Raw genomic sequence first — 57,223 nt, 5'->3', positions numbered from 1 at the left:
GCAGCGGCTTTGGAGCCAGCGGATTTGGAGGCCTGCGCGGCGGCGTCTTGCAGCATCGGGTCGGTCTCGCTTATGTCCGGCCGAAGGCAGGCACCGCGATGCGGTACGCTCGGCTGGCGGCATGATCGTGTGCGGCGCTCTTAGCGAGCGGCCCGCGATCGGGTCAATGTGGCCGTGCGGCCGACGAGGCTCAACACCCGCAAAGTGCAGGCCAGCCCCCCGTTTCTCCCATCAAAAGGTTCATCGAGATGCTGCGCGCCCGCCTCACCACCGAGATGAAGGAGGCCATGAAGGCCGGCGACAAGGACAAGCTCGCCACCGTGCGGATGATCCAGGCCGCCCTCAAGGACAAGGACATCGAGGCTCGCGGCCTCGGCAAGGAGCCGGCCTCCGACGAGGAGATCCTGTCGCTGCTCCAGAAGATGATCAAGCAGCGCACCGAATCGGCTACGGTCTACGAGCAGGGCGGACGCCCGGAACTCGCCGCCAACGAGCGCTCCGAGATCGCGATCATCGAGGCGTTCCTGCCCAAGCAGATGGACGAGGCCGAGATGAAGGCGGCGGTCGACGCCGCGATCCTCGAGACCGGCGCCGCCGGCCAGAAGGACATGGGCCGCGTCATCGCCGCCCTGAAGGGCACCTTCGCGGGCCGGATGGATTTCGGCAAGGCGAGCGGGCTGGTGAAGGCCGCGCTGGCGGCGAAGGGCTGAGACCGAGGCGCCGGCTCTCCCCACAATCCCCCGCCTGATCGAACGATCGACCGCCCGGGCGGGACTCGGACCGCCCGGGCGCGCTATATCCAACGGTCAGGCAGTCGATCCGCAGGCCCCGTGCGCTATCCGCCCCACATCCTGGAAGAGATCCGCGCCCGGCTGCCGGCCTCGGCCGTGGTCGGCCGACGGGTGCAGCTGAAGAAGGCCGGCCGCGAATGGCGCGGCCTGTCGCCGTTCAACGCCGAGAAGACGCCGTCCTTCTACGTGAACGACCAGAAGCAGTTCTATCACTGCTTCTCATCGTCCAAGCACGGCGACATCTTCACGTTCCTGATGGAGACGGAGGGCCTGAGCTTTCCCGAGGCCGTGGAGCGGCTGGCGAGCGAGGCCGGCGTCAGCCTGCCGGCGCCCACGGAAGATACCCGCGTCGCCGAGAAGCAGCGCGCCGGGGCTTTCGAGGTCATGGAGATGGCCGCGCGGTGGTTCGAGGACCGCCTGCGGGCCGGGCCGGGCAGCGAGGCGCGGGCCTATCTCGAACGCCGGGGGCTCAAGGACGACACGCAGCGGGCCTTCCGGCTCGGCTACGCGCCGAACGAGCGCTACGCCCTGCGTGACCACCTGGCCGGGCAGGGGGTCGACAAGGCGCTGATGGTCGAGCTGGGCCTGCTCGCCGGCGGCGAGGATGTCTCGGTCCCGTACGATTATTTCCGCGACCGGGTGATGTTCCCGATCACTGACACCCGCGGCCGGGTCGTCGCCTTTGGGGGGCGGGCGCTCGCCAAGGAGGTGCGCGCCAAGTATCTGAATTCGCCCGAGACGCCGCTCTTCCACAAGGGCCGGACGCTCTACAACCTCCACGGCGCGCGCAAGGCCTCCCACGAGCGCAGCTCGATCATCGCGGTCGAGGGCTACGTCGACGTCATCGCCATGACGCTGGCCGGCCATCCCGAGACGGTGGCGCCGCTCGGCACCGCGCTGACCGAGGACCAGCTGGCCTTGCTATGGCGCCACGCCGACGAGCCGATCCTCTGCTTCGACGGCGACAAGGCCGGGCAGCGGGCGGCCTTCCGGGCGCTCGACATCGCCCTGCCGGCCCTGGAGCCCGGCCGCTCGCTTCGGATCGCCCTGCTGCCGGGCGGTCAGGATCCCGACGACCTGCTGCGCTCGGGCGGTCCCGGGGCGATCGACCAGGTGCTGCAGGCCGCGCTGCCGCTGTCCGAGCTGCTCTGGCGCCGCGCGCTCGAATCGGGGCCGGCCGATACGCCCGAGCGCCGGGCCGGCCTGACCCAGACGCTGCGCGCCACCGTCGCCACGATCCGCGACGAGACCGTCAAGCGCTACTACCGCGACGACATCGAGGAGCGGCTGCGCAGCCTGTCGCCCCGGAACGCGCGGTCCAGCGGGCCCGGGTCCGGGCCGAAGGGGCAGAACCGCCGCTTCGTCCGCCCGGGCGAACCGGTCTCGCCGCGGATCACCGGCAGCCCCAGCGCCTCGATGACCGCCTCGGCGGGCTTCTCCGGGGCGGCGCCGGTGCGCGAGGCGGTGATCGCCGGCACATTGCTGGTCCACCCGGAGATGCTCAGCGATTTCGGCGACGAGGTCTCGGAACTCGACTTCGAGCACCCCGACGCGCGGGCGCTCCTGTCGGTCCTGGTCGCTTGTGCCGCAGAGGATGGACAAACGAACGCGGACCTGTTGCAAACCCGCATCACACGGGCCGGTCTCGGAGAGGCGGCGGAGCGGATTCTGGCGCTCGCCCGGTCCCGAGACCGGATTACGCTGTCCCCGCACGCCGATCCGCAGCAGCGCGCGGACGCTCTCAGACAGGCGATGATCTTGCACCGGCAGGCTGGCGCGCTACATAGCGAACTTCGCGAAGCACGGCAGGCGTTCGAAGACGATCCGACCGATGCCGGGTGGGCATGGCTCTGCGAAGTCAAGGCGAGGCTGGAGACCGTCATCGCTGCCGAGGCTGAAGCCGACAAGCCGGTGTCGAACGACTCGACCGCCGCATGACGGCCGTGCGATGGCGGTGGCGACGGGCCGAACCCCGCGTTAGTTAACAATTGGTCAAGCCTCGGGCTTGCATACGGAACCCGACGACTCAAGGCGTCCGGAGCAATCCGGGGCCACTCGCAAGTATCGCGGCGCCGACGGCGTGGAGCGGCCTTACTCAGGCCCCCGCAGCGCGCCGCACCCGAAACAATAGGCTGATCATGGCGACGAAGGCAACGGAACGGGACGAGACGGACGCTGCCCCCGAGCAGCAGACCGACGGGCCGCTCCTCGACCTGACGGATGCTTCGGTCAAGCGGATGGTCAAGCTCGCGAAGAAGCGCGGCTACGTGACCTACGAAGAGGTCAACGAGGTCCTGCCGGAGGGCCAGTCCGACCCTGACCAGCTCGAGGACGTGCTCTCGCAGCTGTCCGAGATGGGCATCAACGTGGTCGAGGCCGAGGAGACCGACGAGGCTGCAACCACCGAGAAGGCGGCGAACGGCGCCGACGGCGAGGAAGAGGAATCCGAGGGCGGCGAGGTGGCCGAGGTCGCGCCGACGCGCGCCGTCACGGTCGCCACGACCACCAAGGAGCCGACCGACCGCACCGACGATCCGGTGCGGATGTACCTGCGCGAGATGGGCTCGGTGGAGCTCCTGTCCCGCGAGGGCGAGATCGCGATCGCCAAGCGCATCGAGGCCGGCCGCGAGGCGATGATCGCGGGCCTCTGCGAGAGCCCGCTAACCTTCCAGGCGATCATCATCTGGCGGGACGAGCTTGTGGAGGGCAAGGTCCTCCTGCGCGACATCATCGATCTCGAGGCGACCTACGCCGGCCCGGACGGCAAGAACGCGCCGCAGATCGCCGAGGGCGAGAGCGAGGAGAGCGCCGAGGAGGCCGAGCCGCCGGCGCCGCCAGAGGGCGGCGACGACGAGGACGACCTCGAGAACAACGTCTCGCTCGCCGCCATGGAAGCGGAGATCAAGCCGCGGGTCCTCGAGACCTTCGACGCGATCGCCGCGAATTACCGCAAGCTGCGCAAGTTCCAGACCGAGGGCGCAGACCGCAAGGCGGCCGGCGAGAAGAACAGCCCGGCCCAGAACCAGAAGCAGATCGAGCTGAAGGACAGCGTCGTCGCCGACGTGAAGTCGCTGTCGCTCAACAACAACCGCATCGAGGCGCTGGTCGGCCAGCTCTACTCGATCAACAAGCAACTCATCGGCCACGAGGGCCGGCTGATGCGCTATGCCGAGAGCCACGGCGTGGCCCGGGACGAGTTTCTGCGCCACTACCAGGGCTACGAGCTCGATCCGAACTGGATGGAGCGCGTCGGCACGCTAGGCGGCAAGGGCTGGAAGAACCTGGTCGAGCGCGGCTCGAAGCAGGTGACGGAGCTGCGCGCCCAGATCCTCGACCTCGCCTCAGAGACCGGGCTGGAGATCGGCGAGTACCGCCGCATCGTCAACATGGTCCAGAAGGGCGAGCGCGAGGCCCGGCAGGCGAAGAAGGAGATGATCGAGGCGAACCTGCGCCTCGTGATCTCCATCGCCAAGAAGTACACGAACCGCGGCCTGCAGTTCCTGGACCTGATCCAGGAGGGCAACATCGGCCTGATGAAGGCGGTCGACAAGTTCGAGTACCGGCGCGGCTACAAGTTCTCGACCTACGCCACGTGGTGGATCCGGCAGGCGATCACCCGCTCGATCGCCGACCAGGCCCGCACGATCCGCATCCCGGTGCACATGATCGAGACGATCAACAAGATCGTCCGGACCTCCCGCCAGATGCTGCACGAGATCGGCCGCGAACCGACCCCGGAGGAGCTGGCCGAGAAGCTGGCGATGCCGCTGGAGAAGGTGCGGAAAGTCCTGAAGATCGCCAAGGAGCCGATCTCCCTCGAGACACCCATCGGCGACGAGGAGGACAGCCACCTCGGCGACTTCATCGAGGACAAGAACGTCGTCCTGCCGATCGACGCGGCGATCCAGTCGAACCTGCGCGAGACCACGACAAGGGTGCTGGCGTCGCTGACCCCGCGCGAGGAACGCGTGCTGCGCATGCGCTTCGGCATCGGCATGAACACCGACCACACCCTCGAGGAAGTCGGCCAGCAGTTCTCGGTGACCCGCGAGCGCATCCGGCAGATCGAGGCCAAGGCGCTCCGCAAGCTGAAGCACCCGTCGCGTAGCCGGAAGCTCCGGAGCTTCCTGGACAACTGAGCCCCGTCGCGGCCCCCGCGGCGCCTCCTCCGACCGCGTTGCCAGGCGGCTGCTGCGCGGCCCCCACCTTGGCGCCATGCTCGAACGCCGCCCGCCAACGCCCGGATTGCCGACGGCCTTCGCGGACGGCTCCGAAGCCGACGACGTGCCCTTCGGCGCGCTCCAGCCCTCGGTGGGCATCCGCGACTGGCTGTTGGGCGAGGGCGCCCGGCTGCAGAAGGCCGAGGACATGCTGTCCGGCCTCGCCGAGCGGCTGATCGCTATCGGCGTGCCGGTGGATCGGGCCTCCACCGCGATCGACACCCTGCACTCGGAATATGCCGGCGTGGGCCGGGTCTGGACCCGGGACGGCGGCACCAGCGTGCGGCTGTTCCCGCACGGGGGCCGCTCGCAGGAGGCTTATCTTAACAGCCCGTTCCACACCGTCCACGAGACCGGCGAGTGGCTGATCCTCGACGTCGCCGAGACGCCGGACGATGCCTACGCGATCATCCCGGACCTGAAGGCCGGCGGCTACACCCACTACGTCGTGGCGCCGCTGTTCTTCACCAACGGCACCAAGAACGGGATCACCTTCGCGACGAAGGCGCCCGACGGGTTCGGCGAGGACGACATCGCGATCCTCCGCTTCGTCATGCCGGCGCTCGCCGCCGTCGCAGAGATGCGCGTCCTCAACAAGCAACTCGACCACGTGCTGCGCCTCTATGTCGGCGACGAGCCGCACCGGGCGATCCTGGCCGGCGACATCCGCCGCGGACAGGTGACGCGGATCCGCTCGGCGATCCTATTCGCCGACATGCGGGACTACACCCGGACCTCCGCCGACATGACTCCCGAGGAGGCGGTCGGACTGCTCAACGTGTTCTTCGACTGCCTGGTGCCGCCGATCGAGCGTGAGGGCGGCGAGGTCCTGAAGTATCTGGGCGATGGCTTGCTGGCGATCTTCCGGGAATCGGGCGACGATCTCGGGGGGGCCGCCAAGGGGGCGCTCACTGCGGCCCAGAACGCGCTGGCGGCCCTCGACGAGGCCAACGCCCTGCATCAGTTCTCGGTGCCGGTGGCGGCGGGAATCGCGCTCCACCACGGCGAGGCCGCCTACGGCAATGTCGGCTCGGGCTCCCGGCTCGACTTCACGGTCATCGGCCGCGACGTGAACCTCGCCAGCCGGATCGCCCGGCTGAACCGCCAGCTCGGCGAGCCGCTGCTGATGTCGAAGCCGTTCGTGGACTTCCTCTGGGGCGATCCGATCCCCCTGGGCGAGCACGTCCTCGACGGCTTCCGCGAGCCCATGGCGGTGTTCCGCCCGAAATTCCTGCGGCCGCGTGCGCCGAGCTGAGAGTTTTCGCAAAATGTCACAGGACTGATAAATTCGCCCCCATACGTAACAATGACATCAGTGCCGTTTAGAACCTCTGTGCTTAGCCGTGTGACGCGGATATTTTTCCGACTGCCCCAGCTTTTAGGCTCTCCATAATCGAAAGATCGTAGACCTGTGCTGGGATTATCCCGATCCAGGCACCGACTCGGCCATCTTGACTAGAACTGCGTTCGCCAAGGCTGCGGTCCGGGTGAGAACCTCGTCTGGAACTTCCGGCAGGTCGAGTATTTTCAGGCACGCCGCCGCGCAGGCCTTGTGTTGCGCCGTGTGATAAGCGTGAATTGAAAATTCTTCCAGCAATCCAAAATCGTAAACCCAGGGCATTATTGCGATGCCTTCTTTTGGCGCCTTGAGGGACAGTCCGGACTCCGCATACCGGTATCCCGCCGCAAACTTCTCCTTGCGTCTGCAGTATTGGCTAGCGCTGTGGCGTGCCTCAGCCCGTGCCGGACAGACGGGAATCATGCGATCGTACAGCTTCAGGACTTTTTCCGCGGGCTCATTCAATTTCTCCATGAGCCAGGCAGCGTTCAATAAACTGATGTATACTTCTTCCTTCCAATACCCGAGGCTGCTTCGCTTCAGATAACAATCCAGTGCCTTGAGATCTTCGCCGACATCGCGATAAGATCGCGCGAGATAGAACGTGTATCGCGCGATCATGAATGGGTCTTTTTCAGCAGCTAACGCTCTTTCCAGAACCGCCAAATCTCGTCGTTCCGACGACCGATCGCGATGACGAGCTCCATCGTCGCCGCGACGCATGGCAAGCGGCAGCTTGGGTGTTGGCGGGTCCTTTTGGCACTCCAGAAATTCATGCACGACGCCTCGATAGCGCCAATTTTTATTATTTTTAACCAGTTGTATACGCCAGTATTCTGTATTTTCATCCAAAATCGTCATCATGTACCCTGCCGCAATGAGCTTCGGCATCGAGAAATCATTGGGAATTATCAATTGATCGTCGGCATCGATGATCAAACTATATGCGGCGTGCGGGCGCGCTAATTTTAAAGCCTCGGTGCGGTTGAAGGCGAAATCGACCCAGGGTCTCTCCACAAGCGTACCGGGCATGTCTGCCATCGCTGCGCGGATGACATCCTGTGTTCCATCCGTCGAGCCGGTATCGACAATGATCCAATGGTCAATAACGGATCTCACAGAATCAAGACACCTGCGAATAACGTGAGACTCATTCTTGACGATCATGCAAAGGCAAATTTTTTGACCAAAACTATTCATGCCAATACACCCAAAGAAAATTTCGTTACATCGCCTCTTATCGTGCTGCGTCTTTTGATAGCGCAAACCTCTTCGTCACCCAATCTAGCCCCCCGCATTAAATTTACTTTTTGATTTTCATTATTTATATAGCGTTATAAATGGCGAAATTATTCAAGTACTTTTCCAAAATTAACGACTATTTCTTGTGGTAAATTCATTGAATATTACTGATTATAACTCAAAAAAATTAAAATATTGGGAATCGCTGACGCAGGTATGCCGGCATGCACGCTCGTGCCGCGGACGCCTTCAATGATCGAGCATGGCGCATATCGCTCAACCGGCAAGCGACGCGATCAGAATTAGGCCCTGGGCCGGAGATCCGATCGGTGACTGCGCCACCAGGAATGTTGCATCCCAGACCGCGGCTCGCCGTATCAGGCTTGACCCGCGGGGCCTACGCGATCAGATCTATCGCTGTTCCAGGGAGATCCCCGGCAAGGGGCTGAGAAACCGCTGGCACGTCCCCCGGACCTGCGGCGCGGAAATCCTTCGAACCTGATCCGGCTCACACCGGCGTAGGGATTGGACCGCGGCCGCCTGAATGGCAGGTCACCGCTTCTCACCGAAGCAGACGGCCCGATCTTCGCGACGGAATTCCGCGGAGATGACTTTGGCTTTTGACCGCCCCGTTTCGCCGATCGGACGCCGCCGCCTCCCGGGCGGCTTCGCCGCGCAGGCCTCGCTGCCGGCGCGTGCCGATGTCGCCGTCGTCGGCGGCGGGTTGATCGGCCTGTCGATCGCCTGGCGGCTCGCACGCGCCGGCCGCGCGGTGGTCGTCATCGAGCGCGACACGATCGGCGCGGGTGCGAGCCTGGCCGCCACCGGCATGCTGGCCCCGGCCGCCGAGCACGAGCCGGGCTCCGATCCGCTGCTGCCCCTCGCCCTCGAATCGCTCCGGCTCTGGCCGGGGTTCCGCGACGCCCTCGAAGCCGAGACCGGCCTGCCGATCGATTATCGCGCGGACGGGACCGTCGTGGTCGCCATCGGCCGCGACGAGGTCGAGCGCCTGCGCTTCCGCTACGACCTGCAGCGCCGCTCGGGCCTCGACGCCGCGTGGCTCCCGGGCACCGAGGTGCGGCGCCTTGAGCCCGCCCTGCGGCCGGCCGTCACCGCCGGAATCCATTGCCCACTGGATCACCAGGTCGATCCCCGCCTCGTTATGGCGGCACTGGCCGAAGCCTGTCGGCGTGCCGGCGTGACGCTGGTCGAGGGCCTGGCGGTGAGCGGGCTCGACTGGTCCGGCGGAACGGTGACCGGCATCCGGGCCGGCGACGAGGCCGTGACGGCCGATACCGTCGTGCTGGCCTCCGGCGCGTGGAGCGGGGAGGGCGGCCTGCTGCCCGAACATCTCGCCCTGCCGGTGCGACCGCTCAAGGGCCAGTCGATGGCCCTGCGCACCACCGCGCGCACCGGCACGCTCAGCCGGATGATCTGGACCGAGCAGGTCCACATGGCGCCCAAGAGCGACGGCCAGCTGATCGTCGGCGCAACGGTCGAGGATTGCGGCTTCCGGTCGGGCATCACCGCCGGCGGCCTCTTCGCCCTGCTCGAGGGCGCGCGCCGGGTGCTGCCCGGCATCGAGGAGATGGAGGTCGAGGCCGTGTGGGGCGGCTACCGTCCGACCTCGGACGACGACGCGCCGATCATCGACACGCTCGCACCGGGCCTCCTCGTCGCCACCGGCCATCACCGCAACGGCTACCTGCTCGCCCCCGTGACGGCCGAGGCGGTCGCCGAACTCGTCACACGCGGCGCGCTGCCGGAGATCGCACAGCCGTTCACTCGGGCGCGCTTCGACCGACGCGAACCCACGAGGGCCTCGGCATGAAGCTTCTGGTGAACGGAGAAATGCGGGATCTCGCGGTCGAGACCATCGCGGCCCTGTTCCGGGCCGAGGCCGACGAGACCGGTATCGAGAGCCCCCAGGGCATCGCCATCGCCCTGAACGGCCGCGTGCTGCGCCGCCGGGACTGGGACGAGACGCCGGTTGCCGAGGGCGACCGGGTCGAGATCGTCCGCGCCATGCAGGGAGGTTGACCATGGACCAGACCGTCACGCCGCTGCGCCCCGAGACCGAGGCGGATCACTTCACCATCGCCGGGGCGGAGCTGTCCTCGCGGCTGTTCATCGGCACGGCCGGCTACCCGACCCAGGCGATCATGCGCGACGCGGTCGCGGCGTCTGGGGCCGAGGTCGTCACCGCCTCGATCCGCCGGGTCTCGCTCCAGGGCCACGGCTCGGACACCGTGCGGATCCTCAAGGGCAAGCGCTTCCTGCCCAACACCGCCGGCTGCGAGACCGCCCGCGACGCGATCATGACCGCCGAGCTCGCCCGGGAGGCTCTGGACACCAACTGGATCAAGGTCGAGGTGATCGGCGACCGGGAGACCCTCTATCCCGATGTGGCCGAGTTGATCGAGGCCTGCCGGCATCTGGTGGACGAGGGCTTCGTGGTCCTGCCCTACTGCAACGACGATCCGGTCGTCTGCCAGCGCCTGGAGGATCTCGGCTGCGCCGCGATCATGCCGATGGGCTCGCTGATCGGCTCCGGCATGGGGGTCGCCAACCCGGCCAATATCGAGCTGATCTGTCGCCGCGCGAGCGTACCGGTGATCGTCGACGCCGGCATCGGCACCGCCTCGGATGCGGTCATCGCCATGGAGCTCGGGGCGGCGGCCTGCCTGATCAACACCGCCATCGCCAAGGCCGACGACCCGGTGCGGATGGCCCGGGCCATGGGCCGCGCGGTCGAGGCCGGGCGCGATGCCTATTGCGCCGGTCGCATCCCCCGCCGCGGCCGGGCCGATCCGTCGAGTCCGCAACTCGGCCTCGTCGGCTCGTGAGACCGCTGCCGTCGCGGCTGCTGGCAGTGACGGACCGGCACGGGCACGCCCGGCCCCTGGCCGACACCGTGCAGGCGGCGCTCGACGGCGGCGTCCGCTGGATCTGGTTCCGCGACCGCGACCTCGACCCGGAGGCGCGGCGCAGCCTCGGCGCCAGCATCGCCGCCAGGGTCCGTGCGGCGGGCGCGTTCCTCACGGTCGGCGGTGACATCGCCCTGGCTGAAGCACTCGGGGCGGACGGCGTGCATCTCGGTGGCGGCACCGGGCCGGAATGGATCACGGCGGCCCGCGCGGCCCTCGGACCGAATGCGCTGATCGGGATCTCGGCCCACGCACCCGTGGAAGTCGAGGCAGCCGCCGGGGCCGGCGCCGACTATGTCACCCTGAGCCCCATCTTCCCCACCGCCAGCAAGCCCGGCTACGGCCCGGCCCTCGGTCCGGAGGGCATAGCGGCGGCCCGTCGTGCCGGCCTGCCGATCGTCGCCCTCGGTGGCGTCACGCCGGAGCGCATCCCGCTCTGCCAGGATGCGGGTGCAGCCGGGGTCGCCGTGATGGGCACGCTGATGCGCGCCGCCGGGCCCATGGCCGCCGCCCGTCGCATCCTGGCGGCCTGGGACGGGTGCCAGCCCTAACCGTCCGTATGGCGCATCCCGGACGCGGCGTCCCCGGATGAACCCACGCGGAGCGGTCGCCAGCGCCGCGAATGTATGCCTCACTCCGCGCCCGATTCGGAGCGCGGGGGTGATGTTGCGGGCAGACCGATCGTCCTTCGGCTGGCGCTGGCTTGGCCGTTCGCTCGCGTTGCGCCGGGGGCAGGTCGCCCGGCTCCTGATCGCGATCGCGGCGGGATACGGCGCCGGGCTGGTCTTTCCGGTCGCCACCCAGCGCATCGTCGACGCGATCGTGGCCGGGCAGGCCGACCTGCACCTGCTCGGGCTGGCGCTGCTCGCACTCCTGTCGATCGCCGCCGAGGTCGGGCTCACCGCGTTCCGGGGGCGCCTGATCATCGCGCTGGCGGTCTTCCTCGACCGCCGGATCTCCCGCCGCGTCTTCGCCCACCTGCTGCGGGTGCGGATCGACGGTGCCGCCTTTAAGTCCGGCGAGGTCCTGAACCACTTCCAGCAGATCACGAAGATCCGGGACTTCGTCCTGCATCAGATCCCGAACACGGTGATCGATGCCGGCGGCGCGCTCGTCGCCTTCGGCCTGGTCCTCTACTACGACGTCGCGGTCGGGGCGGCGCTCGCGGTGGCGGCGCCGCTGATCGTGATGATCGCGAGCAACCAGATCAGCGGCATCTGGAAATCCGCGAAGGCCTATTACCAGTCGATCAGCGTCCGTGACGGCACACTGGCCGAGAGCGTTAACGGCCTGGCCACCGTGAAGTCGCTCGCCCTCGAAGCCGGGCGGATGCGACGCTGGATTACGGTGACGGACAACACGCTTGCCGAGCTGAGCGGCGTCATGGACCTGCAGCGGCGCTACGGGCTCCGGTCCCAGGCGGTCTCGCGGGCGATGACGCTGCTGGTCATCGGCGTGGGCTGCTGGCGGATCTATGGCGGCTACCTGACCGTCGGCGAGTTTTTGGCGATCCAGGTGGTCGCGGCCCGCATCACCGGCCCGCTTCTCGGCAGCGCCGACATCCTGCGCATGGCCCAGGAGGTGAACGTCGCGATCCGCGAGATCGGCGGCTTCCTCAGCCTGCCGCGCGAGCAGGCCGGCCGCCATCCGCCCCTGCGCCGGATCGGTCCCGGCGGCATCTGCCTCGACGGTGTCTCACTGACCTATCCGGGTGCGGCGCGGCCGGCGCTGCGGGATCTGAGGGCGACCCTGCCGGAGCGCGGCATCGTCGCCATCGTGGGACGCAACGGCTCGGGCAAGTCGACCCTGCTGCGCATCCTGCTCGGCCTGCAGCGCGACTATACCGGCCGGGTCGAGATCGGCGGTGCCGACCTGCGGGATTACGATCCCCGATGGCTGCGCGGTCAGATTGGTACCGTGGATCAGGATACGATGCTGTTCTCCGGCAGCGTGCGGGAAAACCTCGCCACGCAACGACCGGATGCGGCGGCCTTCGATGCAGCCCTGCATTTCGCCGGGCTGCGCGGGCTCGTCGAAACCCTGCCGGAAGGCCTCGAGACGTCCCTGGGCGAGGGCGGCCGGACCCTGTCGGGCGGCCAGCGCCAGCGGCTGTCGATCGCCCGTGCGGTGATCCGCAACCCGCCGGTGGCACTCCTCGACGAGCCGACCGCCTTCCTGGACCCGGAAGCCGCCCTCGCACTGGAGCGCAACCTCACGGCCTGGGGCCGCGAGCGGCTGCTGATCCTCGTCACCCACCATCTCGCCGCGGCGCGCCAGGCCGACCGGATCCTGGTCCTCGACGACGGCCGCCTGCTCGGCGACGGGCGGCACGACGACCTGCTGCGAACCGTGCCGCTCTACGCGGCTTTGTGGGAGGATTACACGCGCGCCGTGGTCAGGAGCGCGGACCGGGCCATCGAGCCGGCCACCTGACCTTACCGGGCCGGCCCTATTTGGCCGTCGGGCCGTAGGGCGGGCGCGGGATCGCCCTGTGGGCGGCCCGGAGCGCGGCCGACCAGCGCTCGCGCAGGTCGTGGAAATATCCCTCGCCGGCCTCGATCCGGTGGTTCACCTCGAGGTCGAGGCCGTTGCGGCGGGCGACCGCGATGTCGATCGGCAGGCCGACGCCGAGATTCGACCGCATGGTCGAATCCATCGAGACGAGGCTGACCTTGAGGGCGTCGTAGAGGTCGCTCTCGAACTTCACCGCCCGGTCGAGGATCGGCTTGCCGTACTTGTGCTCGCCGATCTGGAGGAAGGGCGCGTCGGTGCTGCACTCGATGAAGTTGCCGGCCGAGTAGATCAGGAACAGCCGCATGCCCTCGCCGGCGATCTGGCCGCCGAACAGCAGCGAGATCGAGAACCGGATGCTGGCCGCCTCGAACCCGTCCCGCTCGATCGCCCGCACCCGCCGGATGGCGCGCCCGATGAGCTGCGCCGCCTGGAACATCGTGGGCGCCTCGATCAGCTTCTGCGGCGGCTCGCCGTCGTCGCTGGGCACACCTTCCTGAAGCAGGCTCAGGACCGACTGGGTGATCGACAGGTTGCCGGCCGAGGCCAGCATCATCACCCGCTCGCCCGGCACGTTGAAGTGGTGGAGCTTACGGTAGGTCGAGATGTCGTCGAGCCCCGCATTGGTGCGGGTGTCGGCGACCATCACGAGCCCCTCCTCGACGAGGACACCGACGCAGTAGGTCATGGATCTCGGGCTCTCGCGGGGTGGGTTTCCGGCTCTCGCCGAGCCGGCGGCCCGCCCATCAGGGAAACGGGCGATGGATCAGGCGAAGAATCAGGCAGGGAATCAGGCAGGGACTCAGGACTGTGCGGCGTCCCTGCCTTGCTCGACGCGGAGCTTGACGTCCAGTGTCTCGGTTCCGCCACCGGTGCGGCTGCCGCGGATCGGCGCGGCGCCCAGATAATCCAGCCCGCAGGCGACACGGATCGTGCCGTCGGACGGGGTGTCCTGGTAGCAGGCGTCGAACGCCACCCAGCCGAGATCCGGCACCAGCGCCTCGGCCCAGCCGTGCGGCGCCTCGACATCGGCCTGGCCGTCGCCCCGGGCGCGGTAGCCCGCGACGTAGCGGGCCGGGATGCCGAGGTGGCGGGCGGCGGTGATGAAGACGTGGGTCAGGTCCTGGCAGATGCCCTTGCCGGCGGCAAATGCCGTGGCGGCGGGCACGCCGTTGGCGGCCGGCCCCGGCTCGTAGACCACCGTCTGAGGAACGGTGTCGCGCAGGCGGTGCAGCACCGAGAGCGGCTTGCTGTCGCCGTCGGTGGCGACCCGCTCGGCGAAGACCTGCAGTTCCGCGCTCGTCGTGCAGAGATCCGTGTCCCGCAGGTAGAACTCGTCGGGCAAGCGCTCGACCGTGCCGCGGACAACCCCGTGGGTATCCTCGGTGTCGACTGCGCCGGTGACCCGGATGGTCAGCGCGTCGGCCGGCGCGTCCGGGGTGAACCAGTGGACGATGTTGCCGAACCCGTCCTCGCGGGCGGTCAGCCGCCCGTCAATGGAGGTGTCGATCCGCCAGGTGCGGACATATTGCCCGTCATGGTCCCGCGGCGTCAGGCGCATGACCTGGACGAGGCCGCGGGCCGGGTGCTCGTAGGTGTAGATGGTCTCGTGGACCACGCGGATGCGCATGCGCCGGGCCTGTCTGTCTTTCCGATTGCATCAGCCCGAACCGGTCTCGCCGGCGCTCGGGCGACGATGATGCGTCGTCATACGCTCGGCGCATCGCCCCGGATCCGACCCCCGGGACGATGCGCTACCCGACCAGATACTGCTTCGCGATGGCTTCGCCCACCTTGTTGTTCTCCACGATGAACGCCTCGACGAACTCGTGGAGCCCGGAGTTGAACACGCGGTCGATATCCTCGCTGTCGAGCTTAGCCAGCATGTTCCCGGCCAGACGCTGGCTCGGGCCGCGGCGGCCGTAGGCGTCGGCGACGAGGTCGAGATACTCGACGATCACGCTGTAACAATTGGCAAAGGAGCGCGGCATCTGCTTGTTCAGCATCAGGAGGTCCGCCACCAGCAGCGGCTTGACGCTCTCGCGATAGACCCAGTGATAGGCGTTGAAGGCCGACACCTCGCGCAGGATCGTGGTCCATTGGAAGTAGTCGAGGCTGCCGCCGACCGTCTCGTTCTGCGGCAGCAGGATCTGGTACTTCACGTCGAGGATGCGGGCGGTGTTGTCGGCCCGCTCGATCGCCGTGCCGAGTCGGGTGAACCAGAACGCGTCGTTGCGCAGCATGGTGCGGAAGGCCGAGCCGTCGAAGGTCAGCGAGACAGTCTTCACCCAGTCGAGGAAGCGGCTGAACTCGTCGCGGCTGAGCTCCTTGCCGGCGTAGTTGCGCAGCTCCAGCCAGGCGCCGTTGATCGCGTCCCACATCTCGGTGGTGAGCGCGGTGCGCACCGAGCGGGCGTTCTCGCGGGCCGATTCGATGCAGGAGCGGATCGACGAAGGATTGTGCGGGCTGAAGGCCAGGAAGTCGCAGACCGTGTCGGCATTCACGACACTGTAATGCGGCTTGAACAGGTCCGGATCACCGGCCGAGGCGAGGGCGGATTCCCACTCGTTGGTCTCGCCGCCACCATAGCTGGTCGGCAGCGAGGCGAGCCGGTGCGCCGCGTCGAGGATGCGCGCGACGAAGTCGGCGCGCTCCACGTAACGCGAGAGCCAGAAGAGGTTGTCGGCAGTCCTGGAGAGCATGGTGTGCGAACTCGGATCGGCTCGGCGGCAGGCGGCGCGTCTGGCAGTGTGGAAGCGCTGGGGACCTTAAGCGTCGAGCACCCAGGTATCCTTCGTACCACCGCCCTGGCTGGAATTGACAACCAGGGACCCCTCTTTCAGCGCGACGCGGGTCAGCCCCCCGGGCACGATGCGGATCTGGTCAGCGCCGTTCAGCACGAACGGCCGCAGGTCGACGTGGCGCGGGGCGACCCCGGAGGCCACGAAGGTCGGGCAGGTCGAGAGCGACAGGGTCGGCTGGGCGATGAACCCGTCCGGGGCATGCTTGAGCTTCTTGGCGAAATCGTCGATCTCGCGCTTGCTCGCATGCGGCCCGACCAGCATGCCGTAGCCGCCCGATCCGTTGACCTCCTTCACCACCAGCTGGGACAGGTTGTCCATCACGTAGGCGAAGGACTCCTTCTCACGGCAGCGATAGGTCGGCACGTTGTGCAGGATCGGCTCCTCGCCGGTGAAGAACTTCACGATCTCCGGCATGTAGCTGTAGACGGCCTTGTCGTCCGAGATGCCGGTGCCCACGGCGTTGGCCAGGGTCACGGAGCCGCGCTCGTAGGCGTTCATCAGGCCCGGCACGCCGAGGACCGAATCGGGGCGGAACACCAGGGGATCCAGGAAGTCGTCGTCGAGGCGGCGGTAGATGACGTCGACCCGGCGCGGCCCCTCGGTGGTGCGCATGTAGACCACGTCGTCCTTGGTGAAGAGGTCGGACGCCTCCACCAGCTCGACACCGAGCTTGTCGGCCAGGAACGAGTGCTCGTAGAAGGCCGAGTTGTAGCGGCCGGGGGTCAGCAGCACCACCGTGGGGTCGCGCGTGGTGGAGCCCGGTGCGAGGCTGCGCAGGGTCGCCAGCAGGGCGTCCGGGTAGTTCTCGACCGGCGCGACCCGGTGCTTGGAGAACAGGTCCGGGAACAGCCGCAGCATCACCTCCCGGTTCTCCAGCATGTAGGACACGCCGGACGGGATCCGGGCATTGTCCTCCAGGACGAAGAAGTCCTTCTCGCCGGTGCGGACGATGTCGATGCCGGCGACGTGGACGTAGAGGTCGTGCGGGACCCGGAACGAGCGCATCTCCATCCGGTAATGGGCGTTGCGGTAGACGAGGTCGGCCGGGATGATGCCGGCCTTGATGCATTCCTGCGCGCCGTAGACGTCCTTCAGGAACAGGTTGATCGCGGTCACCCGCTGCTTCAGCCCGCGCTCGAGGAAATCCCACTCCGGCTTGGTGATCACCCGCGGGATGATGTCGAACGGGATCAGCCGCTCGGTCGATTCGTTGTCGCCGTAGACCGCGAAGGTGATTCCGATCCGGCGGAACAGCAACTCGGCCTGGCTGCGGCGGGTGTTGAAATGCTCGGGCGGCGTGGTCTCGAGCCAGGTCTTCAGCTTGCCATAGGCGTCGCGGACGGCGGCCGGGTCGGCGGCGCCGTTGCCGATCCCGTTCATCTCGTCGAAGGCCGTCAACGCCATTCCGATTCTCCCTAACGCTCCCGCTCTTCAGGCAAGAGACGCGCCACCCAGCAGGGCTATACGCGCGGGCACCAACGCTCAAGTCGGCCGGAAGATCAGAACAGCTTGAGGCCTTTCAGGCTGGCATGTCCGTTTCGACCCAGGATGATATGGTCGTGCACTACAATCTTCAGTGGTGCCAGCACCGACACGATTTCGCGAGTCATCGCGACGTCGGCCGTGGACGGACTGGGATCGCCCGACGGGTGGTTGTGGGCCAGGATGATCGCGGTGGCCGAGAGTTCCAGGGCCCGGCGGGCGACCTCCCGGGGATAGACCGGCGTGTGGTCGACCGTGCCGCGGCCCTGGACCTCGTCGGCGATCAGGTGGTTGCGCTTGTCGAGGAACAGGATGCGGAACTCCTCGCGCGCCGCGAACGCCATGGTGGCCCGCAGGTACTCGCTCAGCGCGCTCCAGGAATTGAGCACCGCGCGCTCGCGCAGCGCGCCGCGGGCGAGCCGCCGTCCCGCCGCTTCGATCAGCTTGAGGTCGGCGGCGACCCCGGCGCTCACGCCCTCGACCTCCATCAGCCGGGCCGGCTCGGCGCTCAGGACCTCGGCGAAGCTGCCGAACCGTGCGACCAGGGCCTTGGCCAGGGGCTTCACGTCCCGTCGGGGGATCGCCCGGAACAGGACGAGTTCCAGAAGCTCGTAGTCCGGCAACGCCTCGGCTCCGGCTACCGCGAACTTCTCCCGCAGGCGGTCGCGATGGCCGTGGAAATGCGGCGGCTCCTTGGCGACCGGCGCGGCGCTCGCGGGGAACAGCCCGGCCGCCCCGTCGTCCGCAGCCATGGCCGGTCAGGCCGCCGGGTTGATGGGCTGATGCAGCCCCTTCGGCGAGACCGTGAAGATCTCGACGCCGGTCTCGGTCACCGCCACGGTGTGCTCGAACTGGGCCGAGAGCGAGCGGTCCCGGGTCACCGCGGTCCAGCCGTCGCCCAGGACCTTCACGGCCGGGCGGCCGAGATTGATCATCGGCTCGATCGTGAAGAACTGGCCCGGCTTCAGCGGCACGTCGTAGCTCGCCTCGACGTAGTGCAGGATGGTCGGCGCGTCGTGGTAGATCCGCCCGAGCCCGTGGCCGCAGAAGTCGCGGACCACCGAGCAGCGCTCGCTCTCGGCAAACGTCTGGATCGCCCGGCCGATATCGTTGGTCGATCCGCCCGGCTTCACCGCCGCGACGCCGCGCATCAGCGCCTCGTAGGTGATCTCGCACAGGCGCTGCGCCTTGCGGGGAACCTCGCCGACATAGGCCATCCGGCTCGAATCGCCGTGCCAGCCGTCGAGGATCAGGCAGCAATCCAGGTTGACGATGTCGCCCTCGCGCAGGGGCTTGTCGTTCGGGATGCCGTGGCAGACCACGTGGTTGATCGAGGTGCAGATCGACTTCGGATAGCCGCGATAGAGCAGCGACGCGGGATAGGCGCCGTGATCCATCGCGAAGGTGTAGGCGAGCTTGTCGAGCTCCTCGGTGGTGACGCCGGGCTGGGTCGCCTCCATCAGCAGATCGAGAGCCTCGGCCGTCAGGCGCCCGGCCCGACGCATGCCCTCGAATCCCTCCGGGCCGTGGATCGGCGGCTCCGGCGCCCGGCGCGTACCCTGCGCGGTGGCCTGTTCCTGTTGCATCGTCGAGACTTTTTGCGGCGTCGGAGAGCGGGTGTCCTGCATATGTACGGTGCGCGGCGCGGCAGGCCAAGCCGCATGCGCGGAACGGCGCGCGGACGCGCGGCGGGGGAGGCTTGCGCGGGCCGCGGGGCTGGCGGCATAAGCGGGATCATGGCGCCCGGGGATGCCCGGGCAGATTCGCCCCGTGGACGGGTCTGGGGCAGGCGAGGGCCGTATGGCAGGCAAGGCGGTACCGCACTTCCACAACGAGCCGGGCGTCCCGGTGGTCGCTGTCGGGGTGAAGGAATTCATGTGCATCGGCGCGCTACCGCCGTTCGATCACCCGCACGTGTTCCTCGACATGGGCGCCGACACCGAGATCATCTGCCAGTACTGCTCGACGCTCTATCGCTACCGTGCCGGCCTCAAGGCCGACGAGGCGGATCCGCAGGCCTGCGTCTGGCACGACGCGGCCACGGTCGCCGCGGAGTAGCACACCCCACATTGCCCACGGACAGTCGAACGCCCTTGGAAATCGGGATCGTCGGGGCCGGGATCGGCGGTCTGACCGCCGCCCTGGCGCTGTCGGATGCCGGGCATTCCGTGACGGTGATCGAGCGCCGCACCGGCTTCAGCGAAGTCGGGGCCGGGATCCAGGTCTCCCCGAACGCCAGCCGGGTGCTGGCCGGCCTCGGCCTCTCGACGGCGCTGCGCCGGGCCGCGAGCGAGCCGCCGGCGGTCGAGGTCCGCGCCCTCGACAGCGGCCGGAGGATCGGCGGCGTCAGCCTCGGCGGGCCGGCGCAGCAGCGCTTCGGCGCGCCCTATTACGTGATCCACCGGGCCGACCTCCAGACGCTGCTGCTCGACGCCCTGCGCAGCCGCCCGGCGATCCGGCTGATGATGGGCCGCGCGATCACCGGGCTGGCCGAGACCGGTGCCGGCGCCGTCCTGACCGCCGAGAGCAGCAGCGGCGGCGCGCAGGCGTTGCCGTTCGACCTCGTGATCGGCGCCGACGGCCTGCGCTCGCGCCTGCGCGGTCATCTCGACGCGGCTCCGATCCGGCCGGGCCGCGCGGCCGCATGGCGCGCCCTGATTCCGAGCGAGGCGGTGCCGGAGGCGCTGCGGGCTCGGCCACCGGCCTGTGGCTCGGCCGCGGACGGCACGTCGTCCACTACCCGGTGCGGAGCGGGCGCTTCCTCAACGTCGTGGCGGTGGTGCCCGAGGCGGTGGGCGACGAGGATTGGGGCCGCCTCGGCGAGCCCGCCGTGCTGCGCGCCCATTTCCGCGGCTGCGCCGGGCCGCTGCGCGACCTGCTGGGCCTGCCCGATTCCTGGTTGGTCTGGTCGCTCGCCGACCGGGCCGTGGCCCATCCGATGGCCTCAGGCCGGGTCGCGCTGATCGGCGACGCCGCGCATCCGGTCCTGCCCTACCTGGCCCAGGGCGCGGCCCTGGCGATCGAGGACGCCGCCGTGCTGGCGCGGTCGCTGACCGACCACGCGGACGTCCCGGCGGCGCTCGCGGCTTACGCCACGGACCGCACCGCCCGGGTCCGGCGGGTTCAGAAGGCCGCCCGCGCCAACGGCCGGACCTACCACGCCGGCGGCCTCGTGGGCCTCGCCCGCAACGCCGTGATGGCCCGCCTCGGCCCCGACGGCATGCGCGACCGCTACGCCTGGCTGTACAGCTGGACGCCCCCGGCTTGATCGCGTGCCCCGTCGCGGCTACCGAGGGGATCATGCGGACGTGGCGGAACCGGTAGACGCACGAGACTTAAAATCTTGCGGCCGCAAGGCTGTGCGGGTTCGAGTCCCGCCGTCCGCACCAACACTGGGCAGGTTTCGGGGTACCCGGCCGAACCGGTTGGGGTATTATCCGGGGTCACAGCAAAAGCTGCGTGATGGCCGGCGCTCATGCCCCTTGGGACTTCGATCGCCCGCACGCTGCCAAATGATCTGCGAGCGACGCCGCTCCGGGATCCGAGACCGAGCTTCGAATCAGGCTTGATGCTCAGTGGCATGACGATCTCGCCCGAGAAAGAATTGAAGCCACCAGCAGCAATGCCGATTTGGCGCGTGGACGATCCCTGCGATGGCAGGGGGAAACGATTTGGCCCTGCTGCACGCCCAACGGGACTTGAACCCACGGCACGCCATCGTTGGCTCGTTTGCTAGCGCCCGCGCCGCGACTGTTATGCTATCATGCGCACAGCCCTTGCAGTCCTCGCCTTCGTTGTTGCTGCAGATAGGGCACAGGCTCAGACGATCCAAAAGGCTATAGAGGCCAGGCAGTTGCAGTCCGCGGGATCCGGTGCGTCGATTCAGGCCGCGATGGGTTCGTGTGCGAGGCGGAAGCAGACGGTCGACGCCTCCGGCTGGATGCGTCCGGGCTCGGCGGGACGACAGATGCGATGGCCGAGAAGCTGATCGGCCCGTGCAATGGGGTCGCGTCGCTTGCCAAGCCCATCTGCACCGTCGATGTGGCGTTCACCCCGACCGGCTCTGGCTTCGAGGCTGTGGTGACGATCATCAAGACGTCCGAGATCGAGGTCACTGCACCGCGGCGGCGACGACCGGGAGGCTGCAGTAGCGGCGCGCACCGGCGCGCGGCCGCGCAAGGACACCCGAGCCCGGATCCTCGCCGTGCTCACGAGAGAACCCGCAACCGCCAGGCAAATCGCTGAACGTGTGGGGATCCGAGGAGGGGACCGGGGCAGGGAGGCTACCCTGGGGCTGGCGCGCCTTGAAGCTGAAGGCCTGGCGATCAGGGAGGAGGTGCGGCGGCAGTTTCCGCGCTGGCGGGCAGTTCCGGCCGTTCTCGCCGCGCCACGATCCGACAGCGATCCCGAAGCGTGACCTCGTGCTTCGGCCACAGCTCGCACGCGGTCTCGAACGCGACCCGCGCCATGGCGATCGGATAGATCACCGCGAGTTGCGCCTCGACGCAGCCGCCCGTTTCCTTCCAGACCTCGATGGTGAAGGGCACGCCCGGCGGGACCGGTGTCGTCGGGCGCGCGGGCGGCGGCAGCGTGATCGCGGCCAGACACAGGTGCTCGTATTTCCGCGCGGGCGGCGAGCCGGGCGGGCGCTGGTACCGGCACGAGGCCGTCAGGATGCGCAGGATATCGAGCGTCGACACATCCGGCCCGAACCGCTCCCGGAGGCTCGCGACCGAATACCGGCCGGATCGCTTGCAGGACGAGCAATCCACGTAGACCCGCCCGGGCAGAACATCCCGCAGAGACCCCACCGCCATCGCCTCCGTTCTGGAACGAAAGCGGAACATGCCAGATCCGGCCGCGCGGTTCAGCGGGGCGCGAACTCGGCCGGCGACACGGTGGTGGAGAGCTGTGGATCGCGTTGAAGAACGCCAGCGCTATCAGGCGCTTCGAGCGCCCTTCGGCCTTGCCGTCTGTTCAGCGCCTGGGAGGGTGCCGCGCATTCTTTCGGCTGCGCGCCGTCCTGGATGGCTTGCCGGAAGTCGGGCCTCGGGTAACCCTACCGGGATGCGCACAGCCCTCGCCGCCCTCGCCTTCGCCGCCGCCACCGGTGGGGCCAGCGATAGGGCCTACGCATGGGACGCCTGCCAGGCGATCGCGCTGCGCGACGTCCCGGCCATGGAAGCGCCTGACGCGATCCTGGAGAAGGGCGAGCTCGATGGCGGCATCACGCAGTACCGGATCAACAAGGCGACGAAGCGGGCCGTGTTCTGCTCCCACGGCGGCCACTGCTACCCGACCCACCTGACCGTGAAGGGCGAGACGGTCGAGGCGTTGCGCCTCACCAACTGCAAGATCGGCCCGAAATCGAACGACCAAGATGACGAGGAGACCTATTATCCCGTCGACATCATCCGCGAAAAGTTCACGCCAGGGCAGCTGCGTCGGTATGATTCGGAAGACACCCTCGCGCGGATTGGCCTCTGCTCGGCATGCGTCGGCGATGTGGCGAGCCAGTATCTGGACAAGCCGACCTCGCGATGCGGGCTCCTGGTCGAGAGCGCCTTCGAGGGCGATCCGAAAGCGAAAGCTGCCCTCAAGAGCCCTCCGAACGCCTGCCAGAAACAGTGAGGGGCTGTTTGCCCACGCCGGCTGACGCTCCCGCGTTGTGCGCTCGGCCTCGGCTCCATCTGCCCAAGGGGCAGACCATTTCTGGGGTCGGTCGATCGCGAAGGCGACCGCTTCATCGAACCACCCTTCGCCGAAAGCGTTCTAGCCTCGCAATGGGGAGGAAAACCGAATGAAGGTGATTTCAGCGGCCGTCTTGGGTCTGGCACTGCTGGGCAGCGTGGCTCCGGCCTTCGCACAGCCCTATGGCGGGCGCGACTACGATCGCGGCGACTATGGCTCCCGCGACAGGGGCTACGGAGATCGCGGGTATGGCGACCGGGGCTTTGGCGATCGTGACCGACGCGATTACGATCGGGATAACGACCGAGGATCGCGAGGCCAGCGTGGCGACTACGCTTTCAACGAGGCGGAGTATCTGCGCTGTAACCCGGACGTGCGCCGGGCGGTCATTGGTCGAGCAATCAAGTCCGGTCTGGAACACTACCGGAAGGTCGGCATGGCGGAAGGCCGTAAGCTGAGCTGTTGATCGAGAGGCGTCGGCACGGTCCTGAGTGACCGGCCGCGAAAAGGCCCGCGCCGGCGAACCGGGCGGGCTTCTCCGATCCAACGCCGCTGGGGATAAGCCTCAGACCCGGTGAGCATCAATCGCAGATGCACACAAAGGAAAGCCCGCCGCGGCGCTGAGCCGGGCGGGCTTTTCTCAACCGAATTGAGATCTTCAGATCTTCACGGCCTCGGCGGCCATATTGGACTGCAAGGCCTCCGGGAGATCGGCGAAAGCGTGGTACCCGGCAGCCTGCGCGGCAACATCGAGTGCGCGATCCGCACTCTCAGCCTTACCCGTCCAAAGCACTGCCCTGCTGCTCTTCTGCCTCACCTGAAAGATGGTCATGGGTACCTCATGCCAAAGCGTTCTGCTGTTAAAGCGGCACCCGCCTAAGTCGGTTCCACGGATCGCCGTCCAGACGCCCGCCGGCGGGGATCGCGCCAATCCTACCGATCATTAGGCGACCTACGAAAAAGCCCCGCGCGGCGGCTGCCGGCGGGGCGAAGGTTGTGACCTCGAACTCGGGGGAGTCTGAAATCGCGTCGGCCATACCCTGGATGCTGACGAAGATAACCTCGTCATGGCGCCGCACCCACCATGTCTCGGATGCGGGCACACTCAATACGACCGACTTGGTAGGGGCTTTTAGAAGCCTCCTCGGCCTCCATACCCATATCCGTGGCCGTAACCCCGGCCATAACCGCGACCGTAGCCCCGCCCACCGCCGTAGCCGCGGCCATACCCTCTCCCATAGCCATAGCCGCGCCCGTAGCCGCGCGGGCCGCCATAGCCGTGGCGGTGACCGCCGAAGCCGGGTCCGAAGCGGGGCCCCCCGTAGCCATACTGGATCTCTTGCACCGCAGAAGCAGCTTCCGGTACGGCTCCGATGCCGATCTGAGCCGCTGACGCTTGCATGGGTGCGATAAACAAGCTGGCTGCGAACAGCCCAGCTGTCAGTGCCGGTACTTTGAACAAACGCTTGCTCCTGGCCACATCCCCAGGTTGAGGCGGCGGCTTTGACCAACCCGAGAGCGGCTCATACCGTTCCCGTCGCTCGCCATCCGCTGCTCGTGAGGTTCACCGCACGGTTCTTGAAAACTTGCGCCGCACGGCCGTGCGGGTTCGAGTCCCACCGTCCGCATCGAGGGCTGTTTCGATTGCAACGCCTCCGACCAACGGCGTGGCTGCACCAATCATCCTCGCGCATCTCTCCAGCGTAGGCGGCAGCCCTGTGGACAGGTTCTTGCCGATCCACCGGCTCCCCCCTGTCGCAGGCGGGACGGAACATCGCGCAGATTCGTTTCAGACAGCCGAAACCTTCGCGAAGAGCAGAAGAAGCAGCACATCCAGAAATGATTAACTTTAAAGTGTTTATCATTTCTAAACAATACCAAATACAATTCTTACAACTCCTGCTCAATTGACTATTTTTACTCCACAAATTCTCGCTTCAGTCGTATTATGTGGTCTGACATTTCTGCGGTAGCCTGAACCGATGACGCGCACCTGCTCCTGAGCGGCGGCGCTCGCTAAGAGCTTCGTTAAAGCTTCATCACGAGATTGGAGACCCATCGGATGTGGCTCCGGCACCACGAGCCGGTCCCGATCAGGCATTTGCCAACACCCATGAGCTGCCACGTACTTTGACGGGCGCGGGAGATCGGTTTAGAGGTGATCGTGCACGACAAGCAATAACCATGCCGCTGGCAGCGTCGCCCGGCTGGTCGTTCACGCTGAAAGGGCATTGGGGCCTCTTATGAGTTTGGTGCAACGGCTGGAAGTGCGTCAGGGCCAAGCCCTGGTAATGACGCCGCAGCTCCTGCAAGCGATCAAACTCCTGCAACTGTCGCATCTCGATCTCGCCGCCTATGTCGAGACCGAGCTGGAGCGGAACCCTCTTCTGGAACGCGCCGAAGCCGAGGGACCCGCGACCGGTGACGCTGAAGCGGCCGGTCCGTCGAGCGAGGCCTCAGGCGAGTCGTTCGACGCATCAGATCCCGATTCGTGGCAGCCGCCGGAGCTCAATCCGAGCCGCGGTGAGATCGAGACCGATTTCGACGCGCGGCTCGACAACGTCTTCCCCGACGACGCCCCCACGCAGGTCCAGGAATCCTCCGCGGGCGACATGCTCTCGTTGACCCCGCCGCCCTACGGCAGCAGCGGCGGCAGCTTCGATTCCGAGGCGCCGGATTTCGAGGCGGCCCTGACGGCCGAGATCTCCCTGCGGGACCACCTCGCGGGCCAGCTCGAGCTGGCGACGCGGGATCCGGTGGAGCGGCTAATCGGCGGCTTCCTGATCGACGCGGTCGACGAGGCCGGATACCTGCGCGAGACGGTGGAGGGCGTGGCCCAGCGCCTCGGCGCGGACGCCGACACGGTGGCTCGGGTGCTGACCCAGGTCCAGAGCTTCGACCCGCCCGGCATCGCCGCCCGGGACCTCGCCGAGTGCCTGGCGATCCAGCTGCGCGAGCGCGACCGGTATGACCCGGCGATGCAGGCCCTGGTCTCCCGTCTAGACCTCGTGGCCAAGCGCGATTTCACCGCCCTGCGCCGTCTGTGCGGCGTGGACGATGAGGATCTCGTCGAGATGCTGGGCGAGATCCGAAGGCTCGATCCAAAGCCCGGACGGGCCTTCGGATCGAGCGCCGTCGAAGTGCTGATCCCGGACGTGTTCGTGCGCGCCGCCCCGGACGGGTCCTGGCTGGTCGAGCTCAACAGCGAGGCGCTGCCGCGGGTGCTGGTCAACCAGAGCTACTATGCCCGGGTCGTGCGCGGCGCCTCCGCCGAGGGCGACAAGGCTTTCCTGTCCGAGGCGCTGCAGAACGCCAACTGGCTCACCCGGTCGCTGGAACAGCGTGCCCGCACGATCCTGAAGGTCGCCACCGAGATCGTGCGCCAGCAGGACGGGTTCTTCGTCCACGGCGTCACGCATCTGCGCCCCCTGAACCTCAAGACCGTGGCCGAGGCGATCGGCATGCACGAATCGACCGTGTCCCGGGTGACCTCCAACAAGGCGATCGGGACGAGCCGCGGCACCCTGGAGATGAAGTACTTCTTCACCGCCGCGATCCCGGGCGCGGCCGGCATGGCGGCCCATTCGTCGGAAGCCGTGCGCCACCGGATCAAGCAGCTCGTCGACGGCGAGACGCCGGACGACGTGCTCTCCGACGACGCGCTGGTGCAGAAGCTGCGCGGCGAGGGTGTCGACATCGCCCGCCGGACCGTAGCCAAGTACCGGGAATCGTTGCGGATCCCGAGTTCGATCGAGCGCCGCCGCGAGCATTACGCTCACGGCTCGGCCCATCACGGGGCTCTGGCACTGCGCTGAGACTCTGCGGGACGGCCTTGCGCCGCGCCGCCGTCCGGCTCATCGGTCGCGCGCCGAATCACGACGCCCGGACCCGCGATGACCCCGACCGCCCAGCCACCGCGCAGCCTCACCGCCATCGTGCTCGCGGCCGGAAAGGGCACGCGGATGCGCTCGGACCTGCCGAAGGTGCTCCACCGGGTCGCCGGGCGCAGCATGCTGGGCCACGTGCTGGCCGCCGTGCGAGCGGCGGGCGCCGGCTTGGATCGCCGTGGTGGCCGAGCCCGGCCGCGACGACGTCGCCGCCGAAATCGCCAGGGGCACCCGGCGCGCAGGTCTTCCCGCAGGCCGAGCGGCTGGGCACCGCCCACGCGGTGCTGGCCGCCCGGTCCGTGCTCGAAGGCCCCGACGACGACGTGGTCATCGCCTTCGGCGACACCCCGCTGATCAGCGCCGAAACCTTTCTCCGCCTTCGCGCGCCCCTGGCGGAGGGTGCAGCGGTTGCCGTCCTCGCGTTCGAGAGCCCGACCCCGACCGGCTACGGCCGGGTGCTCACCGAGGGCAGCCGGGTCCTGGCGATCCGCGAGGAGAAGGATGCGAGCCCGGCCGAGCGGGCCGTGACCCTGTGCAATGCCGGTCTCATGGCCTTGGGAGGTCGGCACGCGCTGGCGCTGCTCACGCGCATCGGCAATGACAACGCCGCCGGCGAATACTACTTGCCCGACGCGGTGGCGCTCGCCGTCGCGGACGGGCTCTCGGTCACGGTCGTGCCCGTGGACGAGGCGGAGGCGCAGGGCGTCAACGACCGGGTCCAGCTCGCCGTCGCCGAGGCCGCGATCCAGGTCCGGCTGCGCCGCAGCGCCATGCTGGGCGGCGCTACGCTCGTCGCGCCCGAGACGGTGTTCCTCAGTCACGACACGATCCTCGGACGCGACGTGGTGGTGGAGCCGCACGTGGTGTTCGGGCCGGGCGTCCGGGTCGCGGACGGCTGCACGGTGCGGGCCTTCGCGCACCTCACCGATACCGTGCTCGAAGGCAGCGTTCGCATCGGGCCGTTCGTGCGCCTGCGTGGCCATGCCGTCCTCGAGACCGGCGCGGAACTCGGCAACTTCGTCGAGCTCAAGAACGCCCGGATGGGCCCGGGCGCGAAGGCCGCACACCTCACCTATCTCGGCGACGCGGAGGTCGGCGCGAAGGCCAATATCGGCGCCGGCACGATCACCTGCAATTACGACGGCGTGCTCAAGCACCGGACCACGATCGGCGCCGGCGCCTTCATCGGGTCGAACTCGGCCCTGGTAGCCCCGGTCACGGTCGGGGAGGGCGCCTACGTGGCCTCCGGCTCGGTCATCACCGACGCCGTGCCCGACGGCGCCATGGCGATCGCCCGTGGCCGACAGGTGGTGAAGCCGGGCTGGGCTAAGCTGAAGCGGGCGGCGCTGCTCGCCGAGAAGGCATTGCGCGGGGGGCGTTGACGCCCGCGGATCCGGGGCCGGCTCTCGATCCGCTCAGTCGTGCGATTGTTGATTGCGACCGATGTCGGTCGCCCGGCATTTTTGGCTCGGGGCGGCGTCCCTCGGCTGCCCCGAAGGTAGCGGACGTTCCGTATCCGCCGCATCTCAATTGATCAGGCAAAGAGCCAGCGGCCCAGATGATTGTAGTAAGACCTGTCCCAATTTTCATAACAACGTCACACCATTGACCGGAGGCATGCTGAGCGCATGCCTGCAGGCGGGTGTCGGGATATGTGTGCTGGGGCGACGCTCCGATCACGGCATGACGACCCGCGGGCGATCCCGCCTGTCCGTTCACCACGTTAAGGTGGCCGTTCAGCCTCCGACCTTTGCCGGTCGCGCGAACCATGGTCCGCCCGTCCCGGAAGCCGCCCCTCGATTCGGTCGCGCTGGACAACCGCCGACGCCCCGGCAGGGAGAGCTTGACCCGACAGCGATACCCTGCGGAACGGCTGCGCTTGACGCACATCGGCGCAGCTGGGACACGGCCGCCGCCCTTCCGGACATCGACCCGCACGATGCTGCTCAACCGCTTGTTTCCCGTCTGCGCCGTCCTGGCAGCGGCCACGGCCTATTTCGCGCCGGACGTGTTCCTGCCGGTGCTCCCGCACGTCGCAATCTTGCTGGCCGTGATCATGTTCGCCCTCGGCGTGACGCTGACGCCCGCGGATTTCGGCCGGATCCTGGCCCGGCCCGCGCCGGTCGTGGCCGGGGTGGTCGTCCACTACCTCGTGATGCCTGCCGCCGCCTGGGCCATCGCCCACGCCCTCGGCATGGGCACCGAGCTCACGACCGGCATGGTGCTGGTCGGCAGCGTCGCCAGCGGCACGAGCTCCACCCTGATGGTCTACATCGCCGGTGGCGATGTCGCGCTGTCGGTGACGATCGCCACGGCGTCGACGCTGGTGGGTCTCGTGGCGACGCCGCTGCTGGTGCGCCTCTACGTCGACGCCGCCGTGCCGGTGGACGTGGCGGGGCTCCTGGCCAGCCTCGTGGAGATCGTGGCCGCGCCGGTGGCTCTGGGGCTGGCGCTCAACCGGCTCGCGCCGCGACTCGTCGGGCGCATCGAGCGGGCTCTGCCCGCCGTGTCGATGATCGCCATCCTGCTGATCATCGGCGCCGTCGTGGCCGGCAGCGGGGCGAGCATCGCGGCCGTCGGCCCACTCGTGCTGCTGGCGGTAGTGTTGCACAACGGAGCCGGTCTGGTCTGCGGCTACTGGAGCGGGCGCCTGCTCGGCTTCGATGAGGGCACCTGCCGAACCTTGGCCCTGGAAGTCGGCATGCAGAATTCCGGCCTCGCGGCGGCGCTGGGCAAGCTCTATTTCTCGCCGCTGGCCGCCCTGCCGGGCGCGGTCTTTTCCGTGTGGCACAACCTGTCGGGCTCGGTACTCGCCAGTCACTGGTCGGGACGGAACGCAGCCATCGTCACGCGCGGGCCCGCGCCCTCATAAAAGAACCGCCGAGGCGACCGCGCACATCAGCATCGATTCGGCCGGGGCTGGCCCTGCGCGGCCCTGATCCGGTACACGTGACGCTCGGCTCGGCGGTGAGCGAACGGCCCGGAGCTTGCGCGGCGCGTCCGCGCGCGGCCACCCGGGCGTCAAAGCGAGAGACATCCCATGTGCGGCATCGTCGGCATCGTCGGGCGCGACGCGGTGGCGGGGCAGGTGATCGAGGCCCTGCGGCGGCTCGAATACCGCGGCTACGATTCCGCCGGCATCGCCACCCTGGAGCACGGGCAGCTGGCGCGCCGCCGCGCCTCGGGCAAGCTGGTCAACCTGGAGGCTCGGCTCGCGCAGGAGCCGCTCACCGGCATGATCGGCATCGGCCACACCCGCTGGGCGACCCACGGCCGGCCCAACGAGACCAACGCCCACCCGCACGCCACCAAGCGCCTCGCCGTCGTCCATAACGGCATCATCGAGAATTTCCGCGAGCTGAAGGCCGAGCTGGAGGCCGACGGCATCGTGTTCGAGAGCCAGACCGACACCGAGGTCGTGGCCCAGCTGGTCAGCCGCAACATGGACCGGCAGATGAGCCCGGTCGACGCGGTCGCCGCCGCCCTGCCGCGGCTGCGCGGCGCCTTCGCGCTGGCCTTCATCTTCTCCGGGGAGGAGAACCTGCTGATCGGCGCCCGCCACGGCGCGCCGCTCGCGGTCGGCTTCGGCCAGGGCGAGACCTATCTCGGCTCCGACGCCCTGGCGCTCGCCCCGTTCACCGACGCCATCACCTATCTCGACGAGGGCGACTGGGCGATCCTGACTCGGGACAGCGCCGAGATCCGCGACCAGTCCGGCGCCCGCGTCGAGCGCCCGCGCCAGAAGATCGCCACGCAGGCCTACCGGATCGACAAGGGCGAGTACCGCCACTTCATGGCGAAGGAGATCCACGAGCAGCCCGAGGTGGTGGGCCGCACGCTCGCCCACTACGTCGACATGGCCAACGGCCGAGTGATGCTGCCCGAGGCGCTGCCGTTCGACTTCGCCAAGCTCAGCCGCGTCTACATCACCGCCTGCGGCACGGCGTTCTATGCCGGTCTCGTAGCGCGCTACTGGTTCGAGCAGGTGGCGCGCTTACCCGTGGAGATCGACGTCGCCTCCGAGGCCCGCTACCGCGAGGCGCCGCTCGAGAAGGACGGGCTGACGCTGGTCATCTCGCAATCGGGCGAGACCGCCGACACCCTGGCCTCGCTGCGCTACGCCAAGAGCCAGGGCCAGCACACGCTCAGCGTCGTCAACGTGCCGACCTCGACCATCGCGCGGGAATCCTCCGTGGTGATGCCGACGCTCGCCGGCCCCGAGATCGGCGTCGCCTCGACCAAGGCGTTCTCGTGCCAGCTCACCGTGCTGCTGTGCCTGGCCATCGCGGCCGGCCGGGCGCGGGGCACGCTGGACGAGGCCGGGGAGCGCCGGCTGGTGGACGCTCTGATCAAGGCGCCGGGCCTGATGGCGGAGGCGCTGACCCGCGAATCGGAGATCGAGCTGCTGGCCCGGGACGTCGCGAAAGCGCGGGACGTGCTCTATCTCGGCCGCGGCACCAGCTACCCGATGGCGCTGGAGGGCGCACTGAAGCTGAAGGAGATCAGCTACATCCACGCCGAGGGCTACGCGGCGGGCGAGCTGAAGCACGGTCCGATCGCGCTGATCGACGAGAGCGTGCCGGTGATCGTGATCGCGCCCCACGACGCGGTGTTCGAGAAGACGGTGTCGAACATGCAGGAGGTCGCCGCCCGGGGCGGGCGGATCGTGCTGATCGGCGACGCCAAGGGCGCGGCCGAGCACGGGCTCGACACCATGGCCACCGTGACCATGCCGGACCTCGACCCCACGGTGGCACCGATCGTGTACGCGGTGCCGATCCAGCTGGTGGCCTACCACACCGCGGTGTTCATGGGGAAAGACGTCGACCAGCCCCGGAACCTCGCCAAGTCGGTCACCGTGGAGTAGCCGCACCGACCAACAGGGACCCCGATGACCGAGAGAGACGCCGCCGCGATCCGCTGGCTCGAAGGACAGGAGGGCGCCATGCTGGCCCTGCTCGAGGAGCTGGTGAACATCGATTCCGGCTCCTACGACAAGGCCGGGGTCGACGCGGTCGGCGCCCGCATCGCGTTCTTCCTGGCCGAGCACGGCGTCTCGGTCACCACCATCCCGGTGGAGGATTACGGCGACGCGCTGAAGGCGCAGGTCGCCGGATCCGGCGGCGCGAACCGGCCGGTCGTGCTGATGGGCCACCGCGACACGGTCTTCCCGAAGGGCGAGGTCGCCCACCGGCCGTTCCGGATCACGGAGGGCCGCGCCTACGGGCCGGGCGTCGCCGACATGAAGGCCGGGCTGGTCATGAACGCCTTCGTGCTGGCGGCCTACCAGCAGGCCGGTGGCGCGCCGGTGCCGCTGGTAGGCCTGTTCACGAGCGACGAGGAGATCGGCTCGCCGGCCTGCCGGCCGATCATCGAGGAGACCGCCCGCGGCGCCCGCGCGGTGCTCAACGCCGAGCCTGGCCGGCCGTCCGGGAACGTCGTCACCGGCCGCAAGGGCGGTGTGTTCATGCACATGGAGGTCCACGGCAAGGCTGCCCATTCCGGCGGCAACTACGCCGACGGGCGCAGCGCCATCGGCGAGCTCGCCCACAAGATTACCGCGCTCCACGCGATCACCGATCTCGACCGTGGCATCACGGTGAATGTCGGGCTGGTCTCGGGCGGCCAGTCGGTAAACACCGTGGCGCCCCGGGCGACCTGCGAGATCGACCTGCGCTACGTCACCCCGGCGGACCGGGACGCGGCCATGGGCCGGATCGCCGCGATAGTGGACGGTGCGACCGTGCCGGATACCCGGGCGCAGCTGACCATCAAGGGCGAGTTCCTGCCCCTGGTGCAGGACGAGGCCTCGCGCGCGCTGTTCGAGACCTACGCGCAGGTCAGCGCGCAGCATGGAGTCCGGATCGAGGGCGAGTTCGCCGGCGGCTGCGCCGATTCCGGCTTCACCGCGAGCGTCGGGTGCCCGACGCTGTGCGCGGTCGGGCCGGTCGGCGGCAAGGCGCACTCGCCCGAGGAATATCTGGAGGTGGCGAGCCTCGTCCCCCGGGCGCGCGCCATCGCCGAGACGGTCTCGGCGATGGCGGCCTGAGGCGTCTTCTCCCGGGCCGCGATCACCCCTCCACAAGCGCCAGCGCGGCGTCGGTGTAGCGGCGGCCGCTGACTGCCTCCGGCGGCATCGCCGCGTCGATCGCGCTGAGGTCGTCCACGCTCAGCGTGATCTCCGCGGCGGCGGCGTTCTCTTCGAGGTGCCGGATCTTGCGGGCACCCGGGATCGGCACGATGCCGCCGCCCCGGTGGAGCACCCAGGCCAGGGCGAGCTGAGCGGGCGTGACGCCCTTGTCGGCCGCCATGGCGGCCAGCGCATCGAGCAGAGCCTGGTTGGCCGCCAGGTTCTCGGCCTACCTCGCCTCCGGCCGGCTGGTCCGCGTGCTCGCGGATTGGTGCCCGCGCTTTCCGGGCTTCTTCCTCTATTATCCGAACCGCCATCTGATGCGGCCGGTGCTCCGGGCCTTCCTGGATTTCGTCCGGGCCGAGGGCACCATCGATCGACAGCGCCAGCCGGCGACGCCTTAGCTGCGCACCGCACCGACCAGCCGCCGCAGGAATCCATCGAGGGCCGCCTTGTCGATCCAGCGCAGCACGGCGACGAGGTCGTGGTCCGGATCGACCCAGATCACGTTGTTGCCGGCCCCGAGCGCGCTGAACGCGGACTCCGGCAGTTCGGGCTTGGCGGTCGGACCGCGGTTCAGCCACCATAGGTAGCCGTAATTCGCGAGCGTCGGCGACGGCGTCAGCATCGCGCGGTTCCACCGCTCCGACAGGAGCCGGCGTCCGGCCCAGACGCCGCCGTGGGCGATCAGGAGCCCGAAGCGCGCATGGTCGTCCGCGCCGATGAACAGGCCGCCGCCCCAATGGCCGCCACCGGGCACCGACTGGATCCGGGCCCCATCGATCTCGACCCAGGCGTTGTCGTAGCCGTGCCACGCCCAATCGTGGGACGCACCGATCGGCTCGAAGATCCGCGTGCGCAGCACCTCCGGCAACGCGCGGCCGAAGCGGCGCATCAGGCAATACGCCAGGAGGTTCACCCGCACGTCGTTGTATTCGTAATGGCTGCCCGGGGCCTGGAGCGCGCGACGCTCGCCCTTGCGGCTGTTGTCCGCCCCGGGACCGATCTGGCGGAAATGATCGACCTGGTCGGACTTTCCGAACAGCGTGCCCTGCCACTCGCTCGATTGCTGCAGCAGGTGCCGCCAGGTGATCGCGCCGTTCCGCGGACCCTCGAGGAGAGGATCCGGGACGCTGTCCCGAACGGGCGCATCCACGTCCGGGATCAGCCCGTCATCGTGCGCGAGCCCGGCCAGGACGGCCAGATAACTCTTCGCGATGGAGAAGGTCATGTCGGGGCGCCGTGTATCGCCCCAGGCGGCCACGCGTCGGCCGCCCTTCAGGATCACGCCGGCCGGGCCGCCCCGCGGTCGCACCGGCCCGCCGATGTCGCTCCAGGGCCCGCGCTCGTTCCACTCGACCAGGCCGACATAGCGTCCGTCCGGGTAGTAGAGGCTGCGCGGCCAAGGGCTCTCGTTCGCCTCGGCATAGGCGATCGCCTCGGCCAGGGCCGCGGCATCGAGCCCGGCGGCCTCGGGCCTCAGGGTCTCCCACGTCTGCGTCGGACAATACGGCTCGGTCCCCTGCGTCACGCCCGTTCTCCCGTCGGCACCGGGTGGTCATAGCACCGACGGACCGGCACGCATGCGCCGCGCCAGGGCGTTCCCGGGAACGTCCTGGCGATTCGCCCCGGATGTCAGCCCGCGGCCCGGTAGCGCTCCGCGGGTTGGACCTGGCCGAGATTCGGGATCATCGCGGTCCGCGCCCGATCGTACGCGTCCCACTGCGCGGCGTCGGGCAGGGGCGGGATCGTCACCGGCTCACGGAGGTCGAAGCCGACCAGGGCGGCGTCCACCAGGGCGCCCGTCTCCATCACGGCCGGTAAGCTGTTCACGTCGAGTCCGGCGCGCTCCCAGATCTCGGTGCGGGTCGCCGCCGGCAGGACCGCCTGGACGTAGACGCCCTTCGGCCCGAGCTCGGCGTGGAGCGCTGCGCTGAGATACTGCACGAAGGCCTTGGTGGCGCCGTAGACCGCCATTCCGAATTCCGGGACGAAGCCGACCACCGAACCGATATTGATGATGGCGCCTTCACCGGCCTCGGCGAAGCGCGGGGCGACCGCAGCGGCGAGGCGTGCCGGAGCGGTTGTATTGAGGGCGATCAGCGCCGCGACTTGCTCGGGATCCTGGCCGACGAAGCTGCCGGTGAGCGCCGCGCCGGCATTGTTCACCAGCACGCCGATCCGGGCATCCGTGCGCAGGCGGGTCTCGACGGCGGCGAGGTCGGCCGGACGGGTCAGGTCGGCCGGGAGGATGTCGACCGCGACGCCGGCCTCTCGGCGCAGGCGCTCGGCCAGCGCCCCCAGGCGGTCGGCGTCCCGGGCGACCAGAACGAGATCGTGGCCGCGATGGGCGAAGCGGTCGGCATAGACCGCACCGATGCCCGACGAGGCACCGGTGATCAGGATGGCAGGCTTGCTGGACATGGGCTCGATCCTTATCCTTTACATGATCATCATCATGTATCACAAACATGACGATGATCATGTAAAGGGTCAAGCGAGCCGCGTTCCGCGGGCGTGAGATTGCGCACATGAAGGTCGACGGCGTGCCGAGTGCCGGCGCGCCGCGCAGCTTGGCGGACCGGTTCCCGGATCCGCCCGACCGGCTGAGCTCGGCAGCCAGATTGCGTTCATCCCGGCCCCGTCGCGCACAGACCAGCGCCGAGATCGATCGGGTCGCCCTGACCAGGCCTTACCGGTGAAACCGCGCCGCGCCGCCCGGATCGGCGGCGGTGAGCGGCCTCCTCCTCGGCCGCTTGCGCCCCGGCACCGCATCGATCAGGTTTCCGATGTCCCAAGGGTCCCGCATGCGGATCTCGAGCGAGGAACCGCTTCGACCGTGCAACTCCTGATCGTCGACGACCATCCGCTGTTCCGTGACGCCCTGGCGGCCACGATCCGCCTCGCCCATCCGGACGCCGTCCTGCACGAGGCCGACGGGATCGAGGCCGCCTGCGCGGTGCTGGCCGAGAACCGCGGCATCGACCTGACGCTCCTCGACCTGTCCATGCGGGGGGTCACCGGCTTCGACGGCCTGATCACGGTCCGGGCCCGCTTCCCGCGCATCCCGATCCTGATCGTGTCGGGCCACGAGGACCCGCGCATCGTCCGGGAGGCCCTGCAGCACGGAGCCGCCGGCTTCGTGCCCAAGGCGATGGACAAGAGCACCCTGACCCGGGCGATCACCGAGGTGATGAGCGGCGCATTGTTCCTGCCCCCCGGCTTCGCAGAGGCGAGCGCGCCGTCGCCGCATGCCAAGAAGGCCCCCCTGGCCGAGCGCGTGGCCCGGCTCACGCCGCAGCAATTGCGGGTGCTGATGATGATCCGCCAGGGCAAGTTGAACAAGCAGATCGCCCATGAGCTTCACGTCGGCGATTCCACCGTGAAGGCCCATGTCTCGGAGATCCTGCGCAAGCTCGAAGTGATCAGCCGGACGCAGATCGTGATCGACACGGCATCACTGGACTTCGACCAGATTCACAACACGCAACCGGCCTGACACCGCGCATTCCGCCGTCGAAGCCGGCTTTGCGGCAGGGAGCCGCCGGGGATGCGCGCCGCGTGAAAGCCGCGACAGGCACCCGGACGTAACGCGATGGCGCCGGGCCGGGCGCATCGTCCTCAGGAGGCGACGCGTTCGACCAGAGCGCGGACATCGACGCGATCCATCGGCTCCGGATCCACCGAGCGGTGAATCGACAAGCCCTCGATCAAGGCATCCAGGGCCTTAGCCACGTCGGCCGAGAAATGTTGCCGGAGTGCCGCACGGCTCTTCTCCATCCAGTCCTGCATGACGCGGCGCAGCGGCGGGTTGCGGGCGGCGAAGGCGTAGAGCTCGTAGCTCAGCAGCATGGTCCGCGGGCTCGCCCAGCTGTCGTCCACGATGAGGTCGACCACGGCTTCGAACGCCTCGGACCGATCCGCGGCTTCCCCCAGCCGCTCGGCGAAGCGTGTCGAGACCGTATCGGCCAGCAAGGTGAACGCCTGGGTGAGCAGCTCGTCCAGGCCGGAGAAGTGATAGGTCATCGAGCCGAGCGGCACGTCGGCCGCAACCGCGACCCGGCGATGCGTCGTCCCCGCGACCCCGTGCTCGGCGATGACGTCGAGGGTCGCCTGCACGATGCGGGCGCGGCGGTCCGGGTCGTAACGGCGCTGGGACGAGGGCACGCGGGGCTCCTGCACGCGATTTCCAGACGAGATCCCTGGACGAAATTTCTGGGCGAGATTCGTTGGCAAGATTCCCGGACGGGCGGGAATTGGCATTCGCGTCCGATGCGTACATATGTACGCATCGTTGGACCGGACCGGAAGGGCTGGCCGGGACCGAGCCCGCATCGCTGCGGAGCTTGAACGGGGAGGATGCCGATGCGGACCGAGCGGGACAAGATGCTGGCGGGGGAACTCTACGACGCCCTCGATCCCGAACTCGTCGCGGGCCGCATCCGGGCCCGGGATCTCTGCCAGTTGCTCAACGCGTCAGGCGAGGCCGACGCGGATCACCGCCGGGACCTGTGCCAGCAGATCTTCGCGGCCGGCGGCGATACGGTCTGGATGCAGCCGCCGTTCTTCTGCGATTACGGCTCGAACATCGAGCTCGGCGAGCGGGTGTTCTTTAACTTCAACTGCGTGATCCTCGATGTCTGCCGGGTGCGGATCGGAAGCTTCACGCTGTTCGGCCCATCCGTTCAGATCCTCACGCCCCTGCACCCGTTCAACGCGGCCCTGCGCCGGGTCCAGGAATTCGGGAAGCCGGTCGAAATCGGGTCGGACGTCTGGGTCGGTGGTGGCGCCCTGATCCTGCCGGGCGTCACCATCGGGTCCCGCACGGTGATCGGCGCCGGCAGCGTGGTCACGCGCGACGTGCCGGACGGGGTCCTGGCCGCCGGAAATCCGTGCCGGGTCATCCGGCCGATCAGCGACGACGAGCGGGAGCATTACGCATCCGCGCCCTGACGCGGAGTAGCGATTCCCGCGCGCGAGACCGGATGGCGCGCGGCGCGTGCCATCCGGTCCAACGAATTCACGCGCCGAGGCCGCCGACGCAGAGATACTTGGTGTTTAGGTAATCCTCGATGCCCTGGTAGGAGCCCTCGCGGCCCAGGCCGGATTCCTTCACGCCGCCGAAGGGCGCCACCTCGGTGGTGATGATGCCCTCGTTGATCCCGACCATGCCGTATTCCAGCGCCTCGGCGACCCGGAAGGTGCGGCCGAGGTCGCGGGTGTAGAAGTAGCAGGCCAAGCCGAACTCGGTGTCGTTGGCCATGCGGATCGCCTCCGCCTCGTCGCGGAACCGGAACAGCGGCGCCAGCGGCCCGAACGTCTCCTCCCGGGCCACCGCCATGTCTGGGGTCGCGCCGGTGATCACGGTCGGCTCGAAGAACTGGCCGCCCGACGCGTGGCGATGCCCGCCCGCGACCACCCGGCCGCCCTTCTCGACGGCGTCGCGGATATGGGCCTCGGTCTTCTCCACCGCGGCCATGTCGATCAGCGGCCCCTGGGCGACGCCCTCCTCGATGCCGTTGCCGACCTTCAGGCGGTTGGCGGCCTCGGCCATCTTGTCCGCGAAGGCGTCGTAGATCCCGTCCTGCACCAGGAAGCGGTTGGTGCAGATGCAGGTCTGGCCGGAGTTGCGGTACTTGGCGAGCATCGCGCCAGCCACGGCCCGGTCGAGGTCGGCGTCGTCGAACACGATGAACGGCGCGTTGCCGCCCAACTCCATCGAGACCTTCTTCACCGTGTGAGAAGCCTGCTCGAGCAGCACCTTGCCGACCTCGGTGGAGCCGGTGAACGTGATCTTCTTGACCAGCGGGTTGCCGGTCATCTCACCGCCAATGGCCCGGGCCGAGCCAGTGAGGATGCTGACGGTCCCGGCCGGGAAGCCGGCCTTCTCGCACAGCACACCCCAGGCGAGGCCCGAGAGCGGGGTCTGCGAGGCCGGCTTGATCACGATCGGGCAGCCGGCGGCCAGCGCCGGGGCGATCTTGCGGGCGATCATCGAGGACGGGAAGTTCCACGGGGTGATGGCCGCGACCACGCCCACCGGCTCCTTGGTGACCAGGATCTTGCGGTCACCCCAGGGGGAGGGGATCACGTCGCCGTAGACGCGCCGCGCCTCCTCGGCGAACCACAGCACGTAGGCCGCCGACATCGCGACCTCGCCGCGGGATTCGGTCAGCGACTTGCCCTGCTCGGCGGTGAGGATCTGCGCCAGATCCTCCTGGTTCTCGGTGACCAGGGCGGCGAGCTTGCGCAGCAGCACGGCGCGCTCGTTGGCGGTCTTCGCGCGCCAGGCCGGATAGGCCGCGTGGGCGGACTGGATCGCCCGGCGGGTCTCGTCGGCGCCGGCGTTCGGCACCCGGGCGATCACCGCGCCGGTGGCCGGGTTGGTGACGTCGATCGTGCCGGACCCGGCCTTCGACCATTCCCCGCCGATCAGGCAGGATTCGACCAGGAGGCTCCGGTCCTTCAGGGTGAAAGTGTCGGACTCAGGCATTCAACGGTTCCTTCGGCGGCTGCGGCCTGTCTGGCTGAGACAGATCCGTCCGCGGCTTGAGGGGCACGCTCTGGGCCGTATTCCTCGCCTGCGCCTCGGCTTTTGTCTCGAAGACATGCGGAGCCAGATCGCGGCTCGCCAACGAGGCACCGAGTTTTAATCGCAAGAACGCGCTCGTCGTGTAGCGCGAAGCAGTCTCGTAGTACCGGTTCTCCAGATAAGCGATCGCCGAGAAATAGGCATCGCTCACTGTCGGGTCGATCTCGAATCCATCGTAATTGGCGATCAGGTGGACCTTGCGACCGATTTCCTGGCAGGCGCGCTCGTATTCGCGGCGCACCAGTTCGACGTCGTCGATAGTCCTGACCTGGAAGCCTTCGAGGTTCGAGAACAGGATGTTGCGTTCCCGGTCGTAGCTGATCCGCTCAGACAGGGAGAGCCCGAGGAGCCAGGGCTCCAGCCCCATGACGGCATCGCGGAACAGCCGCGGATCCATGGGCTTCGGGTCCTGCACGATCGGCGTGAATCCCATCTGCCCGAGGATGTCCCGCGCGATGTCGACCCCGGGGGCGACCTCGGCCAGCTCCATGCCGGCCTTGGTCCGGCGGAACACGCAGCGCTCAGTCACGTAGAGCACCGGCTGGCCACGCTCGGCCGCGTAAGCGCCCGAGAAGGTCACCTGCTCCACAGCGGCGATGAACTTCCGGGAGCGTCCCTCGGTGACGATCCGGATGCCGTCGCCCTCGACGACCACCTCCAGCCCGTCGGCCGTGAAGGTGCCGGCGAACACCAGGCTCTTGGCGTTCTGCGAGATGTTGATGAAGCCGCCGGCGCCGGCGAGCCGCTTGCCGAAGCGGCTGACGTTGACGTTGCCCTCGGCGTCGCATTGCGCGAGCCCCAGGCAGGCGAGGTCGAGGCCGCCGCCGTCGTAGAAGTCGAATTGCTGGTTCTGGTGCAGCACCGCCGCCGGGTTGAGGGCGGCGCCGAAATCGAGCCCGCCCTGCGGCAAGCCGCCGATCACTCCGGGCTCGGCGGTGAGCGTCAGGTATTTCAGCACCCGCTCCTCGGCGGCGACCGCCGCCACCCCCTCGGGCATGCCGATGCCGAGATTGACCACGCCGCCGGGGGGCAGCTCGAAGGCGCAGCGCCGGGCGATGACCTTGCGGGCATCGAGCGGGATCGGCGGGATCCGGTCGAGCGGCACGCGCTGGCGGCCCGTGAAGGCGTGGTTGTAGGGCGTGCCGTAGGTCTGACGGTGGTTCTCCGGCTGGCTCAGCACCACGCAATCGACCAGCACCCCGGGTACCTGCACCTCGCGGGGCGCGAGCGAGCCGGCCTCGGCTAGGCGCTCGACCTGGGCGATGACGAAGCCACCCGAGTTCTTGGCCGCCATGGCGGCAGCGAGGTTGTCGAGGGTGAGCGCCTCGCGCTCCATGGTGATGTTGCCGGCCGGGTCCGCCGTGGTGCCGCGGATCAGCGCGATGTTCACCGGAAAGGCCTTGTAGTGCAGCCAGGACTCGCCGCCGAGCTCGACCACGCTGACCAGGTCCTCGCGGGTCACGGCGTTGAGCTTGCCGCCTTCGAGCCGCGGATCCACGAAGGTGCGCAGCCCGACCTTGGTGATGTGGCCCGGCGTGTGGGCGGCGATCTCCCGGTAGAGATGCGAGACCACCCCGAGCGGCAGGTTGTAGGCCTCGATCTCGCCGGCGATCGCCATCTTCGCCAGCTTGGGTACAAGCGCCCAGTGACCGCCGACGACGCGACGCACCAGCCCCGGGATCGCCAGCCGGTTGAGGCCGCGCTCCTTGCCATCGCCGGGCGCGGCGGCGAACATCAGCCCGAGCCCATGCGGGCCCTGGCCGGCCTCGAACCGCCGGGCCAGGGCCAGGATCAGCTCATCCGGCGTACCGATACCGACGAACCCCGAGACCGCGACCATGTCGCCGTCCTGCAGGATGGCGAGCGCCTCGTCGGCGCTGACGATCTTGTTCTTCAGGCTGCCCATGCGGTTATCCTCGGAGCCTGGAATTGAGAGCGCCGCGCCAAGCGCGGCGATCATTCGACCGGTCGATCCTACCCACCGCCCTCATCCTGAGGTCCCCGGCGATCGCAGACCGCCGGGCCTCGAAGGAGCCCTCCAGGGATCGCAGCGATTTCTGGAGGGCTCCTTCGAGGCGGCCGCTGCCCGACCGCACCTCAGGATGAGGGAGAGCTTTGGATCGACCGGCGATACAAACCCGCAAGATGGCGCGAGATCCGCGCGGTTTCCCTCCCCCTACTGCGGGGGAGGGTGGGCCGGCCGTCAGGCCAGGTCGGGAGAGGGGAGCGCGGTATCCAGAGAAGTCGCGCCGGAAGCCCCATCCACTACTGTCGCGCTGCCTCTCTCCCCTCCTGCTGCGCAGGGTACCCTCCCCCGCAGAGGGGGGAGGGGGATAAGCGGCGCGCCTCTCATCCACGAACGTGCACCCGGCAGCTCCCCTGTCGCGGCGCATCACCCTCCCCACGCGCACCCAGCCAATCGGCGATGCCGGAGCCCAGCAACTTCTGCGCCTTGCCGCCGACGAAGACGCCGACATGGCCGCCGGGCAAGCCGAGCTCGGTGTAGTCGTCGGTGCCGATCTTGTCCTTGAGCGCCTGCGACGTCGCCGGCGGGATGATGTGGTCGTCCTGGGCGAAGACGTTCAGCACCGGGCAGGCGATCCGCTTCAGATCGACCGTGCGGCCGCCGAGCACGAAGGTGCTCTGGACCAGCTTGTTGTCCTGGTAGAGATCCTTGAGCCACTGCTTGGCCGCCTCGCCGGGATGGTCCGGCCGGTCGGCGATCCACTTCTCCATGCGCAGGAAGTTCAGGAACTTCTTCTTGTCGTCGAGGGCGTCGAGCAAGTCCAGGTTGTACTTCGTCATGGTCCGCATCGGCGTCATCATCGAGAACACCGAGCCCATGAACGCCCCGGGCAGCGAGCCTTGCGCATCGATCAGGCGGTCCACGTCTTCCGGCGACAGGGAGCGGGTCCAGACGTTGATGAAGCCGTGGCCGGCCCGGGACTCGCGTGTATCGGCGTGGAAGTCGATCGGCGTGATCGTCAGCACCATCGCGTTGACGCGCTCCGGGTACAGTGCCGCGTAGCAGGTGGTGAAGACGCCGCCCTCGCAGATCCCCAGCAGGTTGATTTTTTCGCGCCCCGCCGCTGCTCCGATGAAGGCGACGCATTCGGCGAGGTAATCGTCGACGTAGTCGTCGATGGTGACGTAGCGGTCGGCCCGGCCGGGATTGCCCCAATCGACCACGTAGAGGTCGAGGCCGAGATTGAGCAGGTTGCGGACCAGCGAGCGGTCCTCCTGCAGATCGGCCATCGTGTAGCGGCCGATCAGACCGTAGACGATCAGCACCGGCGGCAGGCCCTTGCTCTCGGCAAGCGGCCGGTAGCGGTAGAGCGAGACCTTGTCCTGGCTCCAGACCAGGTCCTTGGGCGTGGTGGCGATCTGCACGTCGGCGTCGCGCACGTCCGCGAACAGCTTGGCACCCGCACTGATGCGGCGGCCGAGCTCGGCGACCTCGGCCATCATCTCGGCGGGGTTGAGCGGGAGCGGCGTAGTCGGAGCCTTCGGGGCGGCCCGGTCCGCTCCCCCCTTGTCGGCCATGCCTTCGCCGGCCATGCCCTTGTCAGCCATGCCCTTGTCAGCCATGCGCGTCCTCCGTTGCCGGCGCGGCGGTGCCGTTGGCCCTGGAGGCCCGGGCAGCCTCCCGGCGCTCCCGGCGCAGGGCCCGGACTTCCCGGCGCAGCTCGGTCAGGCTCTTTTGCACGTCGTCCAGTTCGGCCCGGGTCGGCTGCCCGTAGAAATCCGACAGGAAGGCCGAGAGGTCCTGTTGGGCGAGCCGCAGGTCGGTCGATGCCTTCAGCACCACCCGCTGCGAGGCCAGGAACGCCTCGGAGCGCTGGACATCCAGCAGCACCGCGTTGGCGGTCTCGGTCCAGCGGGTCATCATCTCGCGGGCGGAGCTGAAGCCCTCGCCGCGCTCGGCTCGGTCATTGGCCTCCTTGGCGAAGGTCCCGGCCGCCCGGGTCCAGGCCTCCAGCATCACGGCCTGGTGCTCGGCCTGCGCCCGCCGCAACGCCGCCCAGGCGGTGAACAGCGCGCCGTAGCGCCGCTCGGTCTGCCACAGGTCGGCGAGCTGGGGCCCCTCGGACATCCGCGTCAAAGCCGCGTCGAACTCGGCCGAGCCGCCGAGCCAGGCCTGTGGATCGAAGATACGCGCCAGCACCGCTCCGGCGGTCGGGTCCGGCGCTCCGGCGCCCCCCTGCAGCGATGTGGTCAAAGTCTGCGACAGGGCGGTCGCCGAAGCCCAGGCCTGGGCGAGATGACTCTGCGCCGTGGCGAGGCTGGAGAGATCGGTCTGCGGCGGGGTCGGCCACGAGAAGCCCGGCGCGGCCCCGGGGGCGAAGAAGCCGGCGCCGGCACGGGTCCAGAACTCGCCCATCGCCTTGAACGCGTCGAACTGGTCCATGACGGCGCACCTCCTCGCGGTTCTCCGGCCTCCTTGGCGGGCCGGTTGTCGGGCCGTTTCAGGCCGCCGAGCGCGCCTCGCCGAGCGCCTCGCTGTAGATCGCGTAGGCGTCGTCGTAGGTGACCTCGCGGGGATTGTTCACGAGGAGCCGCGTCTGCTTCATCGCGTCGGTGGCCATCCGCTCCAGATCCTTCTGCGCGACACCGACCTCCGCGAGCGAGGCCGGGACCTTGCAGTCGCGGCAGATCGCGTCGAGGCTTTCGACGAAGCGGGCGGCCGCCTCGGCCGGCGGGAGATCGGCCGCCGCCGGATCCAGGATCGGCGCCAGCTCGGCGTAGAGCGCCTCCGCGTGGGACAGGTTGAAGCGCATCACCCCCATCAGCACCAGGGCGTTGGAGAGCCCGTGCGGCACGTGGAAGATCGCGCCGACCGGATAGGCCAGCGCGTGCACCGCCGCCACCGGCGCGTTGGCGAAGGCCATGCCGGCGAGCATCGAACCGAGCAGCATGCCGGAGCGCGCTTCGAGGTTGCGGCCGTCCGAGCAGGCGGTGCGGATGTTCGCCGAGAGCAGGGCCAGGGCCTGCTTGGCGAGCTGATCCGAGATCGGGTTCTTCTTGTTCTTGCTGGTGAACGCCTCGATGGCGTGGACCATGGCGTCGATGCCGGTGGCCGCGGTGACGTGGGCCGGCAGGCCCAGGGTCAACTCGGGATCGAGTACCGCCCAGTCAGGCAGGAGTTTCGGCGCGACGACGCCCTTCTTCTCGGTGGTCGGCGTCGTGACGATTGAGATCGGCGTGACCTCGGAGCCTGTCCCGGCGGTGGTCGGCACCAGGATCAGCGGCAGCCGGTCGCCCTTGGCCAAGCCGACGCCGTAGATCGAGTCGAGCGGCTCGTCGGACTTCGCCAGGTAGGCCACCAGCTTGGCGGTATCGAGCGCCGAGCCGCCGCCGATCGACAGGACGAGATCGGTCCCGAGTTCCCGGGCCCGCTTGGCCGCCGCCTCGATCACCGTGGAGGGCGGGTCGGCGACCACGTCCTCGTAGACGTCGATGGCGATGCCGGCCGCCGCCAGCGCTGCCTCGGCGGCCTCGGTCAGGCCGGCCTTGCGCACGCCCTTGTCGGTGACCAGCAGAACGCGCTTGGCCCCGAAGGTGCCGACGATCTCCGGAAGTTTCTTCGCGGCGCCGGCCTCGAACAACACGTTCGGGGTTGTCTGGAAGGTGAACGGGTTCATCGCGCTGCCCTGTTGTTGTGCCGGGATCGATTCTGCGACGGAATCACTCGGCCGGCTCGAAATCCTTTACCTTCTCGCGCAGCTCCTCAACGAGAACACGCGTGTTCTCCGAGTAATCGATCGGTACCGCGACCAGGTGCACGCCGCCTTCGGCAAACGCCCGGTCCAGGGTCGGGACCAGGTCGTTGACGGCCTCCACGCGGTGGCCCTTGGCACCGTAGGCCTGCGCGTAGAGGACGAAATCCGGGTTGCCGAAGGTCATCCCGTAGTCGGCAAACTTATCGACCGCCTGCTTCCAGCGGATCATCCCGTAGGCCGAGTCGTCGAGGATCAGCACGACCAGGTTGAGCTTGAGCCGCACCGCGGTCTCCAATTCCTGGCTGTTCATCATGAAGCCGCCGTCGCCGCACACCGCCATGACGCGGCGGTTCGGGTAGAGCATCGCCGCCATCATGGCGGAGGGCAGGCCCGCGCCCATGGTGGCGAGCGCATTGTCGAGCAGCAGCGTGTTGGCGACGTAGGTGCGGTAGTTCCGGGCGAACCAGATCTTGTACATGCCGTTGTCGAGGCACACGATCCCGTCCTCCGGAATCACCCGCCGGACGTCGCGCACCAGCCGCTGGGGCGTGACCGGGAAGCGGTCCTCGCCGGCCCGGTCGGCGATGTGGTCGAGGATGTGCTCGCGCAGGTGCAGCAGGGCGCCGGCGTTCGGCAGCTTGCCCTCCAGCTTGTCGGCGAGGAGCTGCAGGGTCGGCCCGAGGTCGCCCACCACCTCGGCGTCGGGATAGTAGACCTGCTCGACGTTGGCCGGCATGTAGCCGATGTGGAGCACCTTCTGGTCGGCCTGGCCCATGAAGAAGGGCGGCTTCTCGATCGTGTCGTGGCCGATCGCGATGATCAGGTCGGCCTTGTCGATCGCCTCGTGTACGTAGTCGCGCTCGGAGAGTGCCGCGGTACCCATGTAGAGGCTGGTGCCGCTGGCGACCGTGCCCTTGCCCATCTGGGTGGTGAAGAACGGGATCTGGGTGCGCCGGACGAAGCCGCCGAGGTCGCCCGTGGCGCGCGGCCGGCTGGCGGCGGCCCCCAGCATGACGAGCGGCCGCTTGGCCGCGAGGATCATGGCGGCGGCCCGCTCGATCGCGGTCGGGTGGGCGACCGGGATGTCGATCGGATGCGGCGGCACGACGTAGGCCTCGGCCTGCTCGGCGGCGATGTCCTCCGGCAGCTCCAGCAGCACCGGCCCGGGACGCTCCTCGGTGGCGACCCGGAAGGCGTCGCGGACGATCGTCGGGATCGAGGAGGCCGAGACGATCTGCCGGGCCATCTTGGTGATCGGCTTCATCGAGCTGATCACGTCGACGATCTGGAACTTCGCCTGCCGCGAGGACAGGATGCCCTTCTGGCCGGTGATGATGATCATCGGCATCGCGCCGAGGTGGGCGTAGGCCGCGCCGGTCGAGAAGTTCAGGGCGCCCGGGCCCAGCGTCGAGAGGCACACGCCCGGCCGGCCGGTGAGACGGCCGTGCGTCGCCGCCATGAAGCTCGCCGCCTGCTCGTGACGGGTCAGCACCAGCTCGATCTTGGAGGTACGGAGCGACTCGACGACGTCGAGGTTCTCCTCGCCCGGTATGCCGAAGATGCGGTCGACGCCCTCGTTCTCCAGGGCCGCAACGAGTAGATCTGAGCCCTTGGGCATGTGATGTCCCACTGATGCGGCGCCCGACGGCGCCGTCCGGCCCGGCCCGATCCACACGCCCGATCCACCGTCTGCACACCGGTGATTCGCACGGTTCGGATCGGGACGGACACCCTTCGAATAGGCGACCGGTTAGAGGACTGGCCTGTAGTGTGGTCAAGGGCCGCCGAGGCTGAAAGGTCACAGAGCGGTGCCAATCCTATCGTGTACGTGAATGAGGCCGTCTGGGACCGACCGAGTACGGTCAAGGTTGTCGCCTACTCGGTTCGGCGGGGGATCATGGACAAGGTGCCAAACGACGAGACGCGGGCCGCGACGTTGCTTCCGGCCGGCGACGAACCGACCGAGGATGTCGTGCTGGCGCCGCTCGCGGACTTCCCGCGGATCGATCTCCGGGCCGGCGTCGAGCCCTGGGACAAGCGCCGGCAGGCCGGCAAGGCGATGCGCGCGAAGGTCCCGCACCAGGACCACGCGGCCCTGCGCTCGGAGCCGGATCGCCCCGATCCGGTCGGCCTGATCGCGGCGGCCCATGAGGGTCGGCAGGCGCATCTGATCCCGCTGCGGGTCGCCAGGATGGCGACGAGCCCGTTCGCGTTCCTGCGTGGCGCCGCCCACGTGATGGCCTGGGACCTGTCGCGCGGTCCGCGCAGCGGCATCGACGTGGTCATGAACGGCGATGCCCATATCGACAATTTCGGCCTGTTCGGCACCCCGCAGCGCGACATCGTCCTCGACCTCAACGACTTCGACGAGGTCACGGTCGGCCCGTGGGAATGGGATTTGAAGCGGCTCTGCGCCGGGATCACGGTCGCCACGGCCGATGCCGGCACGCCGGCCGAATCGCGCAGGGCCGCCGTGATGGCCGCGGTGTCGGGCTACCAGCGCACGATGCGGCGCCTGGCGCCGCAGGGCTCCCTTGAGGTCTGGTACCAAACAACCCGGGCGGATTTGGCTGAACTCGGCGGGATCCGGATGGATCCGGAGGCCCGTTCGGTGGTGCGCCGGTCGGTCGAGAAGGCCCGCCGCAAGAACAACCGCAGCCTCTTGGCCCAGATGGCCGAGCGGCGCATCGACGGCGGTTGGCGCTTCCGGACCGACGCGCCGATCCTGACCCCGGTCGACGAGACCACCCGCCAGCAGGTCGTCTCGGGGCTGGAGCGCTACGCCGAGACCCTGCCGCGCGAGCGGCGATTCATGCTCGATCGCTATCAGGTCATCGATGTCGCCCATCGCGTCGTCGGGGTCGGCAGCGTCGGGACGCGGGCCTATGTGGCGCTCTTGTGCGGGAACTCCGATCGGGACGCGCTCTTCCTGCAGGTCAAGGAGGCGGTTCGCCCGGCCCACGGCCCCTACCTGCCCGGGATGCCGGAGCCCTATGCGGGCCACGAGGGCGAACGGGTCATCTACGGTCAGCGCCTGCTGCAAGCGGTGGGCGACCCGCTGCTCGGCTGGACCACCATCGAGGGCCGTCCGTTCTACGTGCGCCAGATGAAGAACCTGAAGGGCGCGATCCCGCTCTCCGACATGTCCGGGCCGTCGCTCCTGACCTTCTCTTACGCCTACGGGGCTCTCCTGGCCCGGGCCCATGCCCGCACCGGAGACGCCGCGGCGATCGCCGGCTATTGCGGCCGCGGCAAGAACCCGGACCTGCGGGAGGCCCTGGCCGACTGGGCAGCCTCTTATGCGGAGCGCAACGCCGAGGATTTCCGCCTGTTTCGCGCCGCGATCGCCGACGGGCGGCTGGAGGCTGCCGACGATCCTTGCCTGTGATGGACCTCTGAAGGCGCGCGCCGCCTCTGTTCGGCGCACCCGGTGCGCCGCGCGCGATTCTTACGGGACGAAGCCGAAGTCCAAAAGGAATCGCGCTCACAGCATCCCGAAGGTCGGGGCTTCGTTGGCGAGGCGCACCAGCAAATCGCGCAGCCAGCGATGGGCGGGATCGCGATCGTAGGAGGCGTGCCACAGCATCGACACCACCACCTCGTCGAGCGCCACCGGCACCGGGCTGACCGCCAGGGAGAGCGTGCTGGCGAAGGAAGTCGCCAGCCTCGCGTGCATGGTGGCGATCACCGGCGCGGCGCGGACCATGAACGGCACCACGAGGAAGCGCGGCGTGGTCACCGCGAGGATGCGCGAGCGCCCCAGCGCCGCCAGCGCGTCGTCCACGACTCCGTGGGCCGTCTCCCGCAACGAGGTCAGGACGTGCGGGAAACGCAGGTAGTCATCGAGCCCGATCGGCGGCTGGATCCCGATCAGGTCGGCGTTGAACAGGACCACGTAGCTGTCGCGGTAGAGCAGCCGCTGCTTGTGATGCAGTTGCCCCTCGGTGAAGAACCCGATGGCCAGATCGACCCGGTCGGCATCCAGCTCGTCGAGGATGCGAGCCCGCTCGACGGAACGCAGCAGCAGCCGGATCCCCGGCGCGTCCCGGCGCAGCTGCGCGATTAGCCGGGGCCCGATCAGGACCTCGACGCTGTCCGGCAGGCTCAGCGTGAAGCTGCGCTCGACGGTGGCCGGATCGAACCGCTCCTCCCGGTGGACGAGGGCCTGGATCTGCCGCAACGTGGCCCGCAACGGCTCGACCAGTTTCAGGGCCCGCGGCGTCGGCCGCATCCCGTCGGGCGCGCGCGTGAGCAATTCGTCGTCGAACAGGCGGCGCAGCCTGGCGAGGCTCGAACTCATCGCCGACTGGCCGACGCCGATCCGCGCCGCCGCCCGGGTGACGCTGCGCTCGTCGAGCAGCGCATCGAGGGCGACGAGCAGGTTCAGGTCAATCCGGCTGAGGTCGATATGGTCGATGGCCACGCGCGCTGCGCTCGGTTCGAGGTCGGGTCCCCTCCATAGCAGAGCGCGGCCGTCACGCCGGCACCGGCTCCCGCGGCTCGGTGTGGTCGAACAGGCGCGGCGGAGCGATCTCGTTCCTGGCGCCCATCCGCTCGATCAGATGGTCGGCCACCCGCAGCGCGTTGGCGATGATCGTGAGCGTCGGGTTCACTGCGCCGATCGACGGGAAGAAGCTCGCGTCGGTGACGTAGAGGTTGTCGAGTTCATGCGCCTTGCAGTTCCGGTCCAGCACGGAGGTCGCCGGGTCGTCCCCGAACCGCAAAGTCCCCGCCTGGTGCGCGGTGCCGCCGATCGGGATGTTCTTGCCGAGGTAGAGCGAACGGTCGAACAGGTGCGGGTGCATGTCGGTGAAGCTGCAGATCTCATGCAGCTTGCGCCGCAGCCGCTTGTGCGCCTCCACGTTGGTCTCGGTGAGGTCGAGATGGACCTTGCCATCCTTGTAGTAGACCCGGTTCTGGGCCAGCGGGACGTCCTCCGAGGTCAACCAGAAATCGACGGAGTGCTTCGCGATCCAGTCGAACGGCTTGTTGGGAAACCATTGCAGGAAGCCCGGCAGCCCCTCGCCGTGGATCTGGGCGCCGTCGGACTTGCCGACCATCTGGATGTGGCCCAGCGGGAAGTCCCAGTCGTCCTTCCGGTCCGGGTCGCCGAAGTAGAAGTCGTTGAGACCGAGCGTCTTCTGGAAACGGGTCGGGTTCGGCACCTTCGAAATAGCCAGCACCGTCGAATTGTTGTGGCGCATGTAGTTGCGCCCGACCTGTCCGGAGCCGTTGGCGAGGCCGTCCGGGTGCCGGTCGCTGGCCGAGCGCAGCAGCAGCAGCGCCGAGGAGAGCGCCCCGCAGGCCACGACGACGAGGTCGGCGGAGGCCTCGAACGGCGCGTCGTCGCGGGTGCCGGCCACGCCGGTCACGGTACGACCGCTGGGGTCGGTGACAAGGCGCTCGACATAAGTACGCGTGAGCAACGTCAGGTTCGGGCAGTCGCGCAGGGCCGGATCGACCACCATCGTCTGCGCGTCGGACTTGCCGTTGGTCGGGCAAGGGAAACCATCGAAGGATTCGCACTTGATGCAGGGCGAGGTCGACACCGCGCGTCCGTCCTTCTCCACCAGCCGCACGCCGACTGGCAGGTGGAACGGGTGATGCCCGGCATCCTTCAGGTTGTCGAACAGCTGCTGGATCCGCGGCTCGTGGGACACCGGCGGATGAGCGTAGGGCTTGCGCGACCAGGGCTCGGTCGGATCCTCGCCGCGCTGGCCGTGGACGTGGAACAGCTCCTCGGCGGCCTGGTAATGCGGCTCGAACTCGTCGTAGCCGACGGGCCAGGCGGGTGCGATGCCGTCCTCGTGGCGGATGTCCGAAAAGTCCTTTTCCCGGAGCCGGAACAGGACCGAGCCGTAGAATTTCGAATTGCCGCCGACGTAGTAGTGCAGGCCCGGCTGGAAGCTGGCGCCGTCGGAGGAGTACCAGGTCTCCTTGGTCTGGTAGTAGCCGTCGACGATCACCGCCTGGCTGTCCCAGTTGCGCGGCTCGCGCAGCAGATAGTCGCCGCGCTCGATCAGGAGGATGCGCTTGCCGGTCTGCGCCAGGCGCCACGCCATCGTCCCGCCGCCAGGGCCGGATCCAACGACGATCACGTCGTAATGCTCACCCGGCATCAATTCTGTCTCCGTCCGGACGGATCGTCCTGGCAAGCAACTCTTGAGCCCGAATTCGGATCGCGCCAAGGCGATGTTTTGCGGGGCGGCGCCGCGGATGCTGCAACCGGCGGTTAAGCGCTTTTCCCAACGCGACCTTCAGGTTCACCTGCGATCCTGCACCGAGCCGGCCTGAAGCCGGGGAGGCATCCATGGTCGTCAAGGATATCGCGCTCGTGCTGGCGCTGCTCATCGCGGCAGCCCTGGCGCTCGGCCATTGGCGCGCCCGGCGCGGGCGACCGGACGAGGCCGAGGCCGAGCGGCTGCACGACCGCATCTGGCGGATCAGCGAGAGCGAGGACCGCTACCGCGCCCTGGTCGCGGCCACCACCGAGGTGATCGTCCAGCGCGACGCCCGCGGCCGCATCACCTACGCCAACGACGCGTACGCCCTTCTCTTCGGCCGACCGGCGATCGACCTGCTCGGCGCGCAGATCGATCTGGAGATCCTGGAGCGGAACGCCGTCGAGGTCGGGGAGGACGGCGTGCGCCGCATGGAGGCGCAGGTCCGCTCGGTGGACGGGCAGGTGCGCTGGTTCGCCTTCGTGGAGATGCCGGTCGCACACGGCGACGCGATGCACTGGCTGCGGGCCGGGCGAGACGTCACCGCCCGGGTCGAGGCGCTGCGCAGCCGCGACGCCGCCCTCGAACGCGCCGAGGCTGCGAGCGTGGCGAAGTCGCGCTTCCTCGCCACCGTCAGCCACGAGATGCGGACGCCGCTGAACGGCATCCTCGGAATGGCCGACCTCGTGCTCGGCACCGCCCTCGACCTGGAGCAGCGGACCTACGTGGAGGCCGTGCGCACCAGCGGACAGGCCCTGCTCGGGCTGATCGACGGCGTGCTCGACTTCTCGCGGATCGAAGCCGGGCGCCTCGACCTCGCGGCCGAGCCGTTCGACCTGCCGGCCCTGGCCGAGAGCGTCGTGGAGCTGCTGGCCCCGCGAGCCCAGGACAAGGGCATCGAGATCGCCCTCGACGTCACCGAGGATTTTCCCCGCGCGCTCGTCGGCGATGCGGATCGCGTCCGGCAGATTTTGATCAATCTCGCCGGCAACGCCATCAAGTTCACGGAGCGCGGCGGCGTCGGCGTGAGCCTGACCTTCGCCCGCATGCCGGGTGGGGGAGGGGAGGTGGTCCTGGCCGTCTCCGATACGGGCCCTGGCATCCCGGAGGAGCGCTTGCCGGTCCTGTTCGAGGAGTTCGAGCAGGGCGACGGCAGCGCCAGCCGGAGCCACGAAGGCACCGGCCTGGGCCTCGCCATCACCCGCCGCTTGGTCACCGGCATGGACGGACGGATCGAGGCGGATTCGCGCCTGGGACGCGGCTCGACCTTCCAGGTCGTCCTGCCGCTGCCGGACGCCGAGACCGAGCGCGCCGACCCGGTTCCCCTGCCGCGGCTCGAGGGACGGCGCTGCCTGATCGTGGCCGACTCGCCCTACCAGGCGCCGTACCTCGCCCGCAGCCTGTCCCGGGCGGGCGCCGCGACGGTGATCGTCGGAACCCTGGACGACGGCCTCGACGCCCTGTCGGGCGCTGCCTTCGACGCGGTGTTGGCGGACCGGGCGCTGGGCGACGCGGCGGTCCGCCAGATCGCCGACGCCGCGCATGCCTGCGGGGTGCGCTGCAGCCTGGTCCTGCTGTCCCCCTTCGACCGCCGCGGCTTCGGGGCCCCCGGCGCGGCGGGCTTCGACGGATACCTGATCAAGCCGGTCCGGGCCCGCTCGCTATTCGAGCGGCTGCTCGCCCCACCGCCGACGGTCGAATCCGCCGCGATCCCGGCACCGGCCCCGGTCCGGACGGGAACCGGCCAGCGGATCCTGCTCGCCGAGGACAACCCGATCAACGCCCTGCTGGCGACGCGTGCGCTGGAGCGCCTCGGCGCCGAAGTCGTCCATGCGGTCGACGGCGTCGAGGCGCTGGAGCGGCTGGCGACGGCCGGCCCGTTCGATCTCGCCCTGATCGACATCCGCATGCCGCGCCTCGACGGCCACGAGACCGCCCGCTGCATCCGGGCTGCTGAAGCCGCGGGCGAGGGTCCCCGGTTGCATCTCGTCGCTCTCACGGCCAATGCCGGCCGCGAGGACGAGATCGCCGCACGCGAAGCCGGCTTCGACGATTTCCTGGCCAAGCCGCTCAATCTGAAGCTGCTTCCGGGCCTGTTGGAAGACCGGACCGCGCAGGCCGCCTGACCGGGGTACACCCGCGTTGACAGGAGGGCGCAGGCCGCGCCAACAGGACGACCATGTCGACAGCGCCCACCACGCCGCCCGCCCCGCGTTCATCCAGCGGCGCCCTCGCCGCCTGGGGCGTCGCGATCCTCATGATCGCCACGGTGCTGCTCGGCGAACTGCTGCCGGCCCGCCACCCGGCGCCCGCGCGCTCCGTCGCCGACGACCCGGCCTGCCTGGAATGGACCGACGGCTGCCGGGTCTGCCAGCGCCTCGCGGAGGGGCCGGCCTGCTCGCTTCCGGGCATCGCCTGCCAGACCGGCACCCCGCACTGCCTGCGTCACCGCGACGGGTGAGGGCGGGCTCGCCGGTCCTCCGCTTCGCGCCGAGCCCGAACGGACGGCTCCACCTCGGTCATGCCTATTCGGCCCTGCTCAACGCCGACCTCGCCCGGCGAATGGGCGGCCTCTGCCGCCTGCGGATCGAGGATATCGATCCCGTCCGCTCGAAGCCGGAGTTGGTCGCGGCGGTTGTCGCCGACCTCGCCTGGCTGGGCCTGACCTATCCGGAGCCGGTGCGGCACCAATCCCGGCACATGGGCGCCTACCGGGCACTGCTCGATGGCCTGATCGGCCGGGGCCTCGCCTATCCCTGCTTCTGCTCACGCGGGCAGATCCGCACGCAGGCCGCCGCCCAGGCCGGACACCCGCACGACCCCGACGGAGCGCCGCTCTATCCGGGAACCTGCCGCGGGCTCGATCCAGCGATCGTGGCCGAGCGTCTTGCCGGGAACGCGCCGCATACCTGGCGCCTCGACATGGAAGCCGCCCTGCGCCGCGGCGGCGACCGGCTGGGCTACACCGCCTTCGACGGATCCGGCACGCAATGGGTCCAGGCAGATCCAGCGCGCTGGGGCGACGCCGTAATCGCCCGCCGGGACGTACCGACGAGCTACCACCTCGCCGTCGTTCACGACGACGCGGAGGAGGGGATCACCCACGTGGTGCGCGGCCAGGACCTGGAAGCGGCCGCCGACCTGCACGTCCTGCTTCAGCACCGGCTCGATTTACCGGTCCCGCGCTACCGCCACCACCGGCTGATCCTGGATCCCGGGGGAGAGAAGCTCGCCAAGTCGCGCGCCTCGCAGAGCCTGGCCGACCTGAGGGCTGCGGGGGTCACGCCCGAGCAGATCCGGGCGCGGCTCGGGTTCGGATGACGGACGCCCAGCTCGTTCAGCGCACGGCGGCGTCGCGCTGCGCCAGCGCCGTAGCGCTCTTCGATTTGAGCATGGTCGCGTCGATCTGCTCGCGCTGGCGCTTGAACTCGCTCAGCATCCGCCCGTCGAGCTCGCGGCCGCGGGGCACGCGAATCTTCATCGGGTCGACGAAGTGGCCGTTGATGATCACCTCGTAATGGAGGTGTGGCCCAGTCGAGAGGCCGGTGGAACCGAGATAGCCGATGATCTGCCCCTGGCGGACCCGGACACCCTCCTTCACGCCCCGGCCGAACCGCGACATGTGGTTGTAGGTCGTGACGTAGCCGTTCACGTGCTGGATCTCGACCCGGTTGCCGTAGCCCGAGGTCATCTCGGCCCGGATCACCACGCCGTTGCCCGCCGCGGCGATCGGCGTCCCGATCGGGTTCGCCCAGTCCACGCCGGTATGCAGCTTGGCATAGCCAAGGATCGGGTGGCGGCGGTAGCCGAAGCCGGAGCGCATGATGCCGTCCGGGATCGGCTTGCGCAGCAGGAACTTCTTGAGGGAGCGCCCCTGGTCGTCGAGGTAATCGATCGTGCCGTCGTCCGGGGACTGGAAGCGGTAGACCTTGCGGGTCTCGCCGCCGAGCGTCAGCGCCGCGTAGAGCAGGTCAGGCCGGTCGGCGGAGGCCTCGTCGTCGTAGGTGTAGAACACGTCCAGCCCGTCGCCGCTGGCGATGCGGCGCTGGAAGTCGAGGTCGTAGCTGAACACCCGGACGATGTCCTCGACCGTGGCGCGCGGCAGGTCGTGGCGCGCGGCCGTCTCGTAGAGGCTCTGATACAGCCGCGGCCCCGAGCCCGAATCCTCGTCCTCGTCCTCGCCGGCCTCAGCCTGCGGCTGCGACTTGGCGGACGGGGCGTCCTCGGTCGGGGGCGTCACCGAGACGAAGGCGTTGCGGTCGTTGAGGGCGGCGATGCCCTCGATGCCGCTCTCGCCGTACAGCACCACGCGGGTGACCTGGCGCGGATCGCCGGGACGCGGGCCCGGGGCGACCTGCACCCGCATCTGCTGCCCCTCGGTGAGGGCGCCGGTGCGGCTCTTTCCGCCCAGCGCGGCGACGATCGCGCGGATCTGCTCGTCGCCGGCCATGCCGGTGGCCTTCAGGAGTGTCTCCAGGGTGTCGCCCCGCTTGAACGCGACGTCGCGCTCCTCCACGAGCGGCGCCTCGTTCGGCTTCAACTCGACCTTGGCGACCTTGGTGACGTTCTCGGGGACGACCAGCACCTCGATCGCCTTGAACGGGTTGGTGTCCTTGGCGGCGGCCGCCTCCGCGTCGCCGCCGGCGCCCTGCTGGAGCGTGCGCGACAAGAGGATCTGAGGGGCGATCGGGATGGCGGCCCGGCGCCCGGCCTCGGCCGCGATGCGCCGCTCCTCCTCGACCTGGGCGGTGACGTCGTCGTCGGTCAGGGCCGGCGCATTCGGATCGATGGCAGCGTCGGCGAGGTCGCGCTTGACCACCGTGACCTCGGCGCCCGGTGCGTCGGCGGCGGCATCCGGCGCGCGCTCCAGGGGCTCGTCGGAGACGAACTTCATCGGATCGAAGCGCGGCAGATCACCGGCATAGACGCCCGTGGTCATCGACAGCGGGGCGGTGATCCGCACGAAGGCCTTGGCCTTGATGATCTCGCGGTCCCCCAGCCGCACGGTGACCGGCGCGCGAAAGCTCTGCTTGGCGGAGGCGATCATCAGGTTGCGAACGAGCCGGTCGCCCTTGCGGGCGATGTTGGCGCCGCTCTCGCTCGGCTGCGGGCGCGCCATGATGGTGGCCTTCTCCGGGATCGCCGCGAAGGAGACATCACCCTGGAGGGATACGTGCAACGCGGCGGCGATCAGGCCGGCACCGGTAAGACCGGTCAGCGTGCTAGCGCAGAGCCAACGCAAATTGACCGCGCGGCGATCGATCTGGGTCGCGTCGGCGCCGAGGAGATCGAGGGGGGCCTGAGCGCCGCGCCCCACGCCAGGGGCGAGGGCGGCAACATCACCGATCTTGAGTCGCTCGCGCTTCACTCGAAGGCCCCGGATAGACGACGGCGCATGGGCCTCCCGCCAGCCTGATGATCCACGGCCGGGCCGATCGCCATGCCGCCCGTCCCATTCATGTACGGGCTGCTCATCTCGGGGCGTAGCATGTCCAGATTGAGGCGTCGCGCACGCCAGGGACGGAAGGCCAAGCAGCGCCTTCTAGCAAGCAGCGCCTTGTTTGAGAGACATGGCGCCGGGGGAGGGGAGGGGAGGGGGGGGTTCGCCCGACGCTCAAAAACTCACGACCCGGTGTTGACGGCGGGGATTGAGCTGCGTATACACC

At 68.8% G+C, this 57,223-nt stretch carries 47 protein-coding genes, 1 tRNA gene, 3 pseudogenes and 1 riboswitch (1 of these 52 running past the window's edge); of the genes and pseudogenes, 27 read left to right on the top strand and 24 right to left on the bottom strand.

Translation table 11 applies throughout. The features are described from left to right. A protein-coding gene (carA, locus tag FVA80_RS12775; protein ID WP_147906654.1) for a glutamine-hydrolyzing carbamoyl-phosphate synthase small subunit crosses the window boundary here: on the bottom strand, positions 1–56 show its 5' portion. It extends 1,192 nt beyond the left edge of the window; 56 of the gene's 1,248 nt are visible here — the first part of the coding sequence; the start codon lies at positions 54–56; its stop codon lies beyond the left edge, outside the window. Between the two features lie 192 nt (positions 57–248). Between carA and FVA80_RS12770 the strand changes: the two genes are divergently transcribed. The 4 genes from FVA80_RS12770 (at position 249) to FVA80_RS12755 (ending at position 6,266) form a co-directional block, all read left to right on the top strand. Continuing rightward, positions 249–710, top strand: a complete 462-nt coding sequence (locus FVA80_RS12770; protein WP_147854239.1) for a GatB/YqeY domain-containing protein — start codon at positions 249–251, stop codon at positions 708–710. A 120-nt stretch (positions 711–830) separates the two neighbouring features. Next, positions 831–2,729: a DNA primase gene (dnaG, locus tag FVA80_RS12765; RefSeq protein WP_147906655.1), complete on the top strand. Its 1,899-nt coding sequence runs from the start codon at positions 831–833 to the stop codon at positions 2,727–2,729. Between the two features lie 200 nt (positions 2,730–2,929). Beyond that, positions 2,930–4,930: an RNA polymerase sigma factor RpoD gene (gene rpoD / locus FVA80_RS12760; RefSeq protein WP_147906656.1), complete on the top strand. Its 2,001-nt coding sequence runs from the start codon at positions 2,930–2,932 to the stop codon at positions 4,928–4,930. A 76-nt stretch (positions 4,931–5,006) separates the two neighbouring features. Beyond that, positions 5,007–6,266 (top strand): adenylate/guanylate cyclase domain-containing protein, encoded by a 1,260-nt coding sequence (locus FVA80_RS12755; protein ID WP_147908949.1) that lies wholly within the window; start codon positions 5,007–5,009, stop codon positions 6,264–6,266. A gap of 165 nt (positions 6,267–6,431) precedes the next feature. Here FVA80_RS12755 and FVA80_RS12750 read toward each other — a convergent pair whose 3' ends face one another. Continuing rightward, a complete protein-coding gene (locus FVA80_RS12750) occupies positions 6,432–7,517 on the bottom strand; it encodes a glycosyltransferase (protein WP_147908948.1) in 1,086 nt (361 codons plus the stop codon). Positions 7,518–8,007: 490 nt separating this feature from the next. Beyond that, a riboswitch (TPP riboswitch) is annotated at positions 8,008–8,135 on the top strand. A 64-nt stretch (positions 8,136–8,199) separates the two neighbouring features. Here FVA80_RS12750 and thiO point away from each other — a divergent pair. The 5 genes from thiO (at position 8,200) to FVA80_RS12725 (ending at position 12,952) form a co-directional block, all read left to right on the top strand. Further along, the gene (gene thiO, locus FVA80_RS12745) at positions 8,200–9,423 is read left to right on the top strand and encodes a glycine oxidase ThiO (protein WP_147908947.1); all 1,224 of its coding nucleotides are present in this window, start codon (positions 8,200–8,202) and stop codon (positions 9,421–9,423) included. Next, positions 9,420–9,632 carry a sulfur carrier protein ThiS gene (gene thiS / locus FVA80_RS12740; protein WP_147896857.1) on the top strand — a complete coding sequence of 71 codons (213 nt, stop codon included), beginning with the start codon at positions 9,420–9,422 and terminating at the stop codon, positions 9,630–9,632. The genes thiO and thiS overlap by 4 nt, the downstream gene beginning before the upstream one ends. A gap of 2 nt (positions 9,633–9,634) precedes the next feature. Then, positions 9,635–10,438: a thiazole synthase gene (locus tag FVA80_RS12735; RefSeq protein WP_147908946.1), complete on the top strand. Its 804-nt coding sequence runs from the start codon at positions 9,635–9,637 to the stop codon at positions 10,436–10,438. Further along, a complete protein-coding gene (locus FVA80_RS12730) occupies positions 10,435–11,070 on the top strand; it encodes a thiamine phosphate synthase (RefSeq protein ID WP_147908945.1) in 636 nt (211 codons plus the stop codon). The genes FVA80_RS12735 and FVA80_RS12730 overlap by 4 nt, the downstream gene beginning before the upstream one ends. Before the next feature lie 112 nt (positions 11,071–11,182). Continuing rightward, complete coding sequence (locus FVA80_RS12725) at positions 11,183–12,952, top strand: ATP-binding cassette domain-containing protein (RefSeq protein ID WP_187193664.1); 1,770 nt, start codon at positions 11,183–11,185, stop codon at positions 12,950–12,952. A 16-nt stretch (positions 12,953–12,968) separates the two neighbouring features. On the opposite strand, the gene FVA80_RS12720 is transcribed toward FVA80_RS12725, so the two are convergent. From FVA80_RS12720 to map, 6 genes are all read right to left on the bottom strand, one after another. Beyond that, positions 12,969–13,718 carry a peptidase gene (locus tag FVA80_RS12720; RefSeq protein WP_147855650.1) on the bottom strand — a complete coding sequence of 250 codons (750 nt, stop codon included), beginning with the start codon at positions 13,716–13,718 and terminating at the stop codon, positions 12,969–12,971. A gap of 114 nt (positions 13,719–13,832) precedes the next feature. Next, positions 13,833–14,660 (bottom strand): transglutaminase family protein, encoded by an 828-nt coding sequence (locus FVA80_RS12715; protein WP_147908943.1) that lies wholly within the window; start codon positions 14,658–14,660, stop codon positions 13,833–13,835. Positions 14,661–14,784: 124 nt separating this feature from the next. Further along, the gene (locus FVA80_RS12710; RefSeq protein WP_147908942.1) at positions 14,785–15,732 is read right to left on the bottom strand and encodes an alpha-E domain-containing protein; all 948 of its coding nucleotides are present in this window, start codon (positions 15,730–15,732) and stop codon (positions 14,785–14,787) included. Between the two features lie 66 nt (positions 15,733–15,798). Beyond that, the gene (locus FVA80_RS12705) at positions 15,799–17,238 is read right to left on the bottom strand and encodes a circularly permuted type 2 ATP-grasp protein (RefSeq protein WP_147908941.1); all 1,440 of its coding nucleotides are present in this window, start codon (positions 17,236–17,238) and stop codon (positions 15,799–15,801) included. A 95-nt stretch (positions 17,239–17,333) separates the two neighbouring features. Continuing rightward, positions 17,334–18,068: a DNA repair protein RadC gene (radC, locus tag FVA80_RS12700; RefSeq protein WP_147908940.1), complete on the bottom strand. Its 735-nt coding sequence runs from the start codon at positions 18,066–18,068 to the stop codon at positions 17,334–17,336. 6 nt (positions 18,069–18,074) lie between these two features. Then, on the bottom strand, positions 18,075–18,902 hold the full coding sequence (gene map / locus FVA80_RS12695; protein WP_147908939.1) for a type I methionyl aminopeptidase: 828 nt from the start codon (positions 18,900–18,902) through the stop codon (positions 18,075–18,077). Between the two features lie 214 nt (positions 18,903–19,116). Between map and FVA80_RS12690 the strand changes: the two genes are divergently transcribed. The 4 genes and pseudogenes from FVA80_RS12690 (at position 19,117) to FVA80_RS12675 (ending at position 21,561) form a co-directional block, all read left to right on the top strand. Further along, on the top strand, positions 19,117–19,374 hold the full coding sequence (locus tag FVA80_RS12690) for a zinc-finger domain-containing protein (RefSeq protein ID WP_147908938.1): 258 nt from the start codon (positions 19,117–19,119) through the stop codon (positions 19,372–19,374). 11 nt (positions 19,375–19,385) lie between these two features. Further along, positions 19,386–20,584, top strand: a pseudogene (locus FVA80_RS12685) (FAD-dependent monooxygenase). A gap of 34 nt (positions 20,585–20,618) precedes the next feature. Then, a tRNA-Leu gene (locus tag FVA80_RS12680) sits at positions 20,619–20,705 on the top strand. 583 nt (positions 20,706–21,288) lie between these two features. Then, on the top strand, positions 21,289–21,561 hold the full coding sequence (locus FVA80_RS12675; protein WP_147908936.1) for a hypothetical protein: 273 nt from the start codon (positions 21,289–21,291) through the stop codon (positions 21,559–21,561). 80 nt (positions 21,562–21,641) lie between these two features. On the opposite strand, the gene FVA80_RS12670 is transcribed toward FVA80_RS12675, so the two are convergent. Then, positions 21,642–22,016: a hypothetical protein gene (locus tag FVA80_RS12670; protein WP_246692388.1), complete on the bottom strand. Its 375-nt coding sequence runs from the start codon at positions 22,014–22,016 to the stop codon at positions 21,642–21,644. Between the two features lie 367 nt (positions 22,017–22,383). Between FVA80_RS12670 and FVA80_RS12665 the strand changes: the two genes are divergently transcribed. Both FVA80_RS12665 and FVA80_RS12660 read left to right on the top strand, forming a co-directional pair. Then, complete coding sequence (locus tag FVA80_RS12665) at positions 22,384–22,947, top strand: hypothetical protein (RefSeq protein WP_147908935.1); 564 nt, start codon at positions 22,384–22,386, stop codon at positions 22,945–22,947. 169 nt (positions 22,948–23,116) lie between these two features. Further along, complete coding sequence (locus FVA80_RS12660; RefSeq protein ID WP_147908934.1) at positions 23,117–23,473, top strand: hypothetical protein; 357 nt, start codon at positions 23,117–23,119, stop codon at positions 23,471–23,473. Between the two features lie 192 nt (positions 23,474–23,665). Here the strand turns inward: FVA80_RS12660 and FVA80_RS30520 are convergent, their stop codons facing one another. Further along, on the bottom strand, positions 23,666–23,839 hold the full coding sequence (locus FVA80_RS30520; protein ID WP_187193662.1) for a hypothetical protein: 174 nt from the start codon (positions 23,837–23,839) through the stop codon (positions 23,666–23,668). A gap of 1,411 nt (positions 23,840–25,250) precedes the next feature. Here FVA80_RS30520 and rpoN point away from each other — a divergent pair. The 5 genes and pseudogenes from rpoN (at position 25,251) to FVA80_RS12630 (ending at position 32,943) form a co-directional block, all read left to right on the top strand. Further along, positions 25,251–26,822: an RNA polymerase factor sigma-54 gene (gene rpoN, locus FVA80_RS12650; protein ID WP_147908932.1), complete on the top strand. Its 1,572-nt coding sequence runs from the start codon at positions 25,251–25,253 to the stop codon at positions 26,820–26,822. 78 nt (positions 26,823–26,900) lie between these two features. Next, positions 26,901–28,276 (top strand): annotated as a pseudogene (gene glmU / locus FVA80_RS12645) (bifunctional UDP-N-acetylglucosamine diphosphorylase/glucosamine-1-phosphate N-acetyltransferase GlmU). A gap of 557 nt (positions 28,277–28,833) precedes the next feature. Beyond that, positions 28,834–29,766 carry a bile acid:sodium symporter family protein gene (locus FVA80_RS12640; RefSeq protein WP_147908930.1) on the top strand — a complete coding sequence of 311 codons (933 nt, stop codon included), beginning with the start codon at positions 28,834–28,836 and terminating at the stop codon, positions 29,764–29,766. 168 nt (positions 29,767–29,934) lie between these two features. Beyond that, positions 29,935–31,761, top strand: coding sequence for a glutamine--fructose-6-phosphate transaminase (isomerizing) (gene glmS / locus FVA80_RS12635; RefSeq protein WP_147908929.1), 1,827 nt, complete (start codon positions 29,935–29,937; stop codon positions 31,759–31,761). 24 nt (positions 31,762–31,785) lie between these two features. Continuing rightward, positions 31,786–32,943, top strand: a complete 1,158-nt coding sequence (locus FVA80_RS12630; RefSeq protein ID WP_147908928.1) for a M20 family metallopeptidase — start codon at positions 31,786–31,788, stop codon at positions 32,941–32,943. Between the two features lie 22 nt (positions 32,944–32,965). Here FVA80_RS12630 and FVA80_RS12625 read toward each other — a convergent pair whose 3' ends face one another. After that, positions 32,966–33,205 (bottom strand): aldo/keto reductase, encoded by a 240-nt coding sequence (locus FVA80_RS12625; protein ID WP_348642428.1) that lies wholly within the window; start codon positions 33,203–33,205, stop codon positions 32,966–32,968. A gap of 37 nt (positions 33,206–33,242) precedes the next feature. On the opposite strand from FVA80_RS12625, the pseudogene FVA80_RS12620 reads away from it, so the two are divergent. Beyond that, positions 33,243–33,428: pseudogene (locus FVA80_RS12620) on the top strand (LysR substrate-binding domain-containing protein); the annotation flags it as partial. On the opposite strand, the gene FVA80_RS12615 reads toward FVA80_RS12620, so the two are convergent. The 3 genes from FVA80_RS12615 to FVA80_RS30515 all read right to left on the bottom strand — a co-directional run bounded on the left by FVA80_RS12615 (position 33,425) and on the right by FVA80_RS30515 (position 35,890). Beyond that, the gene (locus tag FVA80_RS12615; RefSeq protein WP_147908927.1) at positions 33,425–34,555 is read right to left on the bottom strand and encodes a serine hydrolase; all 1,131 of its coding nucleotides are present in this window, start codon (positions 34,553–34,555) and stop codon (positions 33,425–33,427) included. The pseudogene FVA80_RS12620 and the gene FVA80_RS12615 overlap by 4 nt on opposite strands. Before the next feature lie 104 nt (positions 34,556–34,659). Beyond that, on the bottom strand, positions 34,660–35,448 hold the full coding sequence (locus FVA80_RS12610; RefSeq protein WP_147908926.1) for an SDR family oxidoreductase: 789 nt from the start codon (positions 35,446–35,448) through the stop codon (positions 34,660–34,662). Between the two features lie 268 nt (positions 35,449–35,716). Continuing rightward, entirely contained in the window at positions 35,717–35,890 is a 174-nt protein-coding gene (locus FVA80_RS30515) for a hypothetical protein (protein WP_187193661.1), read from the bottom strand. Here FVA80_RS30515 and FVA80_RS12605 point away from each other — a divergent pair. Then, positions 35,864–36,523 carry a response regulator transcription factor gene (locus FVA80_RS12605; protein ID WP_147908925.1) on the top strand — a complete coding sequence of 220 codons (660 nt, stop codon included), beginning with the start codon at positions 35,864–35,866 and terminating at the stop codon, positions 36,521–36,523. The two genes, FVA80_RS30515 and FVA80_RS12605, sit on opposite strands and share 27 nt — an antisense overlap. 122 nt (positions 36,524–36,645) lie before the next feature. Here the strand turns inward: FVA80_RS12605 and FVA80_RS12600 are convergent, their stop codons facing one another. Continuing rightward, positions 36,646–37,191, bottom strand: a complete 546-nt coding sequence (locus tag FVA80_RS12600) for a TetR family transcriptional regulator C-terminal domain-containing protein (RefSeq protein WP_147908924.1) — start codon at positions 37,189–37,191, stop codon at positions 36,646–36,648. Between the two features lie 198 nt (positions 37,192–37,389). Here FVA80_RS12600 and FVA80_RS12595 point away from each other — a divergent pair, with 198 nt between their 5' ends. Beyond that, positions 37,390–37,977 carry a sugar O-acetyltransferase gene (locus tag FVA80_RS12595; protein ID WP_147908923.1) on the top strand — a complete coding sequence of 196 codons (588 nt, stop codon included), beginning with the start codon at positions 37,390–37,392 and terminating at the stop codon, positions 37,975–37,977. Between the two features lie 67 nt (positions 37,978–38,044). Here FVA80_RS12595 and FVA80_RS12590 read toward each other — a convergent pair whose 3' ends face one another. From FVA80_RS12590 to FVA80_RS12560, 6 genes are all read right to left on the bottom strand, one after another. Beyond that, a complete protein-coding gene (locus FVA80_RS12590) occupies positions 38,045–39,517 on the bottom strand; it encodes an NAD-dependent succinate-semialdehyde dehydrogenase (RefSeq protein WP_147908922.1) in 1,473 nt (490 codons plus the stop codon). Further along, positions 39,510–41,522, bottom strand: coding sequence for an acyl CoA:acetate/3-ketoacid CoA transferase (locus FVA80_RS12585; protein WP_147908921.1), 2,013 nt, complete (start codon positions 41,520–41,522; stop codon positions 39,510–39,512). Before FVA80_RS12585 ends, FVA80_RS12590 begins: the two co-directional genes overlap by 8 nt. A 443-nt stretch (positions 41,523–41,965) precedes the next feature. Next, on the bottom strand, positions 41,966–43,084 hold the full coding sequence (gene phaC / locus FVA80_RS12575; protein ID WP_147910279.1) for a class III poly(R)-hydroxyalkanoic acid synthase subunit PhaC: 1,119 nt from the start codon (positions 43,082–43,084) through the stop codon (positions 41,966–41,968). A gap of 112 nt (positions 43,085–43,196) precedes the next feature. Beyond that, on the bottom strand, positions 43,197–44,024 hold the full coding sequence (locus tag FVA80_RS12570; RefSeq protein ID WP_147910269.1) for a poly(R)-hydroxyalkanoic acid synthase subunit PhaE: 828 nt from the start codon (positions 44,022–44,024) through the stop codon (positions 43,197–43,199). Between the two features lie 58 nt (positions 44,025–44,082). After that, positions 44,083–45,258 carry an iron-containing alcohol dehydrogenase gene (locus FVA80_RS12565; protein WP_147910270.1) on the bottom strand — a complete coding sequence of 392 codons (1,176 nt, stop codon included), beginning with the start codon at positions 45,256–45,258 and terminating at the stop codon, positions 44,083–44,085. A 43-nt stretch (positions 45,259–45,301) separates the two neighbouring features. Beyond that, on the bottom strand, positions 45,302–46,954 hold the full coding sequence (locus FVA80_RS12560) for an acetolactate synthase large subunit (RefSeq protein WP_147910271.1): 1,653 nt from the start codon (positions 46,952–46,954) through the stop codon (positions 45,302–45,304). 279 nt (positions 46,955–47,233) lie between these two features. Between FVA80_RS12560 and FVA80_RS12555 the strand changes: the two genes are divergently transcribed. Then, positions 47,234–48,724 (top strand): DUF2252 domain-containing protein, encoded by a 1,491-nt coding sequence (locus FVA80_RS12555; RefSeq protein WP_147910272.1) that lies wholly within the window; start codon positions 47,234–47,236, stop codon positions 48,722–48,724. Between the two features lie 96 nt (positions 48,725–48,820). On the opposite strand, the gene FVA80_RS12550 is transcribed toward FVA80_RS12555, so the two are convergent. Further along, on the bottom strand, positions 48,821–49,759 hold the full coding sequence (locus FVA80_RS12550) for a LysR family transcriptional regulator (protein WP_147910273.1): 939 nt from the start codon (positions 49,757–49,759) through the stop codon (positions 48,821–48,823). Positions 49,760–49,811: 52 nt separating this feature from the next. Then, positions 49,812–51,455, bottom strand: a complete 1,644-nt coding sequence (locus tag FVA80_RS12545; RefSeq protein ID WP_147910274.1) for a GMC family oxidoreductase — start codon at positions 51,453–51,455, stop codon at positions 49,812–49,814. Positions 51,456–51,646: 191 nt separating this feature from the next. Here FVA80_RS12545 and FVA80_RS12540 point away from each other — a divergent pair, with 191 nt between their 5' ends. The 3 genes from FVA80_RS12540 to gluQRS are packed head-to-tail and all read left to right on the top strand — an operon-like array spanning position 51,647 to position 54,878. Then, on the top strand, positions 51,647–53,683 hold the full coding sequence (locus FVA80_RS12540; protein WP_147910275.1) for an ATP-binding protein: 2,037 nt from the start codon (positions 51,647–51,649) through the stop codon (positions 53,681–53,683). A 53-nt stretch (positions 53,684–53,736) separates the two neighbouring features. Next, entirely contained in the window at positions 53,737–54,018 is a 282-nt protein-coding gene (locus tag FVA80_RS12535) for a hypothetical protein (RefSeq protein ID WP_147910276.1), read from the top strand. Then, positions 54,015–54,878 (top strand): tRNA glutamyl-Q(34) synthetase GluQRS, encoded by an 864-nt coding sequence (gene gluQRS / locus FVA80_RS12530; RefSeq protein WP_246692387.1) that lies wholly within the window; start codon positions 54,015–54,017, stop codon positions 54,876–54,878. Before FVA80_RS12535 ends, gluQRS begins: the two co-directional genes overlap by 4 nt. A 16-nt stretch (positions 54,879–54,894) precedes the next feature. Here gluQRS and FVA80_RS12525 read toward each other — a convergent pair whose 3' ends face one another. Next, positions 54,895–56,925, bottom strand: coding sequence for a M23 family metallopeptidase (locus FVA80_RS12525; protein WP_147910278.1), 2,031 nt, complete (start codon positions 56,923–56,925; stop codon positions 54,895–54,897). Positions 56,926–57,223: the final 298 nt, after the last annotated feature.

Origin of the sequence: Methylobacterium sp. WL1, from assembly GCF_008000895.1 — a bacterium.
Classification (GTDB): domain Bacteria; phylum Pseudomonadota; class Alphaproteobacteria; order Rhizobiales; family Beijerinckiaceae; genus Methylobacterium.
This window is presented reverse-complemented; position numbering and strand designations above follow the sequence as displayed.

Coding starts and splice junctions, on each gene's coding strand:
- FVA80_RS12770 (WP_147854239.1), top strand. CDS start 249: ATGCTGCGCGCCCGCCTCACCACCGAGATGAAGGAGGCCATGAAGGCC.
- rpoD (WP_147906656.1), top strand. CDS start 2,930: ATGGCGACGAAGGCAACGGAACGGGACGAGACGGACGCTGCCCCCGAG.
- FVA80_RS12755 (WP_147908949.1), top strand. CDS start 5,007: ATGCTCGAACGCCGCCCGCCAACGCCCGGATTGCCGACGGCCTTCGCG.
- FVA80_RS12750 (WP_147908948.1), bottom strand. CDS start 7,517: ATGATCGTCAAGAATGAGTCTCACGTTATTCGCAGGTGTCTTGATTCT.
- thiO (WP_147908947.1), top strand. CDS start 8,200: ATGACTTTGGCTTTTGACCGCCCCGTTTCGCCGATCGGACGCCGCCGC.
- thiS (WP_147896857.1), top strand. CDS start 9,420: ATGAAGCTTCTGGTGAACGGAGAAATGCGGGATCTCGCGGTCGAGACC.
- FVA80_RS12735 (WP_147908946.1), top strand. CDS start 9,635: ATGGACCAGACCGTCACGCCGCTGCGCCCCGAGACCGAGGCGGATCAC.
- FVA80_RS12725 (WP_187193664.1), top strand. CDS start 11,183: ATGTTGCGGGCAGACCGATCGTCCTTCGGCTGGCGCTGGCTTGGCCGT.
- FVA80_RS12720 (WP_147855650.1), bottom strand. CDS start 13,718: ATGACCTACTGCGTCGGTGTCCTCGTCGAGGAGGGGCTCGTGATGGTC.
- FVA80_RS12715 (WP_147908943.1), bottom strand. CDS start 14,660: ATGCGCATCCGCGTGGTCCACGAGACCATCTACACCTACGAGCACCCG.
- FVA80_RS12710 (WP_147908942.1), bottom strand. CDS start 15,732: ATGCTCTCCAGGACTGCCGACAACCTCTTCTGGCTCTCGCGTTACGTG.
- FVA80_RS12705 (WP_147908941.1), bottom strand. CDS start 17,238: ATGGCGTTGACGGCCTTCGACGAGATGAACGGGATCGGCAACGGCGCC.
- radC (WP_147908940.1), bottom strand. CDS start 18,068: ATGGCTGCGGACGACGGGGCGGCCGGGCTGTTCCCCGCGAGCGCCGCG.
- map (WP_147908939.1), bottom strand. CDS start 18,902: ATGCAACAGGAACAGGCCACCGCGCAGGGTACGCGCCGGGCGCCGGAG.
- FVA80_RS12690 (WP_147908938.1), top strand. CDS start 19,117: ATGGCAGGCAAGGCGGTACCGCACTTCCACAACGAGCCGGGCGTCCCG.
- FVA80_RS12675 (WP_147908936.1), top strand. CDS start 21,289: ATGGCCGAGAAGCTGATCGGCCCGTGCAATGGGGTCGCGTCGCTTGCC.
- FVA80_RS12665 (WP_147908935.1), top strand. CDS start 22,384: ATGCGCACAGCCCTCGCCGCCCTCGCCTTCGCCGCCGCCACCGGTGGG.
- FVA80_RS12660 (WP_147908934.1), top strand. CDS start 23,117: ATGAAGGTGATTTCAGCGGCCGTCTTGGGTCTGGCACTGCTGGGCAGC.
- FVA80_RS30520 (WP_187193662.1), bottom strand. CDS start 23,839: ATGACCATCTTTCAGGTGAGGCAGAAGAGCAGCAGGGCAGTGCTTTGG.
- rpoN (WP_147908932.1), top strand. CDS start 25,251: ATGAGTTTGGTGCAACGGCTGGAAGTGCGTCAGGGCCAAGCCCTGGTA.
- FVA80_RS12640 (WP_147908930.1), top strand. CDS start 28,834: ATGCTGCTCAACCGCTTGTTTCCCGTCTGCGCCGTCCTGGCAGCGGCC.
- glmS (WP_147908929.1), top strand. CDS start 29,935: ATGTGCGGCATCGTCGGCATCGTCGGGCGCGACGCGGTGGCGGGGCAG.
- FVA80_RS12630 (WP_147908928.1), top strand. CDS start 31,786: ATGACCGAGAGAGACGCCGCCGCGATCCGCTGGCTCGAAGGACAGGAG.
- FVA80_RS12625 (WP_348642428.1), bottom strand. CDS start 33,205: ATGGCGGCCGACAAGGGCGTCACGCCCGCTCAGCTCGCCCTGGCCTGG.
- FVA80_RS12610 (WP_147908926.1), bottom strand. CDS start 35,448: ATGTCCAGCAAGCCTGCCATCCTGATCACCGGTGCCTCGTCGGGCATC.
- FVA80_RS30515 (WP_187193661.1), bottom strand. CDS start 35,890: ATGGTCGTCGACGATCAGGAGTTGCACGGTCGAAGCGGTTCCTCGCTC.
- FVA80_RS12595 (WP_147908923.1), top strand. CDS start 37,390: ATGCGGACCGAGCGGGACAAGATGCTGGCGGGGGAACTCTACGACGCC.
- FVA80_RS12590 (WP_147908922.1), bottom strand. CDS start 39,517: ATGCCTGAGTCCGACACTTTCACCCTGAAGGACCGGAGCCTCCTGGTC.
- FVA80_RS12585 (WP_147908921.1), bottom strand. CDS start 41,522: ATGGGCAGCCTGAAGAACAAGATCGTCAGCGCCGACGAGGCGCTCGCC.
- phaC (WP_147910279.1), bottom strand. CDS start 43,084: ATGATGGCCGAGGTCGCCGAGCTCGGCCGCCGCATCAGTGCGGGTGCC.
- FVA80_RS12570 (WP_147910269.1), bottom strand. CDS start 44,024: ATGGACCAGTTCGACGCGTTCAAGGCGATGGGCGAGTTCTGGACCCGT.
- FVA80_RS12565 (WP_147910270.1), bottom strand. CDS start 45,258: ATGAACCCGTTCACCTTCCAGACAACCCCGAACGTGTTGTTCGAGGCC.
- FVA80_RS12560 (WP_147910271.1), bottom strand. CDS start 46,954: ATGCCCAAGGGCTCAGATCTACTCGTTGCGGCCCTGGAGAACGAGGGC.
- FVA80_RS12555 (WP_147910272.1), top strand. CDS start 47,234: ATGGACAAGGTGCCAAACGACGAGACGCGGGCCGCGACGTTGCTTCCG.
- FVA80_RS12545 (WP_147910274.1), bottom strand. CDS start 51,455: ATGCCGGGTGAGCATTACGACGTGATCGTCGTTGGATCCGGCCCTGGC.
- FVA80_RS12540 (WP_147910275.1), top strand. CDS start 51,647: ATGGTCGTCAAGGATATCGCGCTCGTGCTGGCGCTGCTCATCGCGGCA.
- FVA80_RS12535 (WP_147910276.1), top strand. CDS start 53,737: ATGTCGACAGCGCCCACCACGCCGCCCGCCCCGCGTTCATCCAGCGGC.